Below are 42,557 nucleotides of genomic sequence, written 5' to 3' on the forward strand. Positions count from 1 at the left end.
GACGGGTAAATGAGAAGGCAGTGCTGCACGGCCCTTATGGTTTGGCCTTTTACGGATGTAGCTGATTTTTTCCTGCAGAATTTCTTCTTGTGCAGCAGCCTGTTCGCTAGGAGCTTCAAAGGGAAGCGCAATCTGGGCCGGATCTCCTTCGAAGCGTTCACGCTTTTGACCGAACTGCATCCGTTTGTACATCTCTACCTGAGATTCCAGGTATGCGTTCTGCTGGGTTAAACCATATATCTGCTGATCCCGTTCTTCTAAAAGAGCGAGCAGTTGGTCTTTATCCAGCGTTTCCAACGGGGCCGTTTGCATACTTAAAAGTACAACAAAACAGCCTTTCAAGCTAGCAAAAGCACTTATTGCTGTAAAATAAAACGCTTTCTACGACTGCTTTTCAGTACCTGGATTCCTTCGATCATCAGCACCAGTTCGCTCCAAGAAATACTTCCGGATGCGTGCTTTTTAGGAGAGGGGAAGGTGCCACTTTCCAGTCTTTTATGATAAAGTACAAAGCCTCCCGGCTCCCAATGCAGCATTTTAAGATGGGTCCGTCTTCGGTTAAGAAAGATAAAAACTTCGCCACTGGTGGCCACTCTGCCTAACTCAGAATCCACCAGACCACAGAGTCCATCAAAACCTTTACGCATATCGCAATCGCCTCGGTACAGATAATATTGGTGGGATGAACCCAGGCTAAACATCAGTAAAGCCGGATCAGCTGGGAGAGCACCGTCAGATCACCGCCCTGATAATTTACCTTCACGCCATTTGGATAAATGACTTCATAAGCATTGTCGGTGGCTGAGCGCTGGGCGGATATACGAACGAATCCTGCCGCTTTTTCAACCAACTTTTCCTTTCCGACCCAATAGCCGAATTTAGCTACCGTGATGCCGTGCGGCTTGCAGAATTCACTTTGGCTCAGGCCGCTTTTTCGCCATTGCCTTATCAATTTGAACATTTCTTCCGACTGATCCATACTTCATTATGTTTCTGTCAAAAGTAATCAAGCGGTCGCTGCTACGAAATATGCACTTGGTAGGTCGGATACGGTACAAAATGTTTCCCTGAATCCATTTGGCCATACTTTTATACCACGGTTTGTAATCATTTGCAGCTCGATGCCATTTCCATCCACCTTCCGGACTATTTCTGCCAGCTCATCTGGTTCGGATCCACGCCAATGAACAAACACATCCACACCAACGAGTTCTTTCTTTTTTTGCAGTTTCCGTTGATAACGAGGAAGTACAAGTGCTTGGTTTTGAGCATAGGAGACCGGCTTCAACTGAGAGGGCTTTTTTCCAAGATTGGCGATGACAGCTTCCGCAAATTCCTTGGTCCCCACTTTCACTTTGCTGGTATCCGCCTTGAAAATATCATAGGTATGGGTGCCGTCCTCGATCGTTTTCAGCCATGCATTTTGGACCCTTTCCGCAACTTCGGTCTGGCCAATGTGATTGAGCATCATGATTGCCCCTTGCAGCAAGCCCGACGGGTTTGCCAGGTTTTGGCCTGCTCTTCTGGGAGCAGAACCATGAATGGCCTCAAACATGGCACACTCCTCCCCGATATTGGCCGAACCTGCCAGCCCAACGGACCCGGCGATCTGGGCAGCCACATCACTCAGTACATCTCCGTACAGGTTAGGCATTACCAGGACATCGAAGGCTTCCGGGGTGTCGGCCAGTTTAGCTGCGCCGATATCAATGATCCAATGCTCATTTTCAATCTCAGGATAATCCGTTGATATTTCATCAAAAACTTTATGGAACAGGCCGTCTGTTTGCTTCATAATGTTATCCTTAGTGAAGCAAGTAACTTTTTTTCTCCCTTGCTGGCGAGCGTATTCAAAGGCATACCGGACAATTTTTTCACATCCTGGCCGGCTGATTAGTTTTAAACATTGGACAACCTCATCGGTTTGCTGGTGTTCGATACCGGCCTATAGGTCTTCCTCGTTTTCCCGGATTATGATGATATCCATCTCAGGATGTTTAGTGCTTACAAATGGATCAAGGCTCATACAGGGCCTTACATTGGAGTACAGGCCCAGAAATTTACGGGTGGTAACATTTAAGCTTTTGTACCCACCGCCTTGGGGCGTTGTAATGGGCGCTTTTAGAAAAACCTTGTTGCGTCTGATCGTCTCCCATGATTCAGAAGCGATCCCAGCAGCGTTTCCTGCAAGATAAACCGACTCTCCAACAGTTATTTCCTCAATTTCAATTTCAGCACCGGCTGCCAAAATGACCCTCAACGTGGCATCCATAATCTCCGGACCGATACCATCGCCTTTTGCTACCGTAATTGTTTTCATCTCTTTTGGTTGATTTACGTCTGCAAAACTAGGCTACCTAAATCATAAATTTTTATTTATATTTACAATGATTAACATAAATAATATTTATGCATTACACCTTAAATCAACTGCGAATATTTGTAGCCGTTGTAAAAGCGCAAAGCGTCACGAAAGCATCCGAGGAGCTGCATTTATCACAGCCAGCGGTATCAATTCAGTTGAAAAACTTCGAGGCTCAATTCGATATTCCACTTACAGAAGTTATCGGTAGAAAAATTTATATAACTGATTTTGGGTATGAGATTGCAGCAGCAGCAGAAAGCATCATTGAACAGGTACACGCCATCAACTATAAGACTTTGGCTTACAAAGGTCAGCTGACAGGTAAACTGAAAATATCCGTAGTTTCAACAGGGAAATATGTAATGCCTTTTTTTCTTTCCGAATTCCTGGTCCAACATGCGGGCATCGAGCTGTTGATGGATGTTACCAACAAAAACAGGGTTTTGGAGAGTTTGGAAAGCAACGATGTGGACTTTGCCCTGGTATCCATCTTACCAACTACAATCAACATTGAGTGGCTGGACCTTCTGCCAAATAGGTTATATCTGATCGGGAAAGCCGGGCAAAAAGTAACTGGGTCTGGGGATGTAAACGAGCTATTTAAAGACCTGCCCCTTATCTTCCGCGAGAAGGGATCCGGTACACGCCTTGTTATGGAGCGCTTTATCGCAGAGCGAAATATCTCCGTTTTGAAAAAAATGGAACTTACTTCCAACGAGGCCGTTAAGCAAGCAATCTTAGCCGGACTAGGCTATTCGATTATGCCTTTGATCGGCATAAAGAATGAGCTTAATAATCATGAATTAGAAATTATAGAAGTGCCTGGATTACCCGTCAAGACAACATGGAGCTTGATTTGGCTCAAAGAAAAAAAACATTCCCATGCTTCGTCATCTTTTTTAGAATGGATGAAATGTAAAAAATCAGAGATCATTGAACACAACTTCAACTGGTGTGCTCAGTATCGTTAGACTTTCATCCGTAATCGTATGCTACCGAAACAAGCCGACAGCTCACATCGTCAGGTTCTAATTGTCCCGCTAAATTTCATCAAGCCGGACACTCAACATAACGCCTTTTAAAAACAAGTGTATAACACTGGATTGGCCTCACACCAACCTTATAAGCTCATAGAGTTAATGAATTAATAGTTGTCACGAGAAATTTCAACAACACGAAATCCGATCTCAAGTTGGTGAGCTTTGCTGATCGGGCATAATTTCTGACCAGCGGCTTTTGAGTCAACTGCGCGGCGCCGCTCAAATTCTCCAACTTCATTAAAAGTCTGGCATCGTTGGCGGTCCGCCGGGCGTTACATGCATTACCGCTTATTGTTTTAATTGCTAAGTGGTTCTTGCATGACTAACTATAAAAAATTTGGAACCGAAAAGTTGGATCAGTGAATGTTTTTTTAGTCAATTTCTTATCCTAGCTTGTTAAGCTACAAGATGGAGTGGTTGGGCTGTAACATCTCTTAGACTCACTTAAATTATTTCTTGGAAATAATCTAGCACCTAAACTAGTGTATGATATAATGCTTCTATTGATACTGGATCTAGCACATTTAATCGCATTTTATGCAGTGCCAATTGGGATTAGTACTCTTCCCTTACATACCGATTATTTTTGCGGCCTCTCTCGACCCCTCCTACCCTTCCCCGCTCCCCCATTGACGACGCGCTTGCACGATTTATAAACTGGTGCTAATGGGTCATTGAACTACGTTAGAAATGTGGTGGAAGTAAGTTCGAGTGTATTTACAACTACATACTGATTATTTGGCAGCCTATCACCTCCTCTCCTCCCCTGGCGATTCACTTTTTTGACTGCATCATCCCAAAGACTCACTTATGTTATTTCTTGAAAAAAGAGCCAGCACCTAAACGGGTGTATGATACAGTGCTACTATTGATACTGGACTTAGCACCTTGAATTCGTTGAACCGCATTAAATGTAGTGGCAATTAGGATTGGTACTCTTACCTTACATAGAGATTATTTTTGCGGTCTCTGGGCCCATCCTACCTACCCTACCCTACCCTACCCTACCCTACCCTACCTCATGACGCGCTTGCAAAATTCATAGACGGCATCGATAATACTAAGTGCCGAAGTCTGTACATTGACCTGTGCCAATTCAATGCTCTCATTGGGGGGAAATTGGTGTTGAAGGTTCTTTGAACTACATTAGAAACCTTGTGGCAGTAAGGACTAGTGTATTAAAAAATTACATACTCTTATTTGGCAGCCTGTCACCTCCCCTCCCCTGGCGATTAGCTTGCAAATCAATGACACTTTCGGCGTCATAATATCTTGTGCCTGAAACAGTACTAGAACCGGTGTGTAATCGGGTGCTTTAACGTCACTTGACTAGGGAATAAATTTTGTTAGAAATGTGTTACGCTAATGCTGATACACTTAAAACACCTGCATATCATTCGATGCAGCCCCTTATTCCTGTGCTTACCTTAGCTATTCACATTAATGGAAATGAAACTCCTCCAAATGAAACTTTAAGTTCTGAAAAAAGCACCTAAAAAGTGGTACATGGACTAGTACTATATTTGCTAGCAAGTTCTACTACGTCATATAGTTGATTTGATTTTAGACAGTATAACTACAATTTCTGAAGACTTCAGCATTTGGTAGTTAAAAATTGGGGATATATACTTTACACAAATACCTACACTGATCTGGTGCCAAAAACGACACTGTAATCAGTGTTAAACTACTGCTATATGTTGTACCAACTATAAACCGAATATTTAGGAAAGATGGTGGTTAGTTACCGCAGCATCCAATAAATTGCCATTCAAGTAGCTGCCGGAAGGTACGCTTTGTTAAAAGCTCCTTAGATATATGCACGGAATTTTCTTCGAATTCTCACAACATTATAAGAAATAGCTAAATAAAAGCGAGGAGCACCGAAAGCTGCACAAGTTATAGTGTCGATAATTTCATTGTCATCTATATCGCGCTGACAAACAGCACTAAAAATTTTTTTGGAAATATATAAATCAGTGTTAAAAACAGCACTAGAAATAGCATTTGTTTTTGTGTGGAATTTTATATTAATTGCGGCATAATTTTTAACACAAGAACTAGTGGTAATATCATTCAACTCAATTAAGGGTGGGGTAGGTAAGAGTACCCTTGCAACTACGATGGCTGGATGGCTAGCAGGCCAAGGTAAGGATGTTCTGCTTGTCGATGGCGACGATCAAGAAACTTCATCAGACTTTACTGCATGGAGAGAACAGACACTTGGAAATACGGGATATACACTAGTCAATATGACCGGAGCCAATCTACGTAAACAAGTTGAAGCCATGAAGCCAAAATATGATCATATTATAATAGATACAGGTGGAAGAGACACGACCAGTCAACGAGCAGCTCTTTCCGTGGCCGATGTATCTATGATTCCGTTTGTACCACGTAGTTTTGATTTATGGACGATTAATAAGGTAATACAGCTAATCGAAGAGATTCAATCAATCCGGGCAGAACCATTAATCACTTACACCTTTTTAAGCCGTGCAGATATCCGTAGCGCTGACAATAGGGATGTAGCCGAAGCTCTGTCGCAAATCCCGCAGCTTACGTATCTGCCTTATCCCATCAGCAACCGTAAAGCAATAAGCAATGCTGCTGGTCTCGGCCTAACTCCGTTTGAAAGCGAAAATATTGATTTTAAAGCAACCAAAGAAATAGAGGATTTATTTAACCGTGTACTAAATGGCAGCCACATTACCGCCACCGCGTAAACCAAAAGTGACAGAAGCCGATATAGAGGCTGTCATTAACAAAGGAGGAAGCACAATTAAAGAAACTGCTCCTGCCGATCCAGATAAGGCAAAACATATAAATGTGCGATTGACAGGCCAGATCATTAGTGAAATTGATACTCGGCGATTAAAGCGTCCACGTAGACCTGGATCTCCAAAGCTAGGGATTAGCATTCATGATTGGATTGTTGAAGCCGTTCTGGAAAAACTAGAAAGCGATAAGTAGCATTTTTTTTAGTGCTGCTTATAGCATGATAATAGTGCTGAAATGTGTGGAAAATTTATTTATATGGAGGAAACAGAGAAAGTCCAAGGTGGAATTATAGTTGACCGTAGTGCTCAAAACGACTTCTTTCTAAGTCGGATTGATAGAAGTGTTGCAGACAATCTGCATGATATAAGGAAATCATTTGGTGAAGACGCTGGAATAGTAAAGGATTTTATCGTATTCATTAGCAAGAACTTAAAAAAGGATCTTTTTGGATACACTAAGTTCACATTGAAAGAATTTTGTTTAGAGTCCGGTAGAAACAGACAGGATCTCGCTAAGAAACACCCATATTTTATTGCCAATCCAAAAGCTGTTATTCCAGAATACTTTGGGCATGAGTTTGTATCTGTCTTTGACTATGCACTTTTCAACATGCTTCAAAAGAACATAATCTTTGCTAAGTCATACGCGGTCAACACCAAGAACGAAGTCATTCAGCTCAAGAACTTTCCAATTCTTAAGGATATCAAGCTTAATCGGAACCGTCAATCGAATACGATTAAGATTTATGAGATCAGGATTTCTGACGAATGGCTTGATGGTTTTATTAGTCGGTACTACACTATTGAAACTAATGGTTATCCTAAAATTGGTAAAGGTAGGGGAGGGGATGGTCGAAAAAGCTTATACTTAATCCTTCAAAGGACTAGGCATCAACTTCTAAGCCAAAAAGAAACCACCGCTCGATTTTCCGTCGATTACTTAGCCGATTTGGCTGAGTTGGAGGTGGAGCAAAATAGATTCAGGAAAAAATCTTTAAAGAGGATACTAGATTTTTTTCAAGAAAAAGGAGACTTTCCTTTTTCTTACAAGTTTGTAAAAGGAGATCCCTCAAAACCTTATCAAGAGGAGTATTGGGTTGAATTAGACTTTTCAAGCTCGGTAAACATTATATCTTTAACAGAAAAGAGGGGAGATCATCTTTTCTTCAATTCCTTAGTTAATGAACTGAGGAGTGTTTTTAACTCAAAACATTCTAAGGTCGCCATAAAGGACGAAACAGATGTTTTTCAGCGTTGGTTAACAAATGCGGATGCCGACACAGATACTAAGATAGAAATACTAATTTCAGCACATTACAAAGCATATAATCAACAGATCACTAAGATCCAGGCTAAAAAATATATTAGAGATGGATTTTTTAGCCGGTAATGCTGTCGAGTATTGCCTCGTTTATTTCAAATCAGCAATACCTATTTCTTTTTTGTAAAGCGCTTAAACGCTGATTTTTTACGTGGTTCTGATTAAGATATCGCTGAAACAGTGCGCTGTCGAGTATTGTCTCAGAAAATGTTCAAGAGTAGTTCATAGAGTCACTGCTCTGCTGTCGAGTATTGCCACAAACTTGTCGAGTACTGTCACATTGTTATCGAGTATTGTCACTTTGCTGTCAGGTATTGCCACTTTGCTGTCAAGTATTGCCCCATAAACCTAGTTTGCTGTCGATCTTCGCCTCATTGCTGTCGGGTATTGCCCCAAGTATATTGTAGCTGTCGAAGTCTGCCACACCAACAATAGCCTTTCCATGCTCCATACGTAGATTGCTGTCGAGTATTGCCACTAAATTTATATTAACTTATACAAATCTATAAAAAACGGAAATAAATAAATCGGTATTCGCTCCTACGTCACGAATGAAATATTCGATTTTTGCTCACACACAAAATCGGCTTGCGTCGCTTCGCGCACGCTTAAAAAAAGGCATTTAGGTGTTTGTCTTTGGCTACAATTAGATAAAGACAAACTGGAAAAAATGAAAGTAAAACAATACAGAAGACGTACGGGAAGAACTAAGTTCTTAGTTATATGGTTATTCATTTACCTGTGCCTTTTTGTCAGTATTTTAGTCAGAGAACATGAATGTTCCACGGTAATTAAAAACAAGATTTAATGTATTGTATTTGAACTGCTGAGCAAGATAAATGCTGGTTACTGTTTGAATATGGTAAAACAGTAAAGTTTTCGAGGAAAGGTTTCCAAGCACATGAATATGCGAGCAAACTGAAGTGGCCTTCTGACCTACGTAATTTAAAAGGTCATGGTCATGCATTATTAAAGCTTTCATTTTGTACTGCGTCATGATATTTTACTGAAGAATCGGTTTCTCTGCAATCAATGACAAGTACTGCTTTTCAATTGTTCATGCATTAATATGAAAAGTTGTACCGAAGCGGACGGCATATAAAGTAGCACTGCTGGTTGAAGAAGGCATTTATTACAGTTATCACTTCCTTTTACGCAAGAATCCTTTCACATGTACACCGCTGTACTTTAAAATCTTGTACAATGTTGGCTGGCTTTTTATTTTGAACATCCCTCTTATTCATGGGTACTGCGATTATTTTTATCATAAATCTCCGTGACTTCCGGAGCGATTTTGCGATAACGCTCGTTTAATCCTTCTGGCCGCCCTCCGGATCTGCCCCTGGCGCGGGCTGACTCTAGGCCAGCTTTTAGTCCGCTCACGAATAATATTACGCTCATGTTTTGCCAACACACACATAAATTGAACAAAGAGATTCCGGGTCGCAGTACTGGTATCAATAGATTCAGAAAGTGATTTTAATTGACCCCTTTATTTTTAACTCTTCGATCAACGCGATGAGCTTTACAGTGCTTTGGCCAAGCCGGTCCAGTTTGCAGATAACAATCGTGTCACCTGGCCGGGCGTACTCCATCAATCTTTCAAAGTTTGGCTTGGTAGCCTACTCCGGAAACTTTATCGGTAAATACCTGCTTGCACCCTTCCTTTTTTAATGCGTCCAGTTGAAGGTCCAGATTATGTTCCTGGGTAGAAACCCGCGCGTATCCTATTTTGATTATGTAATAATAGATTCGTTTTAATACATAGATGATATGGTGACCCATGCTGAAAGCATTGACCGTTGTCTGGGGGGGTCTGTATAGGTAAACTTTGGCTATCGTCATTAAAAACCTGTTTTTTGTCTTGAATAAAACTAAATGACTTTTCCACACTCAATCATAAACCCTATGCGCCTCATAAAAAAATTGTTTTTTCTGGTTCTGCTCTGCGTTACTGCGCCGTCTTTTGCGGCACCATCCGTCTACAATATCCGCGACTACGGAGCCACTGGCCAAAAAGCCGATAACGCGACGGAGGGAATTGCGAAGGCCATTGCAGCCGCCAGAGCTGCTGGTGGGGGCGTGGTGCAAGTGCCGCCTGGCGATTATACTTGCTTAGGTATTGTGCTTTACGACCACATTACGCTCCAGCTTGATGCCGGGGCTATTTTATATGTTGATTTGATTAATCCGTCCTTTAGCGCGAGCGGTTTTATCTATGCCGAAAACGCTAGAAATATAGCCATCACAGGTCGGGGAAAGATTGACGGGCAGGCCCGCTATCAGTGGACCGATTACAACTATGGCGATGTGGAGATTGCCAAAGAAGTGGAGATCGCTAAAAAGGCGGGCGTGGAAATGAAACGGAGTTATCGGGTAGGTAAAAGCGCATTCGGAGTGCTGTTAAAAGAGTGTCAGGGAATCAGAATAAGTGAGGTGACGATCATTAATACATCGCTCTGGTGCATGCGTATTTGGGGCTGTAATGATGTGAAAATTACAGACGTTACGATTCAGTCAGACCTAAAGATGGGCGTTAATTCAGACGGAATAGACCTAGATGGCACTAGCAACGCCCATATTTCGGGTTGCTACATCTCGACCGGTGATGATGCCATTTGCCTAAAAAGCGCCTCATGGGACTTTAAGGACAGCGGTAAATCGTACCCGACCGAAAATATTTTGGTCGATAACTGTATACTGACTAGTTCGTCGACTGCACTGATGATTGGTACCGAAACCCTGCAATCCATCAGGCACGTTCTCTTTACTAATTGTATAATTAGGAACGCCAATAAAGGGGTGGGAATCAACGTGCAGGACGGAGCTACTATCAGCGACGTGGCGATTAGCAACCTCACGATGGACCTATATCGGCGGCACTGGAACTGGTGGGGTAGCGCGGAAGCTTTTTACTTTGTGCTCAAAAAACGAACGCCCGATTCGCCCGTTGGCATCATTCGAAATATCAACATCGACAACGTAACGGCCTACGCGCAGGGTACCAGCCGGGCCATCACAACGGTGGAAAAACCCATTGAGAACCTGCGTATACGTAATCTCCAACTCTTCATGGACCCCGAAGCCACGCCCGATAAGCGTACCGCCGACGCACTTCTGTTCTCGGGCGTGGATGGCCTTATACTCGATAACGTTACAGTACACTGGAACGACGAAAAGCCCGAACCGGCCTGGCGGCACGCGCTAGTGATGGACCGGGTGAGTAATTTTAGGCTCCGCGCCGTGTCGGCCGTACAGGCGCAACCAGTCTCCACCACGCCCGCTCTGCTGCTGACCAACTGTAAGAACGGCATCATAAGTAAGTTGATAGCGCAGCCCAAAACAGGAACTTTTTTGTACATCGACGGCAAGGACACCCAAAATTTACTACTGCATACCAACTACCTTCTCAACGCCCGTCAGTCGGTATCCATTGGCAAAAACATTGGTAAGGGGACTGTCGTGTATAAACCTTTCAACAAATAAAAAAAAATTATCAAATGCAACAGACCCATCAATTGATCAGTAAAATATGATGAGTAGCACTAATCAAAAAAAAAGACAAAAATTTAGCTTTGCAGCCTTATCATGCCTTATAATGACCGTTTGCCTGTCAGTGCACGGACAGGCAAAGCTTGTAGCTGTCAACGCGGAGTCTGACCGCTGGACCCTGGCGCCGGAAGGGGCAATCCACTGGTCAGTGGCGACGGACAAGCGTCTGCCTCACGGTGACCATATAGAAATGAGTGGACGGAAAATTTCTGCGGTTGTTCGCTACGGTGCTAATGCCAACCGTCAGCTCACACTGAATAGGGTAATTTATTGGCCTACCCTTCGTATCATTCCCGGGCCTAATGCGCTGGATGGGGCCCAATACCGCTCTTATCTCACACGTACCTATGCAACAGCCGACATAGTTCCTTTGGTTATGGTCAATGGAAAGGCTTTAAAAACTGGCCCCTTGAAGCAGGTTACGCTCGATGGTATCCTCACCATTTCTCACCAGCCCCAACAGGGATTGACGCTGGTGCGCACCCTTTTTCCATCAATGAACCGGGGAGCTTTTTTCGAGCGCTGGGAGTTGCAGAATACTTCGTCGCGGTACATTCGGGTAGCAGTGGCGGCGCGACAACAAACCGAACAGCTAACGGGGGTGTATGGGGTTTACGTCATTGAGACCGCAGTAACCGGCCAGCCTCGGACGACTCTGAAACCCGGCCAGTCGATGACAACGGGTATCACGTTCAGTGCCCGGCTGCAGAGCGAACCGGCTCAAACCCTGTCCCTACCCGATGAAGAATACTCTCGACGAGCTTTTCTGGAGACTCTAAATACGTCGTTGGTGCTGAGCACGCCCGATCCCCTGCTGAACCGGGCCTTTGCCTTCGCCAAAATCCGCGCGTCCGAAAGCCTGTTTGATACCAAGATGGGCCTGGTGCACTCGCCGGGCGGGGGTCGTTACTATGCAGGAGTTTGGACAAACGACCAGGTCGAATACGCCGGACCTTTCTTTCCGTTTCTGGGCTATACATCCGCCAACCAGGCATCGCTGAATGCCTATCGGCTTTTCGCCCGGCTCATGAAACCCGACTACGGGCGGATTTGGGCCTCGCTGGAAATGGAAGGCGATCTTCCCTGCTGTTCCAAGGACCGGGGCGATGCGGCCATGTACGCCTACGGAGCGGCCCGATTCAGCCTGGCCGCCGGCGATCCCGCCATAGCCGCTGAACTCTGGCCCGCCATCAACTGGGCGCTGGAGTACTGTCGGCGCCATACCAACGCGGAAGGGGTTGTGGAGTCGAAAACCGACGAGATGGAAGGGCGACTTCCTGCCGGTACGGCTAACCTCTCTACGTCAGCCCTGGCGTATGGCGCATTACGGTCAGCCGCAAACCTGGGACGTGCACTTGGCCACGCCGATACTGCCCAGTTGTACGAGCGCCGAGCAGATACATTGCATCAGGCCATTGAAAACTACTTCGGAGCCGATATTCAGGGATTTCACACCTATCGGTATTTCAAAGAACACCAAACCCTGCGTCACTGGATTTGCCTGCCTTTGACCATGGGTATTCTGGACCGGAAAAAAGGAACGATACAGGCGTTGCTCACGCGGCTATGGACACCCGAAGGGCTGGCGGTCGAAGCGGGAGACCCGCAAATCTGGGACCGGGGAACGCTGTACGCGCTACGCGGAATATTCATGGCTGGCGAAACCGAAACTGGCCTGTCCTACCTGCGTACCTATACGCGACAGCGCTTGGTGGGCAATCACGTTCCTTACGCCGTAGAAGCATCACCCGAAGGCGGTCAGGCGCATTTGTCGGCCGAGAGCGCGCTATATGGCCGCGTCATTACCGAGGGTTTGTTTGGAATTTTGCCTACGGGGTTTCAGTCGTTTACGTGTCTGCCCCGGTTGCCCGCTGCCTGGCCGGAGATGCGTCTGTCGGGTATGAAGGCGTTTGGCCGAGACTCGGACGTACTCGTTGTGCGTAGTGGTGACCAGATCCGGCTGGTAGTCAGCCAGCAAAACCGCATTATTTTTGACAAGACCAATCCAGCAGATACCGCATTTACGGTGCAGTGGTAATAAAAGAATCCACTCTCCTCAATATGTGCTACCAACGCATCACTACCCAGACCCTCCCAGACGGCCGAGTATAAATGTGGATATTGTAACTCCAGATTGTCTAGAAGAAATAATAATGAACTAGAAAACAGCAATCTGAGTGGCGTTATGGCTTTGACGGAATAGGTTCCTGTTCTATTGTATTATATGTATCAATAAAAATTACGTCAGGTATTTGCAAAACTTTTTACTGTACTGGTCATCGTCGGGCAATTAAGCAGTTCTTAGCCGCAACGGCCCGCCGATTTTGCCACCTCATTAGCTGATAAACTTGCCCAAATCAATATACCCGAGGGCTTTACAGTGGAAGTGGCCGCCGGGCCGGATCTGTTCAATTTTCCGATGCTTGCGAGCGTCGACCAAATAGGCCGAATATTTTTATCGGCCATGTCTATGAGAACACACAGGAAGCGCTCGGCAATCCACAGTTCCGCATCAAAGTGACCGATACTAACGGCGACGGAAATACGGTAAAAGCACCTACCTAAACGTCATCAAGCATATTTATGACAAAGGTATCGGGGTTTTGTGAGATGGAGCGCAGCCTGTGTCAGCCGGGTAAGGCAGGTGCCGAGCTCGCGCTGAAAGCCCACCGAACTAATGATGTTTCGTAAAGTATGACACCCAAAACCGGACATTCCAGCTTAAGCATACCCCGCCGGGAAGCTGTGCAAACCCTGCTACTGCTGATCGGGGGAGCTCTCTCGCTGCCCGTTCGGGCGGCGTTGCTGCGCGAAACGGGCAATAGTAATCCAGGCTTGTTTTCTTCCGAAGAACTAACCCTCATCACGGAACTGACCGAGGTAATCATACCCACCACCAACACGCCCGGCGCCAAGGTTGCGGGCGTAGGTGAATTTGTTAGCTACGTCATCGGACACTGCACCGACACTAAACAACAGGAAGCCTTCCGGCTGGGTTTGCAGCAGACCGACGCGCTGAGTCAATCGGGATACGATAAAAGATTTGTGTTGCTTGATGCTGCGCAAAAATTCGGCATTATGGATCAGATAGCGCATCAGGAGAAAGCGTTTTTTGCCATGTTGCGCGAGTTAACGATTGTGGGCTATTTCACCTCCGAAACGGGTGCTACCCAAGCCCTTGACTACATAGCAATTCCAGGTCGTTTTGAAGGCGATATACCCCTAAAACCAGGCCATCGCGCTTGGGCAATTTAAATATGAATCTGAACATTGATGCTGAAAAAGACCTGCGCTACGATGCTATTGTAATTGGCTCTGGCGTGAGTGGCGGGTGGGCGGCCAAGGAGTTGACCGAAAAGGGACTGCGCGTACTGATGCTGGAACGGGGTCAACCGCTTGAACACGTAACCGGCTACACTGAGGCCATGAAAACACCCTGGGATGGCAACGAAACCAAACGTTTAGATGGTCTTGCCAGAAAATACCCGCAAAGTCCGCAGGATGCAGGTGTTGGCAATAGTGCACCCAGCTACTGGATGCCTAATGCCAGCACCTCGTACCGGCAGGAGAAGCCGTTTCGCTGGATGCGCCCTAACATTGTAGGTGGAAAATCGATAATGTGGGGAAGGCAGTCCTATCGTTTCAGCGACATCGACTTTGAAGCCAATGCCAAAGAAGGGATTGGTGTGGACTGGCCCATTCGCTACAAAGATATTGCTTCCTGGTACTCCTATGTGGAAAAAATAGCGGGCATATCGGGTGAGAAACTGGGCCTGCCCCAACTCCCCGATGGTGAATTTCTGCCACCAATGGATATGTTTTTTATCGAAAAAGAAGTGCGGAAACGCATTGAGAAAAACTTTCCAGGCCGGGTCATGACAGTGGGGCGTTCGGCCAATCTATCCAAAGTCAATAAAACTCATCTCGACAACGGGCGGACAGCCTGTCAGTACCGGGATATGTGCAGCCAGGGCTGTCCGTTTGGCGCGTATTTTAGTACACAGTCATGCACGCTTCCCCCTGCCGTTCGCACCGGGCGGCTTACTCTCCGGCCCGATTCGGTAGTGGCCGAAATCCTGTATGATGCCCAGAAGCAACGTGCCACGGGTGTTCAGGTGGTGGATGTCGTTACGCTAGAAAGCCGACAGTATTATGCCGAGATAGTTTTCGTATGTGCGAGTGCTATGGCGTCTACGGCTCTGCTGCTCAACTCGGTATCCAACCGCTTCCCGAACGGCTTGGGCAACGATTCGGGTCAGTTAGGGCATAATCTTATGGACCACCATTTTCAGATTGGTGCGTATGGGAATCTGGAAACCGGGCAGGATCGGTATTTCTACGGGCGACGGGCCAATGGCATCTACATTCCCCGGTATCGCAACATTGGTACTGACAGGCGCGATTACCTGCGTGGCTTTGGTTATCAGGGGGGCGGTAGCAGGCAGGGCTGGCAACGACGGGTGGCCGAGATGGCCTTCGGGGCCTCGCTCAAAAACGAACTGACCCACCCGGGCTTGTGGACCATGGGGCTTGTAGCTTTCGGAGAGCACTTGCCTGACTTCAAAAATCGGCTGTATTTGGATAAAAATCAGCCTGACAAGTGGGGAATGCCTACGGTCGTATTCGACGCGGAGTTTGGCGATAACGAAAAAAAAATGCGGGTTGATATGCTGAACGATGCCAAAGAGATGCTCGAATCGGCAGGATTGTCCGACGTCGGCGGGTACGATAATGATACTGCGGTAGGAGGCGCCATTCACGAAATGGGTACCGCCCGAATGGGGCACGACCCTAAAACGTCAGTGCTGAACGGATATAATCAAGTTCACACATGCAAAAACGTGTTCGTGACCGATGGAGCCTGCATGGCCTCCTCGTCCTGCGTGAATCCATCGCTGACCTACATGGCCCTGACGGCCCGCGCAGCAAACTATGCGGTGCAGGAGCGGAAAGCCAAACGTTTGTAAGAATAGTATTGGCTGAGTGCAGGAAAGGTGTTTTGTTTTTATATGTAAACTGAATTTTGTTTATGCTTTCTGACGGAGTTCATCCCTCTTTATCCCGGCGAGCGTTTGCCAAAAAGCTGGCGGTGGGCGTTGCTTCGCTGGCTGCTTTGCCAGTATTAGGCGAGCCAGCGACAAAACGAATCGATCGGTTTGGGTTTATTGCTGGTATTGTCAGCAAAGAGTTAAAACAGGATTGGCGGAGCACACTCAAAAAAGCAGTTGACTACGGATTCAGCGAGATAGAAACTGGTAGCATTTACGGTGATTCAGCGCCTGCTTTTCTTAGTTTTTGCTCTCAGATTGGATTGAAAGTAATTGGTGGGGGCGGCTTTTCTCTCTCCGTAAATCCTAACAAAATAGGGCCAAAATTAGACAATTTGAACGCTCTGAATGCCAGATACGCCGTGGTTTACTGGCCCTGGTTAGTTAGTGGGCCATTCACATTATCTGACTGTCAGCGCAGTGCCGAACTGCTCAATAAACTGGGTGAACAATGCAAGCAGCGGGGCCTCACGTTATGCTGGCACAACCACGATAAAGAGTTTATCGCGATGGAAGCCGGGTTGCCTTTCGATTATCTGATGGCCTATACCGAGCCTGATTTGGTGAAGTGTGAAATGGACCTGTACTGGGTTGCCAAAGGGGGAGCAGATCCGTTGGCTATGCTCCGCAAATACAGCGGTCGCTATACAATTCTTCATGTCAAGGACATGGCTCTAGGACCGGAACAGAATTTCGCCTGCCCCGGCAGTGGCATTATCGACTTCAAACACCTGATTGCCGAAGCGTGTAAACAGGGTATCCGGCACTTCATGGTGGAGCGGGATAATGTTGTTGATGGCCTGACCTGTTTGCAGACAAGCGGTGAATATCTACGTCGGTTACGGTTCTGAAAGATCTGTAAGTTCGGGGTTGATAATATAACCATACGACTTTACCAGTTAGTATATCCTCCTTCTTTGTTCCTGCATAGAGTAAAGTACATTCATTCATAAATCAAGGGTAAAAAAAATGACCGACAGCTTAAATGCCCGGACTCTTGTTGACCTCAAAGCGCTATACTGACTCTGGTGCGCCCGCTTATCAGCCGCGGTGTTCAGCTATCAGGCTCCCGAATTTAAAAATTAGTTCAGCTTGAATCCTAAATGCTGGATAGAAGCCCAGCCGATGGGTAATAGGCGGATAGGGCCTATGGTATTTGAGGTGTAAATCGAGAGCATCCAGCTCAACTGCGAAACCCTCTTGGAAGGTTACCGCTACGACAATGCTACCCGCGGCTGCTAAGGCGCTGCCGGAAGTACAGGGGCTGATGTTTGCCGGCGATAACGATGCGGCCCAAGCCCTGCCCAAAAAAAACATGATGGGGCTCCAGTTAGGATCAGCCCTGTCAAAGACTAGGAGATCCGATGATCGAGCGTTCCTGCACCGATCATATCCACAAGATCTGTTTAACCGTAATTGTCTACCCAAAACGACTTTTGAACTAATAAGATAATCGAACCGCGAGTATCTATTCCCTTTCAATAAGCCTAATGCCTTTTTTATCAGGTGTTAGCTCGTAATTTTCCTTTGGAATGAAGTATTCCCCATTTTTATCACGGACAAACTGACGAGTAATAAAATTCCATCTTTTTTCAGCCAGATCTATCTTTTCCTGATCGGCAATAGCATCTTTGATTACAATAGTGGCCAGGCAGCATAATATGAAACCAGCAAAAATTAGGCTTACTGCTACTATGTGCTGAGCGATACCAGTGGATAGGTTCCCCCACCAAATTGTCCAGGCAGAAGCATTATGCGCGTAGTGGTTGTTATAGGTGACCGGTTTAATGGATTGGTTCACCTTGGCAGCTGCCTGTTCGATCGTGTTGACAGATTGCTCGACGGCCAACATCAGCGGTACAAGCTCAGGCTCGATCTGTGTTTCTGAAAGGTTGAAGCGGAGCGCCAGCCTGTAGCGCTCCGTAGTTATATTTGCATGTCTTTCCATCAGCTAATAATTTCCTGTATTTCCTGCTGTTTTTTGCGGTACATGATCCTGGACATCATACCCAGGGATGCCGGGTCTGGATCAGGCTGGCTGATCAGGTCTATTATTTCGGTAACAGCCCCACCACTACCCAGGTCGCCAAACTGTTTGCAATCTATCCCAAGCTCTTCTAGTTTCTTGACGGCTTTTTCAGCAGTTTCAGTACCTCCAAAAGTGCCCATATTGACCACCATTGATATAGGGAACTGTCCGGCAATTCCAGTAGACACCGCGTTGTAATAATTTACGCACGAAGCCAGGGCATCACGGCCGGCAACTATGACAAATAAACGCAGCATGGTATCCTTATCTGAGAGTTCCCGGCGCAGTTCATCAGCCAGGGCATCTTCTTGTAGCAGGCGTAAGAATTCGGCCGATTCGGGTGCGCCGAAATCAATGTAATAATTTTCAGACTTTCCACTAGCCAGCTTATCAAGAAGGTCAACGATCTTCTCCCGTTCCATTTTCTTATACTCGTTGAGTATCGGGAAACTCCGGACGCGTTCTTTGCCCACTATTGCGCCCAGACGTCCTATGGATGTGCCAGTTGATTCGTCCAGGTCAATGAAATTTGTTTTCTGTTCTTTCTGGTTTTGTGCTACAAACCATATAAACAAAGATTTCCCTACGCCACCTTTTGACTGTAGAACCAGATTAATTTGCTTCATGCTAACAGTTATTAATATAGTACAATGATCAGAAATCAGTAAAATCGATTCCTAGATCTTTCTTCCGTTTTGGTTCTTTAGTAGCGTTCTCAACAATTTTACCCCAATCTTGTTCAGGCAGGGCAGGAGGGAGGGGCGCAGGATGCAATGGTTTGCTCACGGGCGAGCCTGGTGCAGCTACCAGCGGGTTGAGCTGGGCAGCGTGCTTATTCTTCCGCCTTCTTTTTAGGTTATAGATGGCATCTTCTGTGATGTCAATACCCAGCTCATCCTTGACCTGACGGGTTATGATCTGTGCCGGAATGTCAAAGAGGTAATCGCCATAAAACCTTGCTAATAGATCAAAGCGACCTTTCAGCTTCATTTCAAATGCCTGCAAGACATATTTCTTATCCATAAGACAACAAAGAGACATTTAATAGACAACTTTAAAACGAAAATAGACCAAAAATTTATAATTTTCAATAATTAACGAAGAAAAAAGTAAAAAGGGGGTTAGTTGGCCTTATATTCGTGCGTTTGTTGTTTGTGGCGAAGTAAAGCAAGCCATGTGTTTGTATATACAAGTTTTACACTTCGCTTTAAACCCGCATCTCCAAACACACCGGTCGTGCCTCCCTTGACTTGCCGGGGCGTTGCCCCAAACCCTAGTGTCACGGACACCTTTTTATACTTTACGCTATGGAAGACAATGAGAAGAATCCGCATTATGAAGCCCGCAAGGCCGGTGCAGCCAGACGGGAAAACAAAGGTAAAATGATCCCTGTCCGGGTGACCGAGCAGGAGCATGCACAGATCAAAGCCAACGCGATCCTTGCCGGCCTGAGCGTATCAGAATACCTGCGCCGGCTGAGCACCGGTCACCAGGTGCAGGCGCGGTTTGAGAAGGAAGAAAAGCGCAACTTGCAAGGCATTGGCACTAACCTCAACCAGCTGGCAGCATATGCGAACAAAGGTTTCTTCTATGAGAAACCTTTGCTTGAAGTTTTGGAGCAACTTAAAAAAATACTAAAAACATGATCGCCAAAACTTCGATCGGCTCTAATTTTTCAGGAGCGATCCATTACGGCGCGGGCTACACCGTTGAAAGGAAAGAGGTGATGGGCAAGTCCGATCTCCTGATGACGCACAACGTGGTTTCCCGCGATCCGGAAGGCATCGCCGCCGAGATGCAGCAGGAGGCGTCATACAGCCGGTGCAAGACACCAGTGTGGCATTCGTCGATCAGCTGGAAGCCGGAAGAGAAGCCCACGCGTGAGCAGATGATCGAGACGGCCAACCGGTACTGCCAAAAGATGGGGGCAGATCCGAAAGACCACCAGATTGCCGTCTACGAGCATCACGATAAACCCCACCAGCATATCCATGTTTACATCAACAGGGTGCCGACCGATGGGAGCAAAGCGCTGGAAACTTCTCACAACTATGCGCGCAATGTTCGGATCTGCAAAGAGATCACCCAGGAACTTGGGTTCTCCAACCTGGAAAAGCTACAAGAAGGAAAACTGCGCCATGTGGCCGTTAATCAGGAGAAAGCGCAGAAGGCGGTCAACCTTGCAATTAAAGTTGCTTTAAAGGAGAAATCCGGAACTTCGGATGACATGGAGCGGCGGTTGGAAGAAAAGGGGATCGAGTGCAAGTATAAAGTAGAAGAAGGGAAGCTGAAATATTCGAGTTACAGCTACCAGGGCGTGCCCATCAAAGGTCAGGACGTTGGTTTCACCGCGAAACAATTACAAGCCAGGCTGGATAAAAATCTGGAATTGAAAAATGAGCAGCAAATCAAACCAGAACAGGAGAACAATCAAAAATGCAGGCGCGGGATGCGTTTTTGAATCTGTCAGTTTAAGGTAAGCTATGATGGCTGCTGTGATTGTAGGAAGAAACTTTAGAAGGTGAACGGCCAGGTCACCAACGGCATCAGTACCATAACCTTTATAGGGGATTCAGTGAGATTAAGATATAATTAATTTGATGTGTTAAAAATTGATGTACGAATCCGGGATCATTTCATTGCTAAACTGTTGGATACTTTGGTAAGTATGAAAAGGCAACATCGCCATTAATAATCGATAAAGCCTATTACTAATGAGTTAGTTGTATGCATTTCTTCTATAAGGATTCCTGAGATAATCCCAGAAACTATAAATCCGCTGGTCATGAAATAAATGTCTGATCGCATCCATCCAGCCCTGTTTTACCAGCTCTTTATTTGTGAGCTGTAACTGTTTTTGCGTTACGAAATTTATTTCCTAACGCAAAAAAATGACCGTTACTTACAAAACGACTTTCCTGATTAACTTAAATTCATCAGCAGCCAACACATCCAATTTTCCATCAGTTGCCATCACGATCTGATCCCGAAATTTCTTAACGCGGGAAAGCATTGGTTCTATGATTGTATTGCTATGGCCGATGAAATCATAAAGGTCTTGATGGCTGGCTGGCAATTTATAGCCTCGTGAGCTGCTTGCTATCAGAACGCCGGCATCCCGTAATGGTGCAATCACTTTTGTTTGAAAATAATGCAGGGAAACATTCTTTCCTCTTCTGGCCCGTACATGCTCGATCAGCTCAAAGCTGGTAATGTAACGGGTAGGATTGATATGTTTAAAATGAAATAATAGGTAGCCTAAACAACTTATCTGATCAATGGCTTGCTGGGCCCGGTCGGATGATTTTCGGTTAAAAAAGCCATTCGCCAATTTGATACTTAGCTCTGCCAGGAGCGGGTCGTAGCTAGGGCCGGGTTCAGGCTTGTTTGCCAGGGTATGTTCGAAAGTATCCGGCCAGAACTTCACACTCAAGACCTTGCTTTTAAGGATTTCTATAAAATCACCACGCTGGTCAGTGATCACTGTTTCATCGTAGCATCGCGCCAAAGTCTCAGCGATAAAACTGGCCGTTTGCACCATTAAGGTTTCCTGAATTGCGGCAAAACCAAAATCAGATTGATTGAAGAGGTTTGATATGTGGTTCTGCTGCACATAACCAATAAACCCTTTCATAAAGCTTTCGTCCATTGGTAGGCTTATGGACATTTCAAGGTCAGGGTAGATACTGTATAGCTCCCGATCAGTTAAACCATGAAGGAATTTAAAAAGCGAACCTTTAAAGTGTAAGCCCTGGCCGACCAGCTGACGTTTGTCGACAATGATGGCAATGATTTTGAAACCGATCTCATCAAGATCTTCCAGGATTTGCTTCCTTTTTTCATGATCATTGCCTACTGCTTCCGAACCGATACTGGCACCACCAAAATAACGGGTCCTAACCGCTTCGAGAATGGGTATTATCTCCGGCAAATCAGACTTGTTTACCAATAAAGCAGTGACAATAAAATGAGTTGAAATAGATTCTACCTGCCCTTGCTTTTTGAAATCAAGTTCACTGTTCCCCCATTCACTCAGGTAGGCAATTTGATTTTGCATAGAAATTAAAAGCCGTAACCCTGGGCCTGTTTAACCTGAATTACGGCAAATTTGACGATTACATATTATTCTGATGCTCCTTGCCGAGTTTTTGGTTTCCGGCCACGCGGCTTACCAGTATAGGGGACCTTTTCCACAGGTGTTTCAGCTGATATCGCCAGAGCGTAACCAACTGCCCCTTCATGGCTGAAAATAGAAGCCATAAACGTGTATTTTTGTGCGGTATAGTCAATTCCTCCCTTCAAAAGTATCACCTCTAATGGTAATGAATATCCGCGACCGGTCCGAACAATGGCAAAAGCACTTTCCAGATCAGTTGAGATAAGGTACAGGTTTTTGATTTTGCGTTTTCCCTGGTCGGTACCAACCCGAAATTTTGTGTTTTCAGGATCTATACCTAATTCCTCAATTGTTGATGAGGGGAATACAATTTTTCCAGCATTGGAAATGTATCCGGTTGGCAGGGATTTCGGCTGAACCTTCTCTTTGATGATCGGTTGGTTTTCTTTGGGTGAAAAAAAACGGATGTCTTTTGATGCCATGTTATATTGCGTTAATGGAATTTAGTAAACGCAATATAGCATTAGATTAAGAAATGAACCCAAATAGCTGGCTAGATCTTATTTTTGGTTCAAACATCCAATGAGGAGAGGAAAATACTGGGGTTACGACAACCTATTTAACATAATGAAAGTTATACAACAAAATATTATTTGGTTTTAATCAACCATCGTCTTGTCAGGCATCTGTCATCAGTGGAATTAAGTGCAGAGAATACCACACCGTTCAGATACGGTTAACACGTTAATTGAAGAGATCTACCAAAGGGAGATTTCTCGATTTCACCCAGCTTGACGATCATAGGCTAGGATTGCTTAGAAGGGGGAGATATTGCGTTAAGATAGGTATTGGACGTTCTGATCTCGGCATTGTTATAGATAGCCACGCCAAGCAATCAAAGAGAACTGTGTTCTTAGTGACCTTTGTCCAACTCTCCAAATCTTTACCTGATTGCGAATTCTTGGCCTTGTAAGCACCGGTACCATCACCTAAGTCAACTAAAAAACCCTTGTTTATAACAAACACCGCATCGATAGTGTGTGGCTCTTGAATTTGATTTTTTTTACAGAAGGCCAATATGTTTTGGTGTATTCTATCAAGACTTAACTGAGATTCAAAACAAAATAAAAAATATGGCGGGTGTCGCCCAAATCGTTGTGCATCACTAGGTTTCGCAGTCACAGTTTTCCCCAAGGGATCATTCATTTGTAAGCGTTTAAATTTCACAGCGCTCTTTAGTGCTTTCGTAAGTTCGCCTGACGTAAGCTTACTTTTTATTTCACCGGCGGCGGTAACTCCTTCGATGAAAAACAATCCTGCCGCGTTAGATGAAAATGTAAATGGATGATCTTGGTTAATAATTACGACATCCGCTTGCCCGCTACGATTGCCATATGAGTCAATAATTTCACCCTGCCCGACTCCATGACTTAGAGAAATATATTGCCTGATAAACTCCAAAAATGCCTTTTCTGTGCCTGTGCCCTTAATTCCAGAATGTCGAAACGTGGCTCGCAATCTAGCTAACTCGCTCTGCATTTGAACTTCCTGCACATCGATTACTTCTCTCAACATATTTCGTTACTGATTTGCAACTCCGAAATTGCAGAAAGTAAATGAATATTCCCGATGAAATATTGATGTTTAAAGGGGACGAGAAGCGTAAAAAGATTAAAAATCGCTTTTCTCTCAAGCGGGACCCCACCGCGCACTGTAAATTTTTGAAATTGCACTTGCTCGGGCTGTCTCCATATGTGAGGAATTGGTCTGCCGCCGACTACTTCAAGGTCGAAAGGCTCTCAGGCCATCTGATCATTGATTAGGAGGTGTCTTACCTTTTATCATATAGATGACATCGAGCAACGGCCCATTATGCTGTTTAGCCCATTCCGGCATCAATTTCACCCATATCCTCGCGAAACGCGCCAAATGCTTTAACTCAACCGGCTCTCTGTCCAGTATTTCAAACCGCACTGTTCTATTGAACACATGGTAATTAATTATATTGAATAGCTCTTGAAAATTAAGAAGCACCCTCCAAGCGACTTCATAAGACAATGCAACATCTTTGAGATCTCGGTTGAAGTCTCTGTGGGCGAAATGTTTATCACGAAGGGTTCTAAACGTATCGCCAACTTCATTTTCGATTTCTTTCAGCCAATCAATCGCTTTACCCACTTCTACCTTTGAGTTTTCATTTGTCCAGTTTGTATTCGGATCCAGCAAAAATTTCGTGGCCAAGGTTCTAAGATGGTGATGTTCTTTCTCAAATAAAATCATGCAAATCTGAAGAACAAACAATTGAAAAAAATACACGTTGCTTCTACCCAGCAGGTCATTATTTCCATTGAATGCTCGCCGATAAATTTGGGAATTTTCTCCAAGGAAACTTCGGATATCACTTTTCAACTGCTCACAGCGAGCAAGTATTTGAGCTACTTCAGCAAACTTCTTTTCTTTGTTGGTTACCATGATGGCATTCGTGACGAATAGTCGGTACACCGTACAGATGTGAATCAAATTGTGTTGCAAATAAAAAATGAACTACAAGTTTTATCTCGTAAGTGCTAAATTTTCAGGACTCCAGAAGTTGGGAGCGAACCAACGACCAGTACGGTACTATGGCGCCGTTAGATAAACTACGGATTGATTATGAATACTTTAAAGCAGTTACAAGAAAAAGTGAGTCATAAATTCCGCTATTCTTCTTTCTGTAATTTTTCAATCTCCTTGTTCATCTCATCAATCAATTGTTTCTCACTCGGAAGATACAGTTTGTACTCACTAGCAATAATTGTCTTATTATTTTCAGGTAGTGAGATCTTGACCACTGCATTATTCTTGTCTGCACAGAGAAGTATTCCGATAGTTGGGTTCTCAAAATCTCTCTTTTCATAACGGTCATAGTAGTTCACATACATTTGAAGCTGACCTATGTCCTGATGGCTAAGCTTTGTCGTTTTGATCTCGATGATCACAAAACACTGTAAAAGCCTATTATAGAAAACCAGGTCGACGAAAAACTCATCTCCTTCAATATGAAGTCTTTTTTGCCTAGCGACGAAAGCAAAACCATTGCCCAATTCTAATAAAAAGTCGTGAAGATGAGTGATGATAGCTTGTTCTAAATCCTTCTCGTAATAAGAGGATTCCCTTTTCAGGCCCAAAAACTCTAGGTACATTGGATCTTTGATGATCTCTTTCGCGTCAGATGGGTTTTGTTCGCTTCGGGCAACAGCCAGAACACTATTACGGTCATTACTTAACAGCAGGCGCTCCCATAAGCTACTGTTGATCTGCCTTTCAAGCTGACGAACCGTCCAATTATTTTTGACTGTTTCCGCAATGTAAAAATCCCTTTTATCCTGCGAGTCTAATCTTATTAGCAACTTATATTGACTCCAACTCAATTGCGAATACAGTGTATTCGCAATTGGGAACTGACGATAAAACTGCCTAAAAAGCTCAATTTGTCGTTTAGAAAATCCACTGCCGAATTCCGGTTCTAGTTGTTCAGCAATAAGTTGCGTTAAGTATAGACCGTATTCGGCTCTGTCCTTCCCCACTTGCTCTTCTTCGAATATTCGTTGCCCAACACGCCAGTACATCAAAGTGCGCTCAAGATCGACCGCACGAATGGCTACTTCTTTGGATGATTGGATTATTGCCTTGATATCGGCGATTAGGGATTGCTCAATTTCCATTTTGTTGTTGTCTGCGCACTTAGTCCTGATAATTAAATATTAGAATTGGGGACATATCACCGGCGAGATGCTAAATCCTGATCCCAAATTGTCGGGCAACACCTGATATACGTAGCCTGTATGATACCATCTCGGTGGTCGCATTATAGTATTCAGCCATTTGCTCAACAGACATATTCTTTTTAACCGCCCAGACAAGCCCCTTTCTGGTGATTTGTAATGATGCTCCCAAATAACCCGCTTCAGATTCATGTAACGGATCGTAAGAGCGAAGAAAGGGTAATTCAGCAAGGATGGCATCGCTTCTGAAAGTGTGCCCCCGTATTACATGGGCCAGCTCGTGCATTATTGTACTTTGTTGCCTGCCAAATGGCTCACCGGAATTGTAAATAATAATCTTTTCACCAAAAGAATTAACGAGGTACAAGCCAGACCACCCGGTCAGCCCCACCAGCACAGTTGGATCAAAACCGTAATCACTGGCCGTGCAGACACTAACACCCAAGTGATTGGCCAGTTTAAATCCACACAGATGCCCACATGGATGGATACTTAGTTCTTTCCGAAAATTCTCTGCCAGATTTTCCGCTACGGTCGAATAACCCTTGGGCAAGATGGTGGTTTTCTTAGTTTTCACTCGCTGTAACTGGACGGGGAGATTTAGATGAAAAAGCTAAATTGACCAGTTGCACCAACATTTGAACTGTATCCGAGGTAAGCTCCCTGTCAGCACGTAAATGTGCAATGATTGTCTGCTCAGTAGATGGGGGCCGAGCGCCATCCGACTCGGTCTGGATTACAAAAGTGTCAGTAGGCACTTGTAACCATTTACAAATTTTTATAAAGGTATCTACATCCGGCACCTTACCCTGTTCTATACGAGATAGTGTAGCAACACTAACATCGCCAATAGCCTCCGAGACGCTTCTTAGGCCACTTTTGCCCCGCTTGTCTTTTAACATGCTGGCAAGTAAATCTGTATTTAACGTCGTGCTCATAAGTAAAACTTTGTATCACTCATGAAAATTCTGATTTAAATTTCTTATGCATGGAACAATCCGGTAATGAAATTCGTTTCATTTGAAAGAATCTTGCGCTATATTCTCACGCAAGAGACAATATTAGAAAATTATCAACTAATACTATGCCAATTGGTGAAATTATATCCGGTGTATTAATGAGCCTAGCAACAAACAAGCTAGAAGCGTTCATTGATGAAAAGATTCCGAGAGGTAATAAATTCAAACTTTGGCTTGCCAGCCTGAAAAAGGGGGGCCGGCCAACATTCGTACGAAATTTCCCATCAACCCTGACTAGACTCATTTTCTAAAAGTTCAGCGAGTTCCAGGCTAACCAGGTTGCGTAATGTTTTTTCGGAAAAATCATACTCTCCCTGAAAATTTATATGCTTCCAGCTTAGTGGAGCTGTATCAGGAAGACAAGATAGCATCTCAGCCCTCTTTTCCGGACTGGCTTCCCGTAGCTTTTGTGTAATATGGAGCATATTCCAGCAAGTCATTGCATTGATCAGTAGCTGTTTACTACGTGCCATTACCAACAGGTCTTCTTTTGAGGAATATCGGATTAGCCCGTTTTTACCTAAATTCAATTCACCGGCGAGCTGATGCATATTTTCGATTTTAGTAAGCTGGTGATTCACCCTTCGCCTAGTTTCTTCCTCGTGCATGTACTGAAACAAAAATGTTGTCTTTACAATCCGGCCCAATTCCCTCAGGGCACGGTAAACCGGATGATAGCTGGAGTAAGACGTGAGCCGTCTGAGCAATGTTGAAGGCAAGGCATGGTTCAGCTTTATAGTGACCATAAAGCGCTGGATCGTGTCCCACTGCTCTGCAATGATCGCGGTATTGACAACGCCACCGGTTTTAAAGGCATACCCTTCCTGTGGTACTACGGGTATGCCCGGCATACCGTAAAGAGTAGCAAGATGGAAATCCTTGATACGCGGTTGAAAAATCATTGCCTGCAAATGGGTCACAGCAAAATTCAGGTCAGTTACACCATGGGTGTCCGTCGAATGGATTTGCTCCATAGACATGGTTGACGCGTTGTGCAGCAGGCCATCCATCACATACCAGGCTTCATAATCTCCTGATGAAAACATGGTTGTGTAGAAGACAGGATAGGTTTCACTTATAAAGCTGTATATGGTTACTCCCTTGTCTTTGCCAAAATATTTGGCAGAATAATTGGCATGAATGGAATCCGGGGCAAGTGTATATTTCTGGCCATCTGACGCTGACCGGTAAACGGATTCCTGCTCGCGAAAGGATGCAGAAACAGGAAGCAGGTTCATCAGACCTGTAACCCGGTCGTTGGCAAGCAGCACATTTTTTGAGGAAAAATACCAGTTGGTAGCACGTTCAAGGTCGCTAAGCGGTACTGACGATGTCTTGGCCATGTGATGCAATCCAAGATTACACCCCCACCCAATCAATGCAGCCAGATTGACTGTCGTCGGTAATACCTGCTCCTGATTATGCTCCATGCGGTGCTTCAAGGCCTGAGTAAACTGCGTATAACGATCAACGGTATGAAGTACCTCGTAGATAGATACATAGAAGTCTTTGGGATAGAAATCGATGCTGACTGTTTTTTTCTGCTTATTGGGCGTTACAAAACGAAGCCCTCCCTTCTTGCGTTTGCGCACAAATAGGTTCTCACCGGTGTTAATTGCTTCCAGTGTTTGGGCCATCTGCTCCTTAAACCTGGTTTCAAGATCAGTCCGAAGTGTTGGCCAGCTTTCCAGTGAACGCAATCCTGCCCGTTCCAGTAATGTCTGCTTCTGTGATTGCCAGGTAACTTCATCAATCAGATAATCTTCAAAAGCCTTGTGTGTATGTGAAGTCCGGACGGTGATGCGCGCACCTTTTAACTCTTCCATCACATAGCGGGCAAGCAGCACCCGGTACAGGGCCAGATCCGGAACCGTCTGTAAGACTGAATGGCGCTCATCGCGTGTAAGAAAGTCAACGGGCAGATCTGTTATTTTGCTAATCTGACTTATATTCCCTGCTTTTTGCTGATAAAATGACAAAGCCTTGATGACCTGATTGTCCGGATGCTGCGCCCGGAACTCCAGGTGTCGCATGATATCGGCAACCCGGTTCATAAGGCTTCGGGACTGTTCACTGAGTGCTTGGTATAGATATGCCCCTTGCTGTTGTTTGACAGTCTGTTTATGAAGTTTTTCAACAGAGGGTACCAGCTTGAGAAATCCGTCCAAAGAATCCGCTTTCATTAACTGCATCCAGCCAGTATACTTTTCTTCATGCGTCTGATCAAGGGAGAAAGCTACTTTCTGTATCTGACGGACAAAATCGGCTTGTGCAAGGTAGCTTGTCAAAATTGCGTCTACATTGGCCAGGTTCTCGTGCTGATCGGCCAGCATGCGGGCATCCCTTTTTTCTTCTGCCTGTGAACAGGCCAGGTTGGTTGATTGTAAAAATGTTTGTAAAAGAATGTCACTTACATGAAAGTATTGATAAGAGACAAAGCTACAAAGGATCAGATATTTACGTAACCGCCGTTTAACCTGAAAAATCTCTGCCCGCAACACATATTCTGCATAATATTCTATCATTTCCTCGGACAGATCAAGCCTGGTCAAAAGTGGTAGTATGATGTGATAACGCCTTTTAAGGTCTTTGAGCAAATCCAGATTATGCCGGATCACGCCCAACTGCAAAAGTTCCTGAGCACTTTTAAGCTTGGCCAGTTGGTGAATGCTGCGTCCGGATGCGTCCGGAGGCAATTTTTCGAAAAGTTCGTTCAAATTTATAACCTGGTCCTCTGTAATGGATTGTTCAATAATGTGGTCTAACCGCTGTTCAGAATCACGGACTCCCTGGCTGATCGTCTCACAAAGTGCATGGTAAGTTGGAACCTCAATCCGGTGCGCTCTCATAAAAGCGCATAATGCCCAGAAAACCCGCTCCGGGTGAACTTGACGTTCTACTAGGTGTAAGGCTTCCTTTTGTACCATCACTTTATGTGCTCCCCCAAAAGACGAAAAGCCTAGCGCCTGCCGTATGAGCTGACGGTGGCGGCCCAACGTACTACTACGGTAATTGTTAAAATCAATTCCTGACTGGTCAATGCAAAGCTGATCAGCAACGAAGAAGATATCTGATTTAGCAAAAGTGACCGTTTTAAAAAACCTTCCTGATGCCTTAAAATAGCCCCACTGCATCATAAAGCCGATCCGGTTAATGGGTGTCTCGAACCCATCAAACTGATCTTGCATCCAGTCAGGCACCTCAAAGAAATAAATTTGTTGTTGCAGATTCAGCTGGGGTGGGCGCTCAAATTCCCGCCGGGCAACGGGATCCAACACATCTAAACGGGCCATAAGCAGAGTAAAGAAAACGAGGGTTTGTTTAACGGGCAGCGATCGAGACACAGAAGGCTGATAAGTGCGCATAAAATAGTAAATAAACTTGGTAAATAAATCATCGTAAAGTATATTGATGGCTTATCAAGTTTTTTTACCAAATATGCTTATTGGATACGCCAGGGTTTCGACCCACGATCAGCAGCTGGACGCCCAGGAAGATTTACTGCGTGCAGCCGGTTGTGAAAAAATATTGACCGACAAAATCAGCGGCACAGTAACGGAACGGTCCGGGTTAAACGAGATCAAGAAGTTTCTTCGCACCGGAGATACATTGGTGGTTTGGCGGCTGGACCGGTTGGGGCGTTCATTGAGAGACTTGATTGACTGGGTGGCCTACCTGGAAAACCAAGGTGTAGCATTGCGTAGCCTGCACGAATCCATTGATACATCCACTTCGACAGGCAAATTGGTATTTCACCTTTTTGGGGCATTGGCAGAATTCGAACGTAACCTGATCCAGGAGCGTACGATGACCGGACTGTCAGCTGCCCGTGCACGAGGCCGATTAGGCGGGCGCCCAAAAATACTTAATGCAGATAAACAGCAGCTGGCCGTCCAGCTTTACGAAGCAAAAAAGACGTCAGTCAAAAAAATATGTGAAATGCTCGAGATTAGCAAGCCAACCCTTTACGCATACATCAGGGCAAGTACGAAACGATAGAATTTCTTTTGTTTAAATTGATATGAAGATATTACTACTACTTCTGGTCTTTTTGACCGGACTGTCTGAAGCTTGTTCACAAACATTGTATAGCAGGTCGTTCGGTAACCCGAAACACCAACCGATTATATTTTTGCATGGTGGTCCGGGCAGCAGCAGTGTGTATTTTGAAGCAACAACCGCAAAGCGGCTAGCCGACAAAGGATTCTTTGTGATCGTTTATGACCGACGTGGAGAAGGTCGTTCGAAGCATAGCAATGCAAGAATGAATTTTGACGAAGCATTTGTTGATTTGAGCAGTATTTATAAAAAGTATAATCTGCGGCATGCCAATCTCATTGGGTTTAGCTTCGGCGGTTTGATAGCAGCCCAATACGCTCAAAGGCATACTGGCATGGTTAAGGCAGTTGTGCTGTGTAGTGCACTTATATCTCAGCAGGAATCGTATGAGACAATAATGAGAAAAACAAAGGTGATTTATGAGCAAACACAGGATACGACCAATTTGAAGGAACTAGCCGCCATTGCCCAACTTGATACCGGGTCTCTTGCATACCGTACATCGGTTTTCAAACATGCGTCAACAAATGGCTTTTTTGCAATCTCTGATCCTGATGAGCTTGCAAAGGGGATTTATGCTACTTATAAAACGGACCCACTGATTACCAGCTATTTAAAAAACGAAATGGCGGTGCATACATTCTGGCAGAATGAGACTCGACATAACATTGATGTAATGCCTATCTTGAAAAGCCTTTGGAAGGGTAACATGCCTATATATGCTTTGTATGGCAAACAAGATGGGCTTTATTCGGACGAGCAAATCGCTGAATTGAAACGCTTGATAGGTGATTCAAATGTCAAATATCTCGATAAATGTTCTCACAGCGTCTTCATTGATCAGCAGGCCTTGTTTTTGTCGGCGCTAAGCATTTGGCTTAAACAAACCAAGTAAGCCACACGCTCATGGGAAATTTCGCACGAATGATGGTGGGCCAGTTGTGCAACGTACTTTCTCCTCTGTTGATTTAATTCCACTATTTCCACCAGCCATTCATTTTTCTTATGTATATAATTTGTCCAGTATGATATGCTGTATGGGCAGACATATTTGCGATTTCAACATTCCAATCGGCTATTTGCTCGTCAGTTGCATTTTTGGTAAGTCTTTCCCATTCGGTTTGAATACTGTCCAATTTGCTCACAGCATTTTGCCAATCTTTTCCATTATTTATTTTAAAAGTTTCTTTGTTTTTGTTTTCATCATTGATATCAGTAACTTTTTCACCTTTAAATGCTTTTAGGTTCAGTTCGTTCCAAAAAATAAGATGCGAAACCAATTCCCCAATTGAATGATTATCCGTGCTGTCTTTCCAATTAGACTGTTCCAAAGTTAGTCCGTCGACTGCTTTTTTTGTAGGCACAAACCATTGTTGATTTGTATGAGCATTTTCCAATTGTTGGACAAGTAATGATTGAATATTCGGCTCATTATTAGTCTTTTTTTCGGAACATCCCGAAATTAAAAACCCTAAAATTATTATCGTTAAAATGTGTTTCATTTTGTTTTTTTAGTATGTTCCACAACTCCTAAGTATACGAAAGTTTTGTCGTACTTTCTGTATTGTTTTGTGCCTTAAACAATATTGCGTTGTACTTTAACTGTCAAACTTTTCGTATTGTCAGTACTACTGGTTTGCAAGTAAACATAACATATTTTTGTAGATAGACGTAATCTTATGGCTGTTTGCACCTGAAACCGGCTTGAAATAACATAATATCGGGAAAGTACAATGCCCGGCCTCGTTCAGCAGGTAGCGGGATGTTGTACTTTGCAAAGAGTGATCAACGCTACACCTATTTGCTACGCAAAACCAGTGACGCTTTTAGTACTTTCTTTTAATTAAACCCATTCTGGCAGAATGAGACTCGACATAACATTGATGTAATGCCTATCTTGAAAAGCCCGTGGAAGGGGAACATGCCTATATATGCTTTGTATGGTAAACAAGATGGGCTTTATTCGGACGAGCAAATCACTGAATTGAAACACTTGATAGGTGATTCAAATGTCCAATATCTCGATAAATGTTCTCACAGCGTCTTCATTGATCAGCAGGCCTTGTTTTTGTCGGCGCTAAGCATGTGGCTTAAACAAACCAAGTAAGCCACATGCTCATGGGAAATTTCGTACGAATGTTGGCGGCCCCCTTGTTTATGTCGGAATTGACGAGAATGTGGTTTTTGATTTTCAGGGCAAGAAGCGAATACAGCCTTTTAGTGAATATGTTATTATGCCAATTGCTGAGAAAAGGGCTTATAGAAGACACGGGGGAATTTTAACAAGATATTACAGTGAAGCAACTCTTAAAACTCTACCACTCAGGGTAAAGGCAAATGAAACATATATAAAAAAAGCACAGATAGAAATATTAAAAAATAGATCCTTTTGTGAAAAGATTCCCAAAAGATTAAATCCAATAATACCAGCTGACAGAGCTGCTCAATTTTCTTTTGGCTGGTGTGCACCTTTTGCGTCAGCTTTGGAACAAGCTAAGAGCCTTATAGCAATTGGTATTGTTGCAGTCAAATATTCGCCGGATCAAAGTAACACGCCAGGATATTTTCATAGTGTCGTTTTACATCCAGATGGTGATGTTGAGGACTCTTGGGGAAAACAGCCATTGCAGAGAATACTAGATAGGTTTGGGGTATTAGAATATGTGTTAAGCCGTGAAGAGCATTTGGAGAAAAATGCCCGACTAATGAAAAATTCACCAGAAAAGTATGCTAGCGCATATCATGAAGCTTTGTCTTACTTTTTAGGCTAACATGAAAAACATTTATTTAACGTAAAAAGAGCTTCTGGCTGGTTTGGGACATACGTTTCGTAAAGATCGTTTTATATGCAACACAGCCTAAAATGGATGGACCTTATAAATGGACAGCCACAGGCCTAGCCTATCAGGATAACATAAACTTGTTACAGATAACAAGTAAAGTCTTTCAGGATAGATCTACCTGTTTTAGGTGCTTAATGTCCTCAATATCCTTAGCCCTCCCTAGGCTTTCTTTGTCTTCGATTAAATCGTCAAAGCTTATAAAAGAAATTTCAACACCCTCGGAATGAATAACTTGCTTTTTAGAAAATGATACTCTGAATTTTAAAGGTGCTTTAATGCTTGGAAGCAGATCAAGAGTATAATCCTCAAATTCAAATCTAAAAAAAGAGTTTCTTGGATCAGGAATTTGCTCTTCCTGAAATTCTGTTACATCCTTTCCAAGTTCCTCCAAGGCTCTAAGAAGGTTATAGTAGTTTTCGTAGGTGGGGTTGTACCAAAAATCCAAGTCAGGCTTGTCTACAATATCGCCTTTTAAGGTTGTAGATTTCCTGAAATGCCCATGAAGTGCCACGGCGGTGCCACCAACGATCATGTATTCGACAGAATGCTTATTGAAGATGTCGCAGATGTAGCGAATGATACCAGTATAATCCATTTTGGGTATTATTTCTGGTTAGACCTAGCCGCCTTAACGTAATCTTGTCTCAAAGATCTCATAGAGCGCTCAAAGCTATCATGGCGTTCCATTGATCTTGTAGAAGATGGATCAGCAGCCCTTGAAGAAGACTTCAATTCTTGAATGCTTAGATATTTGGTTGGCTGGTTCATGAGTAATTCCTTTCGTTGGAATGCTGAAATATACGAATGTTACTACAAAAAATCAAAGAAAATTGCTCAATGTTTTGATAATTAAGGCTTTGAGTATCGAATACTTGGCATTGTCGCGCCCGGAGTTTTTGTTGACCTAAAAGCTTTGCCGTTGTGATCTGAGTCTCGGTGCCAACTCAGATAGGTTTTGTCGAGCTGCGAATGAATAGACTCGTAGTTCATGATAAGCAGAAGAGATATTTCAAATCTCTTCTGCTTATTTTCCGCGCAAATATCCCGCTTTCTGGTTTGTTTCGAGAAGCTCGGCATATAATCCAACCAAGTCCTTACCCTGTGTGGCCTGAGCCCAATTCTCTAGAAGAACGATAATCGTTTCAAGTTGGTGATAGTAAGCCTGGCGACCGTCTCTTCCATGTGTATGCCCTTCTCTTAAAAATAGGTTTGCCTGTTCACGTATTAATTTTTTTGCTTCCGGATCTTTAACATATTTTTTCAAAAGAGGTTGCAATTTTTTGTAGTATAAAATCCACGCTCTATCAGGATCTTGTACATCGGCCGGAATAAAAATAGTCTCCTGCTCTCTTTCGGTTTCGTTGTATTCTGGAAACGAAAGATCTAATTGTGGTGAACTTAGGTCCTGCGCATTCTTTAGAATATTTAAGATTTCACTGTCGAAACCATTTGTAGCTTCTGCGTCATTGCCAGTGCCTTCGTTACTTTGATCTTTGCTGTCAGCATTCAAGTTGTCATCTTCTATCATCTTTGCGTGTAATTAGTGGTTTAAATAAATTGTTTCTTTAAGATTTAGTGCAGTTTCTGTCAATGATTCTTGATTCCAAGGGTAAGCAAAGAATGCGCGGAGTAATGCGTCAGGGGCCGGAATTCTTTTGCGAAATTTCAGGTAGTCTTCTCCATGCTTACTGAGATGCATTCCATACAAAATAGCTGAGTGAATGCCCCATTTAGAAGCGTAGCTATCAACTAACGAAGCAACGTCTAGGAATGCACGGATAAATTTTACTTTGTCTGAGGGTACCAAAAACTCACTTGCAAAAGAATTGGCCAGATCTTCATTCACAAAATCAATTACTCGCTGCCCTTCTTCTTTTGTAGTATGGAAGCCAAGTTTTTGGATTGCATCCAAATCCTTCATAACGTGGTAAAGTTCATGCATAAGCGTGAACCAAATGGTATCCAAACGTTTGTTATAGTCAGATATAACAATACATGGTTTACTGTTTACAAGAAAAGTCGCACCTCGAATCTGAATTTTACTGACATAACCTTGAACAACCACAGTAACGCCTGCTTGATAAAGCGCCCGAACTGCTTGAACCAGGCCGTGTTCTTCATCGCGCGTTAAAACACGCAATCTGGGAATAATTTGCAAAAGCATTTGCCGATCAAATGGATTAGGATTGGAGATTTCAGCGCATTGCTTGTAGGCCGAACCAATCCAAAATTTAGTCATTTTATCGCATGACTTGTTCCGCGTTTTACTAAAGAGCGAGTAAGCCACTTCATTAGCGTATTCATCAATCGATGACAATTGAAAAAAGTCTTTTATCCTCTTTTCAATATGCTCGAAGTCTGTTACGTCCGAGATAAAATCAATCCTTTTCAGAATATCCAGATCAAAATGACGCATAATAAAGCCTGCTTTACGCGCCCGCTCAAGCTCACCAATGTTTGTTGAAGATAGGCCAGCGACGTAAAGCTGGCTTACTTCTTTTATATCGATATCAAGAAATTGGGATATCTTAAGAACAGTAAGAAGATCAATCTTCTGAGCTTCGCCTTCAAGGATACGTTGGAGTGTTCGGCGTTGTATACCAATAGCCTCACTAACTTGTCTCTGGGAGACATCTAATGCATCCAGCCGCTCCTCAATAGTACGAACTAAGCTTTTGGATTGATCTTTTGCTAACAGCTCATATATTTCTGACAAGTCTGACATTATATTTTGCTAAATTTTTGTCCACGGATTTAAGTAGTGCAAATATATAAATAATGTGGCTAAATTTTTAGCCACATTATTTATATATTTGCACGGTTGACATTCACATAGTTGAATGCCAAAGGGTCTATGGCATAATAACTGGTTATAGTGGCTAATTTTGATCAATTTGAGTTTTACAAAGAACTTTATTTTAAGGAAAATGAACGACGAAGTTCCATTGACGGTGCGCTTAACGTGCCGATTGTTGTCACAACGGCACTAGTTGCAGGAATCTACATATTGGCTACTACATATTCTCGACATGTAGACGAATGGGTAACCAACGGGTTTTTTACCTTACTAATTATTTCGTTTTTCTTTCTTGGCGTATCCATTTATTGGATTTGTACAGTGTTTGTATCTCAAGGTTCATTTTTCTTTTCTACTAATCCGCCACAGTATGGCGGTATTCCGTTTGCTGATCCATTATTTCAGTGGCATGGGCAAATGGAGCAGTATTATCGGACACATTTTGCAAGTGACCCAAATGTCCAAAATATGGCCGATGATGCATTCAGAGAGTATTTGGTCTCTCAGTTCATTACGTCACTTGATCGGAACACGCATGCGAATGACAATAAATTTAGCCAGCTATTCAATGCAAATAAGTGGCTGGTCAGAAGCCTGATGTTTTGCGGCTTTTCAATTCCGATTTATGCATATTCTTTTTTCACGAAGCCGGAAACTGTTTTTAACACGAAGATTTCAGGGGATTCCCTAAATGTTTATATAATCGACAAAAAGCACGTTTTAATAGAAGAGAGCAATGAGCAATCAGCCAAGCAATCCCCAACAGCAGCCGACTTGGCAAACTCCAAGTCCATCGTCAGCTCCCAGCCCGCCGCCAAGGCCAGCGCCGCCGCCGGGAAGATTGATAAAAGAAGGTCAGGAGTCTCAAAGACCCCCAGGATGGAAGGAAAAATAAAATCAAATTATAATGGGAGAAGAAAGCAAACCTGCGCCAAAGGCGACACCACCACCACCGACCCCACCACCGGGGAGGGATATTAGACAGGATCCCAGTATCCCGTCACCGTCGCTACCGCGACCGGTTTTACCAGCGAGAAATTGGTGATTAAAAGGGGGCGCCTCGTAAAGGTGTCCCCTTTCGCGTTTTAGTCAATTCATCAATTTTATAGGGTAAGAGTCGCATCTTTGTATTCATAATTTGAGCAGTTAGCGGTATATTGATCTAATAACAGTATCGTGCATACATATAAGTTGATGATTAATTATGCTGATAAATTTTTACCCTATGCGGGAGTCTGATAGCCGCCACAAAAAAATAATCATTCTGGCTACGTTCCTTCACGAGCGGCATTTTATGTCACTTGAAAAATCAGAATGGAAATTGCTATTAGGGCAATTCCTTAAAGAGAATGGTAGCTTCCCCCTTCGATTCAGTAAGGATGGAGTGGTTACCTCCGAGAGCCTGATTGGTTTTTCTAAAGTGATGGATAAATTTTCAGAACGAATAGTACGTCCAAGCGAGCCGGCTTTTTACTTAGACACCCCGGATATTTTAACATTAAGCGCAAGCGCTGGTTTTGGGCAAACAGTGTACATAAGGCTGTCAGTAAAGAAATAACTGGCCGTTTATTGAGGGCTTAAATTGCATAATAAATTACCGTAGGCGACATAGGCACTAAGAAGAAGTGAGACCTGAAAGCCATTTTTTGAGAAATGCAGGTACATCTTTTATATTGTTTAATATCACCGGCAATAGTGCTAGTTTTGATAACATGAGTATTAGAAACAAGATTAATACAAAAGCCAGGAAGCCCCAAAGCACCTTTTCTGGTATACGATCTGCCTGGAATGAAATACCCCAAATATTGATTTTGACATTTTCCATATCCTTTGATTTGTTTGATGTGCGCGTGGCCATAGCTGTCAGTAATTAATGCGTGTTAAAATTAATGCAAGCTTGTCTAGGTCAATAGGACAAACACGAGTGCATCCTTAACTGCCCTTGGCAAGCGAGATAGCCACATAATCAGTGAAATGCGTTCAACAGCGCGAGTAGCTACGAGTCAAAGATCTTGCTATGTACCCGCGAAAGGAAGGAAAGTTGCACCCTACCCCCGTGGGTGATTTTGTAAGACAATTATTAGTGTATGCACACAGCTACTTTAAATGGCAAGTGTCCACATACATACGACCGTATGCATGTGGACAAAGAGCACTAGATTCGCTACTTTTACCGGCATGAAAAAAGCTATCGCTTACTTTCGAGTATCCACCGACCGCCAAGGGAAAAGTGGATTGGGCCTCGAAGCGCAGCATGAAGCCGTACACCTGTTCGCGCAGCAACAAGGTTATCAGGTCACAGCTGAGTTTACCGAAATTGAAAGCGGGAAGAAGAATGAGCGGCCCGAGCTGATCGCCGCTTTATTGCTGTGCAAAAAACAGAAAGCAACACTGATCATTGCGAAGCTGGACCGACTGGGCAGGAATGTAGCTTTCATTGCAAACTTAATGGAGAGCAAGGTTGAGTTTCTGGCGGTCGATAACCCTCATGCAAATCTCCTGATGGTGCATTTATTAGCAGCATTTGCTGAGCACGAGAGGAAGCAGATTAGTACTCGGACGAAAGAGGCTTTGCAAGCCGCGAAGCGGCGCGGTGTCCAACTAGGTAAACATGGCCGGGAAATCGAGAGCAAAAAAAACGCGCAAGCTGCTGATCAATTTGCGGAAACTATGCGACCAATTTTTGACGAATTGAGAGTAGAAGGCATTACAAGCGTGCGCCAGATCTCTGACGAGTTGAACCGACGAGCTGTTAAAACATTCCGGAATGATGGTCAGCAATGGCATCGGACATCAGTACATCGCATGCTGAAACGTCTTTCTCTTTGAAACAGCATTTTATCTCACAAACTCAGCCGATAGTAGGGTTAAATTAAAGAAAGGGAGAAAAACCATCACGACTTTCACGTACGATTTTTACTTATCCAGAGCCCAGAATATTCAATTCTCAGGGCCTAGGTTTAGCTCCATGAGCGCATCCAAATCAAATTTTTTGTAATCTTTGCCGTCTGAGAAGTCATATTCTCCTACCAAATTGATATGTGCCCAGCTTTGGGTAGACGTGGAAATTATTTTCTTCAAAAGAATTTGTTTATCCTGCTGTGAACCTACTGTGGCCAGTTTTTCTGATAACAACATCAGATTATAGGCATTTATAGAGTTGGCTATTAATCGTTTACACCCTTCGGCGGTTAACAGTTCCTTCCTGGTTGCCCAAATCAGTTCCTGGTTATTGCCCACTGTTATAGCCTTTGAAAATTTATTACTGCTTTCAATTTTTGACAATGACCCTGAAACGGATTTTCGGACAACTTCATCATCCATGTATTCGTAGATGTAAGTGGTCTTGTAGAGCCGGCCCAAATCTTTCAATGCTTTGTATAACGGATGTTGCTTTGAATAAGAATTCAGTCGCCTGAATGAAGTAGATGCCTTGGAATATCCAAGTTTAATGGTACATACCAGTCTCAATATTTCATCCCAATGCTCTTCGAGATGTGCCAAATTGATTTTTGCGTCCGGGATAATTTTATAGTTCTGTTCTCGGTATGTACGCACTTCATCAATTGAGTACAGCTGTTGATGATGAAACCTGGCAAACCTTGGGCGAAATTTTATTCCAAGAAGCCCTGTTACCGCAAAAACCGGTTCACTAAAGCCGTGGGTATCTGTGGAATGGGCATTCGGCAGGATTACTTCATTATGTGTCAGCCCGTCGATCACATAATGTGATTCCGGATCCGCTGCACTAAATGTGGTCGAATAAAAAAGCTGCCCTGATTCATCCAGAAAGGAATATAACGTAACGCCCTTGCCATTCCCAAAGTATTTAAAGGAAGCAGACGCAATCAGGGATGCAACCGAGACATCAAATTTCTGACCGTCACTGGATGTATGGATAAAGCCAGTGTTTTTTCTGAAATGCTCAGTGAGCGGCAGTGCATTGCTGAAAGCGAGCACTTTGTCATTGGCCTGCATCAGTATTTCCGGAGAAAAATAATGTAAAGCAGTTGTTTCCAAGGAGCTTGTACGGATCCCTTTGGACATAAAAGAGACCTTACGTATGCCAATATTGCACCCGTAGCCAAGTATAGCTGCGAAAAACAGCTTTTCTTCGGGTCGTTTCGGTGTGTGGTCAATACTGGCATGTTTGAATACAGAAACAAAATTGGTTGCATTTTGAACCGTTTGCAGGACTTCCAGCAAGGGGATGACGTATTCCTGGGGGTAAAGAGATTCTGATTCGGCAGCGTCTTCTTCGGATTTGTCCTTCATCAGATGCCAGTTGCCGCCTGCATCAAAATAAACCTTCTTGTTTTGGCCAGCTTCTATGTGCTCATTGGTCTTTTTTATTTGGACGTTGAGTTTTTCGTTTAGCCGTAGCAGCGTCGCACGTGAATCGCTATACGCTATCAATCCAGCCTGCTGGATGAGCCTATTTTTTTCTTTATTCCATAAATTGGATGGGATCTCATATTCCTCAAAGCTGCGATAGTCATAAGATGAATCAATGGGAAGTGCCCCGGATTTAATATTGTCACGGATATGCTCAAACAGAAAAACCTTGTACAAACCTACCCGTAGTTTCCCCTCCGAAGTCAACACACGCTGCTGCTGTTCCATGCTTAAAAAACCTGTGGGCACTGATCCCCTGGCCAGGATAGAGCCGTCTTTTTCCTGAAAATACTGGAACGCCTTCAGGATGTCTTTTCCCGATGAAGTTGTACTGGCAACCAATGCTTTTATTATTTCACTAACCTTGCCTGTGAGCCTGGAAGAGCCCTTTTCAATAACCATATAAAAATCTTCACGATCATTTATTTTCTGGTTTGCTTCGCGCAGGGCTTTCAAACGACGCTCATCTTCCTGTAACAGTTTTTGAGATAGCCGTTTATTTTTAAACAACTCTTCAATCAATGTCACTTTTGCCAAAGGTTCCATATCCGTATCAACGATGATTTTTTCAATGGCAGTCAATACACTAACGTGTGTAGTGCTCCTGTGGGTCACACTGCTCACTAGCTGGGCGGTTTGCATCCGGTTCTTGTAAAGTTCCTGTTTGACAATACTTTCGCAACCATTGACATAGTTTGTGACCGCACTGTTTAAAGTCAGAATAAGCGCATCACCCAATAAATAATATTGATGGATGATAAAGGAGATCAGAAGCAGGTACCGGATCGTACTCCTGGTCGCTATCTGGGCTACCTGGTTGTTAATGACGTATTCGGCATAAAATTGAATCGTAGCGTCTGAGAGCTTCAGGCGCTTTGCAACAGGTAGTAATTGCAGATACATTTTTTTTAAATGAAGGAAGTTATAGACACGCTCCCGGACCTGCTTTGTCTCCATCGACTGTGAAATGCGTTTAAAAAATGTTATTTCGTATCGCTTCACTTTTAAGTGCCGCCTGGCATCCTCCTGATAAGAACCATGTTCTATAAGAAGTTGGTCTAAAAGTAAAATGTCCTCTGATGTTAGGTATCTGGTCAAGATGGATTCCAGATTCCGCTCAAAACTGGAAAGAGCTTTATCCAGAATCGTTTTTAAGGTCTGGTATGTGGGAATTTCAATACGATGCTCTTGAAGAAAAGCGACCATACCTTCAAAAATTAGGTATGGCCTGGTTTGTACATGGGTAAGCCGGTGTGTTTCTTCAATCAAAGCCTGTTCAGATGACTTTTCAAATGGAGCAAATCCAAAGTACCCAAGAATGTCTTCGCGATGCCTGAGCGTAGTCCGGCCTTCATATTCATTCATCTGTACCGCATTCACATCCAGAGAAATTCTTTCAGAGACAAAATCTACGTCATTTTGATGAAA

General features: G+C 43.9%; 39 protein-coding genes and 1 pseudogene (1 of these 40 only partly in view). 17 read left to right on the forward strand and 23 right to left on the reverse strand.

Features of this window, described 5'->3' with window-relative positions; genetic code table 11:
• The 4 genes and pseudogenes from ABIO93_RS32825 to ABIO93_RS32840 form a co-directional block, all read right to left on the reverse strand.
• Positions 1–312 carry the start of an IS66 family transposase gene (locus tag ABIO93_RS32825; protein ID WP_348074289.1) on the reverse strand. Its footprint begins 1,197 nt before the window's first position, so 312 of the gene's 1,509 nt are visible here — the first part of the coding sequence; the start codon lies at positions 310–312; the stop codon falls past the left edge of the window.
• A 44-nt stretch (positions 313–356) separates the two neighbouring features.
• On the reverse strand, positions 357–701 hold the full coding sequence (gene tnpB / locus ABIO93_RS32830) for an IS66 family insertion sequence element accessory protein TnpB (RefSeq protein ID WP_348074290.1): 345 nt from the start codon (positions 699–701) through the stop codon (positions 357–359).
• Entirely contained in the window at positions 701–979 is a 279-nt protein-coding gene (locus ABIO93_RS32835; RefSeq protein ID WP_348074291.1) for an IS66 family insertion sequence element accessory protein TnpB, read from the reverse strand. Before ABIO93_RS32835 ends, tnpB begins: the two co-directional genes overlap by 1 nt.
• A 72-nt stretch (positions 980–1,051) precedes the next feature.
• Positions 1,052–2,320 (reverse strand): annotated as a pseudogene (locus ABIO93_RS32840) (NADP-dependent isocitrate dehydrogenase); the annotation flags it as partial.
• A gap of 89 nt (positions 2,321–2,409) precedes the next feature.
• Here ABIO93_RS32840 and ABIO93_RS32845 point away from each other — a divergent pair.
• Positions 2,410–3,336, forward strand: coding sequence for a LysR family transcriptional regulator (locus ABIO93_RS32845; RefSeq protein ID WP_348074292.1), 927 nt, complete (start codon positions 2,410–2,412; stop codon positions 3,334–3,336).
• A 1,879-nt stretch (positions 3,337–5,215) separates the two neighbouring features.
• Here ABIO93_RS32845 and ABIO93_RS32850 read toward each other — a convergent pair.
• Positions 5,216–5,485, reverse strand: coding sequence for a hypothetical protein (locus ABIO93_RS32850; RefSeq protein WP_348074326.1), 270 nt, complete (start codon positions 5,483–5,485; stop codon positions 5,216–5,218).
• On the opposite strand from ABIO93_RS32850, the gene ABIO93_RS32855 reads away from it, so the two are divergent.
• The 3 genes from ABIO93_RS32855 to ABIO93_RS32865 all read left to right on the forward strand — a co-directional run bounded on the left by ABIO93_RS32855 (position 5,469) and on the right by ABIO93_RS32865 (position 7,575).
• Positions 5,469–6,131, forward strand: a complete 663-nt coding sequence (locus ABIO93_RS32855; RefSeq protein ID WP_348074293.1) for an AAA family ATPase — start codon at positions 5,469–5,471, stop codon at positions 6,129–6,131. The genes ABIO93_RS32850 and ABIO93_RS32855 overlap by 17 nt on opposite strands.
• Positions 6,103–6,378, forward strand: coding sequence for a hypothetical protein (locus ABIO93_RS32860; RefSeq protein WP_348074294.1), 276 nt, complete (start codon positions 6,103–6,105; stop codon positions 6,376–6,378). Before ABIO93_RS32855 ends, ABIO93_RS32860 begins: the two co-directional genes overlap by 29 nt.
• Positions 6,379–6,441: 63 nt before the next feature.
• On the forward strand, positions 6,442–7,575 hold the full coding sequence (locus ABIO93_RS32865; protein WP_348074295.1) for a hypothetical protein: 1,134 nt from the start codon (positions 6,442–6,444) through the stop codon (positions 7,573–7,575).
• 259 nt (positions 7,576–7,834) lie between these two features.
• Here the strand turns inward: ABIO93_RS32865 and ABIO93_RS32870 are convergent, their stop codons facing one another.
• A complete protein-coding gene (locus ABIO93_RS32870) occupies positions 7,835–7,957 on the reverse strand; it encodes a hypothetical protein (RefSeq protein ID WP_348074296.1) in 123 nt (40 codons plus the stop codon).
• A gap of 1,151 nt (positions 7,958–9,108) precedes the next feature.
• Positions 9,109–9,351, reverse strand: a complete 243-nt coding sequence (locus ABIO93_RS32875) for a recombinase family protein (protein WP_348074297.1) — start codon at positions 9,349–9,351, stop codon at positions 9,109–9,111.
• A 63-nt stretch (positions 9,352–9,414) separates the two neighbouring features.
• On the opposite strand from ABIO93_RS32875, the gene ABIO93_RS32880 reads away from it, so the two are divergent.
• The 5 genes from ABIO93_RS32880 (at position 9,415) to ABIO93_RS32900 (ending at position 16,957) form a co-directional block, all read left to right on the forward strand.
• A complete protein-coding gene (locus tag ABIO93_RS32880) occupies positions 9,415–10,992 on the forward strand; it encodes a glycosyl hydrolase family 28 protein (RefSeq protein ID WP_348074298.1) in 1,578 nt (525 codons plus the stop codon).
• Positions 10,993–12,298: 1,306 nt separating this feature from the next.
• The gene (locus ABIO93_RS32885; protein ID WP_348074299.1) at positions 12,299–13,096 is read left to right on the forward strand and encodes a hypothetical protein; all 798 of its coding nucleotides are present in this window, start codon (positions 12,299–12,301) and stop codon (positions 13,094–13,096) included.
• A gap of 656 nt (positions 13,097–13,752) precedes the next feature.
• Positions 13,753–14,313, forward strand: a complete 561-nt coding sequence (locus ABIO93_RS32890; RefSeq protein WP_348074300.1) for a gluconate 2-dehydrogenase subunit 3 family protein — start codon at positions 13,753–13,755, stop codon at positions 14,311–14,313.
• A gap of 2 nt (positions 14,314–14,315) precedes the next feature.
• Positions 14,316–16,025 (forward strand): GMC family oxidoreductase, encoded by a 1,710-nt coding sequence (locus tag ABIO93_RS32895; RefSeq protein ID WP_348074301.1) that lies wholly within the window; start codon positions 14,316–14,318, stop codon positions 16,023–16,025.
• Between the two features lie 62 nt (positions 16,026–16,087).
• Positions 16,088–16,957 carry a sugar phosphate isomerase/epimerase gene (locus ABIO93_RS32900; RefSeq protein ID WP_348074302.1) on the forward strand — a complete coding sequence of 290 codons (870 nt, stop codon included), beginning with the start codon at positions 16,088–16,090 and terminating at the stop codon, positions 16,955–16,957.
• Positions 16,958–17,574: 617 nt separating this feature from the next.
• Here ABIO93_RS32900 and ABIO93_RS32905 read toward each other — a convergent pair.
• From ABIO93_RS32905 to ABIO93_RS32915, 3 genes are read right to left on the reverse strand one after another with little or no spacing between them, the layout of a single operon-like run.
• A complete protein-coding gene (locus ABIO93_RS32905) occupies positions 17,575–18,054 on the reverse strand; it encodes a hypothetical protein (protein ID WP_348074303.1) in 480 nt (159 codons plus the stop codon).
• Positions 18,054–18,761, reverse strand: coding sequence for a hypothetical protein (locus ABIO93_RS32910; RefSeq protein ID WP_348074304.1), 708 nt, complete (start codon positions 18,759–18,761; stop codon positions 18,054–18,056). Before ABIO93_RS32910 ends, ABIO93_RS32905 begins: the two co-directional genes overlap by 1 nt.
• Before the next feature lie 28 nt (positions 18,762–18,789).
• Positions 18,790–19,176 carry a hypothetical protein gene (locus ABIO93_RS32915; protein WP_348074305.1) on the reverse strand — a complete coding sequence of 129 codons (387 nt, stop codon included), beginning with the start codon at positions 19,174–19,176 and terminating at the stop codon, positions 18,790–18,792.
• 266 nt (positions 19,177–19,442) lie between these two features.
• Between ABIO93_RS32915 and mobC the strand changes: the two genes are divergently transcribed.
• Together mobC and ABIO93_RS32925 are read left to right on the forward strand one after the other, a co-directional pair.
• Complete coding sequence (mobC, locus tag ABIO93_RS32920; RefSeq protein WP_138485380.1) at positions 19,443–19,781, forward strand: plasmid mobilization relaxosome protein MobC; 339 nt, start codon at positions 19,443–19,445, stop codon at positions 19,779–19,781.
• Positions 19,778–20,596: a relaxase/mobilization nuclease domain-containing protein gene (locus ABIO93_RS32925; protein ID WP_348074306.1), complete on the forward strand. Its 819-nt coding sequence runs from the start codon at positions 19,778–19,780 to the stop codon at positions 20,594–20,596. Before mobC ends, ABIO93_RS32925 begins: the two co-directional genes overlap by 4 nt.
• 441 nt (positions 20,597–21,037) lie before the next feature.
• Here ABIO93_RS32925 and ABIO93_RS32930 read toward each other — a convergent pair whose 3' ends face one another.
• The 8 genes from ABIO93_RS32930 to ABIO93_RS32965 form a co-directional block, all read right to left on the reverse strand.
• Entirely contained in the window at positions 21,038–22,192 is a 1,155-nt protein-coding gene (locus tag ABIO93_RS32930) for a DUF3800 domain-containing protein (RefSeq protein ID WP_348074307.1), read from the reverse strand.
• A 65-nt stretch (positions 22,193–22,257) separates the two neighbouring features.
• Positions 22,258–22,734 (reverse strand): hypothetical protein, encoded by a 477-nt coding sequence (locus ABIO93_RS32935; RefSeq protein WP_348074308.1) that lies wholly within the window; start codon positions 22,732–22,734, stop codon positions 22,258–22,260.
• A 316-nt stretch (positions 22,735–23,050) separates the two neighbouring features.
• Positions 23,051–23,827, reverse strand: coding sequence for a DUF6602 domain-containing protein (locus ABIO93_RS32940; RefSeq protein ID WP_348074309.1), 777 nt, complete (start codon positions 23,825–23,827; stop codon positions 23,051–23,053).
• Between the two features lie 237 nt (positions 23,828–24,064).
• Positions 24,065–24,724 (reverse strand): hypothetical protein, encoded by a 660-nt coding sequence (locus ABIO93_RS32945; RefSeq protein ID WP_348074310.1) that lies wholly within the window; start codon positions 24,722–24,724, stop codon positions 24,065–24,067.
• A 227-nt stretch (positions 24,725–24,951) separates the two neighbouring features.
• A complete protein-coding gene (locus tag ABIO93_RS32950; RefSeq protein ID WP_348074311.1) occupies positions 24,952–25,956 on the reverse strand; it encodes a PDDEXK nuclease domain-containing protein in 1,005 nt (334 codons plus the stop codon).
• 70 nt (positions 25,957–26,026) lie between these two features.
• A complete protein-coding gene (locus ABIO93_RS32955) occupies positions 26,027–26,593 on the reverse strand; it encodes an ImmA/IrrE family metallo-endopeptidase (RefSeq protein ID WP_348074312.1) in 567 nt (188 codons plus the stop codon).
• Positions 26,583–26,954: a helix-turn-helix transcriptional regulator gene (locus tag ABIO93_RS32960; RefSeq protein WP_215236402.1), complete on the reverse strand. Its 372-nt coding sequence runs from the start codon at positions 26,952–26,954 to the stop codon at positions 26,583–26,585. Before ABIO93_RS32960 ends, ABIO93_RS32955 begins: the two co-directional genes overlap by 11 nt.
• Before the next feature lie 305 nt (positions 26,955–27,259).
• Positions 27,260–30,328 (reverse strand): Tn3 family transposase, encoded by a 3,069-nt coding sequence (locus ABIO93_RS32965; RefSeq protein ID WP_348074313.1) that lies wholly within the window; start codon positions 30,326–30,328, stop codon positions 27,260–27,262.
• Between the two features lie 145 nt (positions 30,329–30,473).
• Here ABIO93_RS32965 and ABIO93_RS32970 point away from each other — a divergent pair, with 145 nt between their 5' ends.
• A complete protein-coding gene (locus ABIO93_RS32970; protein WP_348074314.1) occupies positions 30,474–31,034 on the forward strand; it encodes a recombinase family protein in 561 nt (186 codons plus the stop codon).
• A gap of 22 nt (positions 31,035–31,056) precedes the next feature.
• Positions 31,057–31,989, forward strand: coding sequence for an alpha/beta hydrolase (locus tag ABIO93_RS32975; protein WP_348074315.1), 933 nt, complete (start codon positions 31,057–31,059; stop codon positions 31,987–31,989).
• A gap of 82 nt (positions 31,990–32,071) precedes the next feature.
• Here the strand turns inward: ABIO93_RS32975 and ABIO93_RS32980 are convergent, their stop codons facing one another.
• The gene (locus tag ABIO93_RS32980; protein WP_348074316.1) at positions 32,072–32,596 is read right to left on the reverse strand and encodes a DinB family protein; all 525 of its coding nucleotides are present in this window, start codon (positions 32,594–32,596) and stop codon (positions 32,072–32,074) included.
• A gap of 675 nt (positions 32,597–33,271) precedes the next feature.
• Between ABIO93_RS32980 and ABIO93_RS32985 the strand changes: the two genes are divergently transcribed.
• Entirely contained in the window at positions 33,272–33,865 is a 594-nt protein-coding gene (locus ABIO93_RS32985; RefSeq protein WP_348074317.1) for a hypothetical protein, read from the forward strand.
• Positions 33,866–34,040: 175 nt separating this feature from the next.
• On the opposite strand, the gene ABIO93_RS32990 is transcribed toward ABIO93_RS32985, so the two are convergent.
• The 3 genes from ABIO93_RS32990 to ABIO93_RS33000 form a co-directional block, all read right to left on the reverse strand.
• Entirely contained in the window at positions 34,041–34,532 is a 492-nt protein-coding gene (locus ABIO93_RS32990) for a hypothetical protein (RefSeq protein ID WP_348074318.1), read from the reverse strand.
• Between the two features lie 429 nt (positions 34,533–34,961).
• A complete protein-coding gene (locus ABIO93_RS32995) occupies positions 34,962–35,465 on the reverse strand; it encodes a hypothetical protein (protein ID WP_348074319.1) in 504 nt (167 codons plus the stop codon).
• Between the two features lie 12 nt (positions 35,466–35,477).
• The gene (locus tag ABIO93_RS33000; RefSeq protein ID WP_348074320.1) at positions 35,478–36,662 is read right to left on the reverse strand and encodes an XRE family transcriptional regulator; all 1,185 of its coding nucleotides are present in this window, start codon (positions 36,660–36,662) and stop codon (positions 35,478–35,480) included.
• A gap of 150 nt (positions 36,663–36,812) precedes the next feature.
• Here ABIO93_RS33000 and ABIO93_RS33005 point away from each other — a divergent pair, with 150 nt between their 5' ends.
• From ABIO93_RS33005 to ABIO93_RS33015, 3 genes are all read left to right on the forward strand, one after another.
• Positions 36,813–37,715 carry a Yip1 family protein gene (locus ABIO93_RS33005; RefSeq protein ID WP_348074321.1) on the forward strand — a complete coding sequence of 301 codons (903 nt, stop codon included), beginning with the start codon at positions 36,813–36,815 and terminating at the stop codon, positions 37,713–37,715.
• Between the two features lie 244 nt (positions 37,716–37,959).
• Complete coding sequence (locus ABIO93_RS33010; RefSeq protein WP_348074322.1) at positions 37,960–38,292, forward strand: hypothetical protein; 333 nt, start codon at positions 37,960–37,962, stop codon at positions 38,290–38,292.
• A 620-nt stretch (positions 38,293–38,912) separates the two neighbouring features.
• The gene (locus ABIO93_RS33015; RefSeq protein WP_348074323.1) at positions 38,913–39,563 is read left to right on the forward strand and encodes a recombinase family protein; all 651 of its coding nucleotides are present in this window, start codon (positions 38,913–38,915) and stop codon (positions 39,561–39,563) included.
• Positions 39,564–39,674: 111 nt separating this feature from the next.
• On the opposite strand, the gene ABIO93_RS33020 is transcribed toward ABIO93_RS33015, so the two are convergent.
• A partial coding sequence (locus tag ABIO93_RS33020) for a Tn3 family transposase (protein WP_348074324.1) occupies positions 39,675–42,557 on the reverse strand: 2,883 nt, incomplete at its 5' end.

It is taken from the genome of Dyadobacter sp. (genome assembly GCF_039919315.1).
Taxonomy (GTDB): Bacteria; Bacteroidota; Bacteroidia; order Cytophagales; family Spirosomataceae; genus Dyadobacter.

What these genes read in the sequence shown, in the direction of transcription:
- tnpB (WP_348074290.1), bottom strand. Translation starts at nt 701, where the DNA reads ATGTTTAGCCTGGGTTCATCCCACCAATATTATCTGTACCGAGGCGAT.
- ABIO93_RS32835 (WP_348074291.1), bottom strand. Translation starts at nt 979, where the DNA reads ATGGATCAGTCGGAAGAAATGTTCAAATTGATAAGGCAATGGCGAAAA.
- ABIO93_RS32845 (WP_348074292.1), top strand. Translation starts at nt 2,410, where the DNA reads ATGCATTACACCTTAAATCAACTGCGAATATTTGTAGCCGTTGTAAAA.
- ABIO93_RS32860 (WP_348074294.1), top strand. Translation starts at nt 6,103, where the DNA reads ATGGCAGCCACATTACCGCCACCGCGTAAACCAAAAGTGACAGAAGCC.
- ABIO93_RS32865 (WP_348074295.1), top strand. Translation starts at nt 6,442, where the DNA reads ATGGAGGAAACAGAGAAAGTCCAAGGTGGAATTATAGTTGACCGTAGT.
- ABIO93_RS32870 (WP_348074296.1), bottom strand. Translation starts at nt 7,957, where the DNA reads ATGGAGCATGGAAAGGCTATTGTTGGTGTGGCAGACTTCGACAGCTAC.
- ABIO93_RS32875 (WP_348074297.1), bottom strand. Translation starts at nt 9,351, where the DNA reads ATGACGATAGCCAAAGTTTACCTATACAGACCCCCCCAGACAACGGTC.
- ABIO93_RS32880 (WP_348074298.1), top strand. Translation starts at nt 9,415, where the DNA reads ATGCGCCTCATAAAAAAATTGTTTTTTCTGGTTCTGCTCTGCGTTACT.
- ABIO93_RS32890 (WP_348074300.1), top strand. Translation starts at nt 13,753, where the DNA reads ATGACACCCAAAACCGGACATTCCAGCTTAAGCATACCCCGCCGGGAA.
- ABIO93_RS32895 (WP_348074301.1), top strand. Translation starts at nt 14,316, where the DNA reads ATGAATCTGAACATTGATGCTGAAAAAGACCTGCGCTACGATGCTATT.
- ABIO93_RS32900 (WP_348074302.1), top strand. Translation starts at nt 16,088, where the DNA reads ATGCTTTCTGACGGAGTTCATCCCTCTTTATCCCGGCGAGCGTTTGCC.
- ABIO93_RS32905 (WP_348074303.1), bottom strand. Translation starts at nt 18,054, where the DNA reads ATGGAAAGACATGCAAATATAACTACGGAGCGCTACAGGCTGGCGCTC.
- ABIO93_RS32910 (WP_348074304.1), bottom strand. Translation starts at nt 18,761, where the DNA reads ATGAAGCAAATTAATCTGGTTCTACAGTCAAAAGGTGGCGTAGGGAAA.
- ABIO93_RS32915 (WP_348074305.1), bottom strand. Translation starts at nt 19,176, where the DNA reads ATGTCTCTTTGTTGTCTTATGGATAAGAAATATGTCTTGCAGGCATTT.
- mobC (WP_138485380.1), top strand. Translation starts at nt 19,443, where the DNA reads ATGGAAGACAATGAGAAGAATCCGCATTATGAAGCCCGCAAGGCCGGT.
- ABIO93_RS32925 (WP_348074306.1), top strand. Translation starts at nt 19,778, where the DNA reads ATGATCGCCAAAACTTCGATCGGCTCTAATTTTTCAGGAGCGATCCAT.
- ABIO93_RS32930 (WP_348074307.1), bottom strand. Translation starts at nt 22,192, where the DNA reads ATGCAAAATCAAATTGCCTACCTGAGTGAATGGGGGAACAGTGAACTT.
- ABIO93_RS32935 (WP_348074308.1), bottom strand. Translation starts at nt 22,734, where the DNA reads ATGGCATCAAAAGACATCCGTTTTTTTTCACCCAAAGAAAACCAACCG.
- ABIO93_RS32940 (WP_348074309.1), bottom strand. Translation starts at nt 23,827, where the DNA reads ATGTTGAGAGAAGTAATCGATGTGCAGGAAGTTCAAATGCAGAGCGAG.
- ABIO93_RS32945 (WP_348074310.1), bottom strand. Translation starts at nt 24,724, where the DNA reads ATGGTAACCAACAAAGAAAAGAAGTTTGCTGAAGTAGCTCAAATACTT.
- ABIO93_RS32950 (WP_348074311.1), bottom strand. Translation starts at nt 25,956, where the DNA reads ATGGAAATTGAGCAATCCCTAATCGCCGATATCAAGGCAATAATCCAA.
- ABIO93_RS32960 (WP_215236402.1), bottom strand. Translation starts at nt 26,954, where the DNA reads ATGAGCACGACGTTAAATACAGATTTACTTGCCAGCATGTTAAAAGAC.
- ABIO93_RS32965 (WP_348074313.1), bottom strand. Translation starts at nt 30,328, where the DNA reads ATGGCCCGTTTAGATGTGTTGGATCCCGTTGCCCGGCGGGAATTTGAG.
- ABIO93_RS32970 (WP_348074314.1), top strand. Translation starts at nt 30,474, where the DNA reads ATGCTTATTGGATACGCCAGGGTTTCGACCCACGATCAGCAGCTGGAC.
- ABIO93_RS32975 (WP_348074315.1), top strand. Translation starts at nt 31,057, where the DNA reads ATGAAGATATTACTACTACTTCTGGTCTTTTTGACCGGACTGTCTGAA.
- ABIO93_RS32980 (WP_348074316.1), bottom strand. Translation starts at nt 32,596, where the DNA reads ATGAAACACATTTTAACGATAATAATTTTAGGGTTTTTAATTTCGGGA.
- ABIO93_RS32990 (WP_348074318.1), bottom strand. Translation starts at nt 34,532, where the DNA reads ATGGATTATACTGGTATCATTCGCTACATCTGCGACATCTTCAATAAG.
- ABIO93_RS32995 (WP_348074319.1), bottom strand. Translation starts at nt 35,465, where the DNA reads ATGATAGAAGATGACAACTTGAATGCTGACAGCAAAGATCAAAGTAAC.
- ABIO93_RS33000 (WP_348074320.1), bottom strand. Translation starts at nt 36,662, where the DNA reads ATGTCAGACTTGTCAGAAATATATGAGCTGTTAGCAAAAGATCAATCC.
- ABIO93_RS33010 (WP_348074322.1), top strand. Translation starts at nt 37,960, where the DNA reads ATGCGGGAGTCTGATAGCCGCCACAAAAAAATAATCATTCTGGCTACG.
- ABIO93_RS33015 (WP_348074323.1), top strand. Translation starts at nt 38,913, where the DNA reads ATGAAAAAAGCTATCGCTTACTTTCGAGTATCCACCGACCGCCAAGGG.